The following is a 57,671-nucleotide window of genomic DNA, read 5'->3' as shown; positions in this document are numbered from 1 at the left end:
GACCATCCGGGCCATGCCATTGCCAAGCAGCAGATGCGCCGTTTTGGCGGCATCGTCACCATCTGGCTGAAGGAAGACACCCGCGCCGAAGCCAGCCGCGTGGCCAGCAAGCTGCAGCTGTTTGCACTGGCCGAGTCGCTGGGCGGGGTGGAGTCGCTGGTCAACCACAGCTACACCATGTCGCACGGCGGCATGCCGCCGGAGCAGAAAGCCGCGCTCGGCATCCGTGAAGGTGGCCTGCGCCTGTCCATCGGCGTGGAAGATATCGAAGACATTCTGGCTGATCTGGCACAGGCGCTGGCTGATTAAGCCAGCAGCAGGCGGAAGCCCTAGGCGCAGCAAGCCGTGGCCGGCTTGCTGCTACAGTCCGGATGCGGTAAATTACTTGAGTAAATTACTAAGGTATTTTCCATGGCCGCACCCGCAGAAGAAAAATTCACCCGCCAGACCATTCTTTCCCTCACGCGCTGGAGTGAAAAACTGCTCAGCTTCCGCCTGAGCCGACCGGAATCCTGGCGCTTTGTCCCCGGCCAGTTTGCCCGGCTGGGCTTGCCGCTGGAAAACGGCGGCATGGTGTGGCGGGCCTATTCCATGACCTCGGCCAGTTGGGACGAGCATCTGGAGTTCTTCTCCATCGTGGTGCCGGACGGATTGTTTACCTCGCGCCTGGCGCGTTTGCAGGTGGGCGACACCGTCCTGCTGGACAACAAGGCCAATGGCTTTTTTACCGTGGACCGCCTGCCGGATGGCGAGGATCTGTGGCTGCTGGCCACCGGCACCGGCCTGGCGCCGTATCTGTCCATCCTGCAGCAGCCGGAAGTGTGGCAGCGCTTTGCCCGCATCGTGCTGGTGCATTGTGTACGTGATGTCAGCGAGCTGGCTTATCGTGCGGAGATTGCCGCCCTGCGCCAGCACCCGCTATGGCAGGAATGGGGCGAGCGGCTGCACTATGTGCCGGTGGTGACACGTCAGGCCGAGCCTGGCATGTTGCAACAGCGCATTCCGGCCTTGCTGGACAGTGGCGCACTGGCCGAGGCCGCCGGACTGCCGCTGACGGTGGAACGCTCGCGCTTCATGATCTGTGGCAACCCGGCCATGGTGGAGGACACGCACCGCCAGCTGATGAAAATGGGTTTTCGCCTGAGTCGGCTGAGTGCACCCGGCCATCTGGTGCTGGAGAACGGCTGGTAAGAGACAAAAAAAGCCGCAGGACAATGCCTGCGGCTTTTTGCATGAAAGGCTGCGGGGGGCTTACTTGACGCAATCCACGCAGTACACCTTGCGGCCTTCCACATCGGTGGCCACCAGACCGTGAACGTCGGTTTCGAAGCCCGGCAGTTCGCGGTTGAAGGCCTGGGCAAAGCGCAGGTAGTCAACAATGGTCTTGTTGAAACGCTCGCCCGGAATCAGCAGCGGGATGCCCGGCGGGTACGGGGTCAGCAGCACGGCGGTGACGCGTCCTTCCAGCTGGTCTACCGGCACGCGTTCAATCTCGCGGTGCGCCATCTTGGCAAAGGCATCGGCCGGGCGCATGGCCGGCTCCATCTCGGACAGATAGATCTCGGTGGTCAGGCGGGCGATGTCGTGCTTGGTGTACAGCGCGTGAATGCGCTGGCACAAGTCCTGCAGGCCCACGCGTTCGTACTGCGGGTAGCGGGCGACAAAGTCCGGCATGGCGCGCCACAGTGGCTGGTTCTTGTCGAAGTCGTCCTTGAACTGCTGCAGCAGCGAAATCAGCGTGTTCCAACGGCCCTTGGTAATGCCGATGGTGAACATGATGAAGAAGCTGTACAGGCCGGTTTTTTCCACCACCACACCGTGTTCGGTGAGGTACTTGGTGACGATGGCGGCCGGAATGCCCATTTCTTCGAAGCTGCCGTCCACGTCCAGGCCCGGGGTCAGCACAGTGGCCTTGATCGGGTCCAGCAGGTTGAAGCCTTCCTCGATGCCGGCAAAACCGTGCCAGTGCGCGCCGGGTTTCAGTTCCCAGTCCACCGGGTCGCAGATGCCGTCGTCGGACAGCTCGTCCGGGCCCCACACGCTGAACCACCAGTCGTTGCCGTATTCTTCGTCCACCTTGCGCATGGCGCGGCGGAAGTCCAGTGCCTCTACCAGCGATTCCTCCACCAGTGCCTGGCCACCCGGCTGTTCCATCATGGCGGCTGCCACGTCGCAGCTGGCAATAATGGAATATTGCGGGCTGGTGGAGGTGTGCATCAGATAGGCCTCGTTGAACCAGGCGGTATCCAGCTGACGGTTTTGCGGGTCCTGCACCAGAATCTGCGAAGCCTGGCTGATACCGGCCAGCAGCTTGTGGGTGGACTGGGTGGAGAAGATCAGGCTGTCCTTGCAACGCGGGCGGCCTTCGCCAATGGCGTGGAAATCGCCATAGAAGTCGTGGAAGCTGGCATGCGGCAGCCAGGCTTCGTCAAAGTGCAGGGTGTCCACTTCGCCATCCAGAATGCCCTTGATCTCTTCCACGTTGTACAGAATGCCATCGTAGGTGGACTGGGTGATGGTGAGGATGCGCGGCTTGAGCTTGGGGTTCTTTTCCAGCGCTTCGCGGGCAAAGGGGTTGGCCAGAATCTTCTTCTTGATGTTTTCCAGCTGGAATTCCGACTTGGGAATCGGGCCGATGATGCCGTAGTGATTGCGCGTGGGCATCAGGAATACCGGAATGGCACCGGTCATCATGATGGCGTGCAGATTGGACTTGTGGCAGTTGCGGTCCACCAGCACGATGTCGCCGGCGGCTACGCAGCTATGCCACACGATTTTGTTGGAGGTCGAGGTGCCGTTGGTGACGAAGAACAGATGGTCGGCATTGAAGATGCGTGCCGCATTGCGTTCCGAGGCGGCAATCGGGCCGGTGTGGTCCAGCAGCTGGCCCAGTTCGTCCACCGCATTGCATACGTCGGCGCGCAACATGTTTTCGCCGAAGAACTGGTGGAACATCTGGCCTACCGGGCTTTTCAGGAAGGCCACGCCACCGGAGTGGCCCGGGCAGTGCCAGGAGTAGGAGCCATCATGGGCATAGTCCACCAGCGCGCGGAAAAACGGCGGCGCCAGGCTGTCCAGATAGCTCTTGGATTCGCGGATGATATGGCGTGCCACAAACTCCGGCGTGTCTTCGTGCATGTGGATGAAACCATGCAGCTCGCGCAGGATGTCGTTGGGAATATGGCGTGCAGTACGGGTTTCGCCGTACAGGTATACCGGAATGTCCGGATTACGGCGGCGGATTTCCGCCACAAAGCTGTACAGCTGGCCCAGAGCGTTTTCCGAGGCGTCGTCGGTCTGGAATTCTTCGTCGTCGATGGACAAGATAAAACCGGCTGCCCGGCTTTGCTGCTGGGCAAAGGAGGTGAGGTCACCATAGCTGGTGTAACCAATCACGCTCATGCCTTCGGCTTCCATGGCTGCTGCCAGTTCGCGGATGCCGGAGCCGCTGGTGTTTTCCGAGCGGAAGTCCTCGTCGATGATGACGATGGGAAAGTGAAAACGCATACCTGAGTCCTTGTCAGTCAAAACTCGGACACCACAGCCGGGGATGGCCATTCAGGAAGGCAGTCCTTGCCATGGGCAAGGACAATACCGTGCACCTGTAACGCCTGTCGGCCCGCAGCTTGCTGCAGTGTCACTCGGTGCGCGTTGGGGCGCAGTCGCTGGTCCCTGCCGGATGGCAGTGGGCGGGGCTGGCCTTGAGGCGCGTAAATATTACTGGGTGCGCACGAAAACCGGGGTGCGTCCTGCAGGCTGACGTGGAGTGGCCGCAGATCCCCGGCTTCCTTAGGGAGCACGCTGGGTGGTGCGTCCTTCACGTCGGCCGGCTTGGAGAACATCCCAAGAAAGCGCGCATTGTAGACCTTTTACCGTGCTTGTGTTGCACGGCAATATCCGTGTGTGAAAATAATCTGGAGGTTTGATCAAATATCCCGCTGAAATCCTTGTCTGGCAAGGATTTCAGCGGGATAGAGCGGGCTTAAAGGATTGTTTTAAGACAGTTTAGGTTGTTGGTGGCGCTGGCGGTTTGAGATTATTTTTTGTTGCTGACGACTGTTGTTTTTTTTCATTGCGCCGGCGATACAGACCCAGTGCCTTCAATACGATGGCACCACCACTGAGCGTGAGCAGGAAAACCAGCGGGCCGGCCACCAGCCAGGGAAACAGGGCCGCCAGTACGGCGAAGATCAACAGGCTCAGTCCAATGGTGAGAAAGGCCGTGGCCTCGCTGCTGTCTATGCTGCGGGTACCACGTACCACTGCGCCCAGTGCATCGCCAATACGTGCGGCCTGGCGAGCGGCGGCACTGGCACCGCTACGTGCGGCATGACCGGCATTGGGAAAACGCAGGGAAGCCTGCTGGCGCTGGCGCGGGTGCGTCAACACCGGCGTGCGTTTATGGCCGCTGAGCACCACTTCGGTAGACTGTTCCAGATCCTGCAAGAAACGGGCTGCCAGCTTGCCGGCCACGCTTTCGTCCTCGATGGCCACATCGATTTCCCGATTGGCCAGCCAGCTGGAAATGTTCAGGTTGGTGGAGCCGATCCGTGCCCAACGGCCATCGGCCACCGCTGTCTTGGCATGAATCATCGGCCCGTTCCACTCGAACACCCGCACGCCAGCCTCCAGCAGCGGCCGGTACATGGTGCGCGACACGGTGGCAATCCAGCGGATATCACTGGAGCGCGGCACCAGCAGGCGCACATCCACACCATCGCGCGCCGCCTGTTTCAGTGCGGACAGATAGGTGCTGGTACCCATGAAATAGGCATCGGTCAGCCACAGGGTGCGGCGGGCAAAGCTGGCAATCAGCATGTCCAGCCGCATCATGTGGGCGGTGGAAGGGGTGGTGGCAATCAAGCGGGCGGCGATAGTGCCGCATTCGGTCGGTGCGGCATCTGCCAGCCAGCTAGTCTCCAACGCTTGCCCGCAACTGGCCCAACTATCGGCAAAGGCTGCCAGTGCTTCGCGTACCAGGGGGCCGCGTAGCGACAGGCCCGTGTCACGCCAGGGGGCAATGCCGGTTTCTGGTCGGCCTTCCCAGCTGGAGCTGATGCACAGGCCGGAAATGAAGGCCAGCTGCCTGTCCACCACGATAAGCTTACGATGATTGCGCCCCAGCAGGCTAAGCCCGCCGGTCAGCGTGGGGGGATTATAGGCGCGCACTTCTGCACCGGCTGCCAGAAGTGGACGGAAGAAACCCGAAAGCCAGGGCTTCCAGCAGCCCAGCCAGTCATACAGCAGGCATACCCTGACGCCGGCAGTGGCTTTTTCGATCAGTAGCTGGCGGATCTCGCGGCCAAAGCGATCATTGGCCACGATATACATCTCGATGAACACCGATTCTTCCGCCCCGGCAATGGCCTGCCGCCAGGCCGGGAAGTTATCGGTGCTGTCATACAGCAGCGCAAGCTGATTGCCGGCAATCAGCGGTGCCCCGGCCGAGCGCGAGAAGGCCTGGTCGGCCAGCTGGCGTACGAAATCCTGGCTGAGTGCTGTAGTGGTATCGCTACGCATGATGGCTTTGTGTATGTTGTCGGACAATATTCTGAAATCAGCTATTTAGGCGGTTTTGGATTAAGCCGCCGTGCACCACAATGGGTCGTAAATTTGAATATGGGTGTCACAAAACTGGAAGAAAAATGTACTTTTTTTGCGGGTTTTCCCTGATTTTTTTGGGGAAAAATTCAATCAAACCATTGAAATTAAAAGGTTATTGCGCTGCGAGAAAAGTGGCAATAACTGGTTGCAAGGTCAAGCATGTTGCCCTTAGAATCGATTCATTCGATTCACAATTATAAGCAGGACAAAGCAATGGACAGACAGCGCTGGTTGCAGGGTACCCTGTACCACCCGGATTTCGAGCAGGACAGCTGCGGATTCGGCCTTATCACCCAACTGGACGACAAACCCAGCCACTGGCTGGTGGAAACCGCTATCTCCTCGCTGGCCAAACTGACCCACCGTGGAGCGGTGGCGGCAGATGGCAAGTCGGGCGACGGCTGTGGCTTGCTGTTTCGCAAGCCGGATGGCTTCCTGCGGGAAGTTGCGGCCGAGGCCGATATTGCCCTGAAGGCAGTGTACGCCGCAGGTCTGGTTTTCCACCACCCCGACAGTGAAATTGGCGATCGCAGCCTGCGTCGCCTGAAAGAGTTCCTGGAAGCCCAGCAACTGGAAGTGGCCGGTTTCCGCGTGGTGCCGACTGATGTCAGCGCCTGTGGCGAAGCCGCACTGGCCAGCTTGCCTGCCATTTCCCAGGTCTTTGTTAACTGTCCTTTCGGCATGGACGAGCTGACTTTCCAGCGCCGTCTGTACATGGGCCGTCGTCAGGCGGAAAAAGCCAACAAGGTGGACGACCCGGCGTTCTATCTGCCCACACTGTCGCCGCATACCTTGTCCTACAAGGGCTTGGTAACGCCGGAAAACCTGCCCAAGTTCTTCCTGGACCTGAACGACCCGCGTTTCGAGTCCAGCCTGGCGGTATTCCACCAGCGCTTCTCCACCAATACCTGGCCGCAATGGAAGCTGGCGCAGCCCTTCCGTTTCCTGGCGCACAACGGTGAAATCAACACCGTGCAGGGCAACCGTTACTGGGCACGTGCCCGCGAACGCATCATGGCCTCGCCGCACCTGGACATGGACGCGGTGCGCCCCATCGTGCAGACCGACGGTTCGGACTCGATGAGCCTGGACAATATGCTGGAAGGCCTGCTGATGGGCGGCATTCCTCTGTTCCGTGCGTTGCGCCTGCTGGTGCCGCCGGCCTGGCAGAACGTCGACTCCACCGACAAGGACCTGCGCGCCTTCTACGAATACAACTCCATGCACATGGAGCCGTGGGACGGCCCGGCCGGCATCGTGCTGACTGATGGCCGCTACGCCGCCTGTATGCTGGACCGCAACGGCCTGCGCCCGGCACGTTGGGTACTGACCCGCGACAATATCCTGACCATCGCCTCCGAAGTAGGCGTGTGGGACTACAAGCCGGAAGACGTAGTGCGCAAGGGCCGGGTGAAGCCGGGCCAGCTGTTTGCTGCCGACCTGGCTACCGGCGAGCTGCTGATGCCGGAAGACATCGACGCCATGCTCAAGAGCGCCAAGCCGTATCGTCAGTGGATCAAGGACAGCGCCAAGTATCTGGAGCTGTCGATCGAGGACGACGCCGGTATTGAAGCCATGGGCAAGGATGAGCTGACCCGTCTGCAAAAGCTGTACAACTTCAGCTATGAAGAGCGCGACCAGATCCTGCGCGTATTGGCTGAAGACGGCCAGGAAGCCGTCGGCTCCATGGGCGATGACACCCCGATGGCGGTGCTCAGCCAGAAAGTACGCTCGCCGTTTGACTACCTGCGCCAGCAATTTGCCCAGGTGACCAACCCGCCGATCGACCCCATCCGCGAAGCGGTAGTGATGTCGCTCAACAGCGTGTTTGGCCCCGAGCGCAATATGTTTGAAGAGAGTGCCGAGCACGCCAAGCGTCTGGAAGTGCGCTCGCCGGTGCTGTCGCACGAAAAATTCATCCGCGTCACCACCCGTCCGGAACCGTATCTGAAGGCCACCACCTTCGACCTGTGCTACGACCCGAGCGAAAGTTCGCTGCAACAGGCGATTGAAAAGCTGTGCCAGCACGTGATCGAAGCGGTCAACGAAGGCACGGTGATCGTGGTGCTGTCCGACCGCATCATCACCCAGGGCCGTCTGCCTATCCACGCCCTGTTTGCCACCGGCGCGGTACACCATGCGCTGATTGAAACCGGCCTGCGCTGCAAGACCAACATCTTGCTGGAAACCGGCACCGTGCGTGATGCGCACCAGATGGCCTGTGTCATCGGCTACGGTGCTACCGCGGTTTATCCCTACCTGGCCTACCAGAGCATCATCGATCTGGTGAACAGCGGTGTGGTCAACTGCAAGATCAACGAAGCGCTGCAGCACTATCGCAAGGGCATCAACAAGGGCCTGCTGAAAGTACTGTCCAAGATGGGTATTTCCACCATCGCCTCCTATCGTGGTGCCCAGCTGTTTGAAGCCGTGGGCATCCACAAGGATGTGGTGGATCTCTGCCTGAAGGGCACCGTGTCGCGCGTATCCGGTGCCAGCTTCGAGGACTTCGAAGACGACCAGCAACAACTGCTGCGCTTCGCCTTCAACCCGATGCGCCAGATTTCGCAAGGCGGCCTGCTCAAGTACGTGCATGGCGAGGAATACCACGCCTACAACCCGGACGTGGTGCAGCTGCTGCAAAAAGCGGTACAGAACGACGACTACCAGGCCTACCAGCAATACGCCGACACGGTGAACACCCGTCCGGTGTCCATGCTGCGCGACCTGATGAAGGTGAAACTGGCCGAGCAGCCGATTTCCGTCGACGAAGTCGAGCCGATCGAAGCCATTCTCAAGCGCTTTGACTCCGCCGGCATGTCGCTGGGCGCGCTGTCGCCGGAAGCCCACGAGGCACTGGCAACCGCCATGAACCGTCTGGGTGGCCGTTCCAACTCCGGTGAAGGTGGTGAAGATGCCTCCCGCTATGGCACCGAGCGCATGTCCAAGATCAAGCAAGTGGCCTCTGGCCGCTTCGGTGTAACCCCGCATTATCTGGTGAACGCTGAAGTGCTGCAGATCAAGGTAGCCCAGGGTGCCAAGCCGGGCGAGGGCGGCCAGCTGCCGGGCGATAAGGTCACCGGCCTGATTGCCCGCCTGCGTCACGCCAAGGAAGGCATCAGCCTGATTTCGCCGCCGCCGCACCATGATATTTACTCTATTGAAGACCTGGCACAGCTGATCTTCGACCTGAAGCAGGTCAACCCGACCGCGCTGGTGTCGGTAAAGCTGGTGGCCGAGCCGGGCGTGGGCACCATTGCCGCCGGCGTGGCCAAGGCCTATGCCGACCTGATCACCATCTCCGGTTACGACGGTGGTACCGGTGCCTCGCCGCTCACCTCGGTGAAATACGCCGGCTCGCCGTGGGAACTGGGCCTGTCCGAAGCCCAGCAAGTGCTGCGTGCCAACGGCCTGCGTGGCCGGGTACGGGTACAGACCGACGGTGGTCTGAAAACCGGTCTGGACGTGATCAAGGCAGCCATCCTCGGTGCGGAAAGCTTTGGCTTCGGTACCGGCCCGATGGTGGCGCTGGGCTGCAAATACCTGCGTATCTGCCACCTGAACAACTGCGCCACCGGCGTGGCCACACAGGAAATCAAGCTGCGCTCCAAGTACTTCCTTGGCCTGCCGGAAATGGTGATGAACTACTTCCTGTTCATCGCCCGCGAAACCCGCGAATGGATGGCCAAGCTGGGCGTACGCAGCATGGAAGAGCTGATCGGCCGCATGGACCTGATGGAGCTGCTGGAAGGCGAAACCGCCAAGCAAGGCAAGCTGGACCTGTCGCCGCTGCTGTCGCAAGGCACGGTGCCGGACGATGTGCCGCGCTTCTGCATCAGCGACAGCAACCCGTCCTTTGACAAGGGCGAGCTGGCCGAGCAGATCCTGGCCGATGCACTGCCTGCCATCCATAACAAGCAGATGCTGGAACTGTCCTACCCGATCGAGAACATCCATCGCTCCATCGGTGCCCGCCTGTCTGGCGAAATTGCCCGTGTGCATGGTGCGGCAGGCCTGCCGTTTGGCTGCCTCAAGGTCAAGTTCAACGGCAGCGCCGGTCAGAGCTTTGGCGTGTGGAACGCCTCGGGCCTGCACCTGGAACTGGAAGGCGATGCCAACGACTACGTCGGCAAGGGCATGGCTGGCGGTCGCGTCACCATCTACCCGCCGAAGAATGCGGCGTATGAAAGTGGCGAAGCCATCATCATCGGCAATACCTGCCTGTACGGTGCTACCGGTGGCCAGCTGTTTGCTGCCGGCGTGGCCGGCGAGCGTTTCGGCGTGCGTAACTCCGGCGCGCTGGCGGTCATCGAAGGCGCAGGCGACCACTGCTGCGAATACATGACAGGCGGTACCGTGATCGTGCTGGGTGAAACCGGCTACAACTTCGGTGCCGGCATGACCGGTGGCTTTGCCTTCGTCTACGACCCGGGCGAGCGCTTTGCCTACCGCTACAACAATGAACTGGTCGACATTCACCTGATCAACGGCGAAGCAATGGGCATGTACCGTGCCTTCCTGCTGGAGAAGATTGCCAAGCATGTCGAGCTGACCGGCTCCGAAACCGGCCGCGCCATGCTGCAGAACTTCGACGACTACGTGGACTACTTCTGGCTGGTGAAGCCGAAGGCCGCCACGCTGGACAGCCTGCTCAAGGATTGACGATCACGGGCGGGGCGTTTGCCCCGCCGCAATGGAAACAACAGGGTCTGCAGCCATCCACAAGGCCGGACCCGCAGTCAGGAAACGATCATGAGTGACGTATTCCAGTTCATGAAGCTCTCCCGCAACCCCGGCGAAAAAGTCGAAGCTGCGGTGCGCAAGATTGAGTTCAAGGAAATCTACCAACCGCTGCATCAGGTGGATGCAGCCGAACAGGCCGGGCGCTGCCTGTCCTGTGGCAACCCCTATTGCGAATGGGAATGCCCGGTACACAACTACATCCCCAACTGGCTGAAGCTGGTGGACGAAGGCAAGCTGTTTGAAGCAGCCGAAATGTCGCACAAGACCAACAGCCTGCCGGAAATCTGTGGCCGCGTCTGCCCGCAAGACCGCCTGTGCGAAGGCGCTTGCACGCTGAACCAGGGTGGTTTTGGTGCCGTTACCATCGGCAGCATCGAAAAATACATCACCGACGAAGCCTATAAAGCTGGCTGGCGTCCGGACATGTCCAAGGTGATCTGGAGCAACAAGAAGGTTGCCGTCATCGGCGCCGGCCCGGCAGGCCTTGCCTGTGCTGACGTATTGGTGCGCAACGGCGTGAAACCGGTGGTGTACGACCGTTACGAAGAAATCGGCGGCCTGCTCACCTTCGGCATCCCCGAATTCAAGCTGGAAAAGGCCGTGGTGCAGCGCCGCCGCGAAATCATGCAAGGTATGGGCGTGGAATTCGTGCTGAATACCGAAATCGGCAAGGACATCGAAATCGAAGCCCTGCTGGAACAGTACGACGCCGTGTTCATGGGCATGGGTGCCTACAAGTACATGAAAGGTGGCTTTGCCGGTGAAGACCTGCCGGGCGTGCTGGAAGCGCTGCCTTATCTGGTCAACAACGTGCGCCAGTGCATGGAAAGCCTGCCGGCAGACGAAGCGGCCGTTTCCATGGCCGGCAAGCGCGTGGTGGTGCTGGGTGGTGGTGACACCGCCATGGACTGCAACCGCACCGCCATCCGTCAGGGTGCCAAGCGCGTTACCTGCGCCTACCGCCGTGACGAAGCCAATATGCCGGGCTCCAAGCGCGAAGTGGCCAATGCCAAGGAAGAGGGCGTGGAGTTCCGCTGGAACAGCCAACCGGTGGGCATCGAACAGCTGCCCAATGGCGCGCTGGCGGTGATTCTGGCCGAAACCCGCCTGGGCGAGCCGGATGCCAAAGGCCGTCGCAATGCCGAAATCGTAGTGGGCAGCGAAGAGCGCATCGAGTGCGACCACGTCATCATCGCCTTCGGCTTCCAGGTGGAAGCAGCCAGCTGGTTTGACCGCGCCGGCATCAGCAGCCAGGCCAATGGCCGCACCATCGCCTCGGAAAAGTCCAAGTTCAAGTACCAGACCAGCCACGCCAAGATCTTCGCCGGTGGTGACCAGGTACGCGGTGCCGACTTGGTGGTACGTGCGGTGTTCGAAGGTCGTCAGGCAGCGGAAGGCATGCTGAGCTACCTGCAGGTGTGGTAAGCGCTGGCTGCCAGTTGCTTTGTGTTAAAGAGGCCCGCCGACTGGCGGGCTTTTTCTTTATGTATGCGGTATGTGGCTGTAGCCAAGGCAGCTGTTACAATGTGCCGTTTTTGATTTTGTTTATGCAGACTGGTTTGCACACCATCTGCTCAGCCCGCACGCATTTTGGAATGTGGTGGCCTGCACGCCGTGTGTACACGGCGAGATGCATGTCCGGCCATCATTGTTTGCCATGTATGAGGTATTCATGAGTCGTTTCCTGTCAATGAGCGACACGGCGGCCAGCAAAGGCTGGCACGCAATAGCGGTACTGTTGCTGTCTTTCATCTATGTTGCCGTCTGCAGTGTGGGGCATACGGTAGCGCTGCGCTATGCCTTGCAAGGCGGCCTGCTGCTGTTGGCACTTCCATTGCTGCAGCGCAGTGTGCCCACCTTCCGGGCGGCCAGATATCCCATCATCCTGCTGGCCCTGTTCATGGCCTATGCCACCTTGCATACCTTGCTGTTTTCACGCTGGCCAGCCATTTCCATGGCGGAACTGCGCAGCCAGCTGGGCATGGCTACCTTGTGGTTCTTTATCGGAATGGTTCTGTACCGGGTATGGCGCAAGTATTCCATCATCGATGTTGTCATCGCCGGAGGGGTTGCCCTGGCGCTGGCCGAGTTCGGCCTTGAGGCCTATCAGTATCTCGCGACTGGTACCTGGCCTTATCGCGAAACATTTTCCACACCCACGTATCTTGAGTTCACCTTCCTGATCAACTTCGTGTTGGCCTTTGTCGTCGCTACCCTGTGTTTTGGTCATTGGGGCCGGCAACGGGTCAGCCGCATCAGCAAACCATGGCTGCTGGCCATTCTGGCCTTGTTCGTGTTCGTCAGCCTGCATGCTGCTGCGCGCAACGGCATGATAGGCATGGTCTACCTCAGCTTTTCCATGCTGCTGTTATATTCCATTTTCCAGGGGGTGAAGCATGGCTGGGCTAAGCTCTTGCTGATCTGGCTGGTGGTGATTGGAACGCTGAGCGGACTGGTGGTGTATGCCATCAAGCAAGACAGTCGCAATCTGGCGTTTACCGAATCGGTGGCTGCCGGCTGGGACTATCAGCATCACCCCAGCTGGACGCAGATCGGCCCCTTGCCGTTGATGTCAAACGGTGAGCCGGTGGATGACTCGGCCTTCAAACGCGTGGCCTGGATTCACAGTGGTCTGGACATGATTGCCAGCCATCCCCTTGGTTTTGGCTTCATGCGAGAGGTTTTTTCCCAGGCGGCCACCAGCATGGGCATCAAGAATAATCTGGGGCATGCGCATAGCGGTTTCATTGATCTGGGGGTGGCCTTGGGTATTCCCGGCATTGTGCTGTGGTTGCTGTTTTGTGCCAGCCTGTTTGTCACCGGCTACCGGCGCTTCCGCTATCAGCAGGATGTTCGCGGACTGATGCTGATGCTGATGGTGTGTGGTTTTCTGGGGCGCATGCTCAACGAGAGCATCTTCCGCGATCACATGCTGCAGTTGTTGTTGTTTGTGGCCGGTGCCTTGCTGGCAGAGATGATTGCCATGGCCAAGCCGGATCAAGGCGATGGATGTTGAGCCGCCACCGTTGGTGGTGGCCCTTGGCGTTTTGGCAGAACCGGTCCATTTACTTTACCCATGCAGCTTGCAATGCATTACCCCGTGTCTGCTGTTCAGGATGTAACAATTGACAATGAATAATCATCCCCCTTGTGTGTCGATCTGGACGGAACGCTGATCTACTCCGACATGCTGCATGAATCCACGCTGAGCATGTTGAAGGCCAGTCCGCTGGCCGCATTTTGCCTTCCCGGCTGGCTACTGCAAGGCAAGGCCGTGCTAAAAGAAAAAGTGGCTGCCGCAGGTGATTTCAATCCGGCCACCCTGCCTTATAACCAGCCTTTTTTAGACTGGCTGCGTACACAACGCGCAGCTGGACGAAGGCTGATTCTGTGTACGGCATCCGACCAGAAAATTGCCCAACGCATTGCAGAACACCTGCAGGTGTTTGACGAGGTGATGGCTAGCGAAGGGGCCGTCAATCTGGCTGGGGCCAACAAGGCTGATGCGCTGGTGCAGCGCTTTGGTGAAAAGGGTTTCGATTACGCTGGCAACTCCACTGCCGATATTGCCGTCTGGGAGCGCGCACGCAAGGGTGTCGTGGTGAATGCCTCCGCTACCGTGCAGCAAGATGCCGAAAGTTGCGTAGAGGTCGAAAAGGTATTCGCCGGTCCTTGCAAGGGCATTGCCGTTTGGCGGCGCGTATTGCGCATGCACCAGTGGCTGAAGAACATCCTGCTGTTCATTCCCCTGATTGCTGCCCATCGCATTACCGACATGGATGCATGGCTGTCCTTGCTGTTGGGCTTTCTGGCGTTCAGTCTGTGCGCATCTTCGGTTTATATCGCCAATGACTTGCTGGACCTGGAAAGCGATCGCGCCCATCCGCGCAAATGCCAGCGTCCGTTTGCCTCGGGTTCGGTCCCGGTCTGGCAGGGATGTATTGCCGCACCATGCCTGCTGGTGGCCAGCTTTGGCATTGCCTGCCAGGTGGGTGGTAGCTTCATGTCCTGGCTGGCGGGGTATTTCTTGCTGACCTGCCTGTATTCGCTCAAGCTCAAGCAGCTGGCACTGGTGGATTGTCTGACCCTGGCCTTGCTCTACACCTTGCGCATTCTGTCCGGAGCGGCTGCCGTGTCGATGACCCTGTCGTTCTGGCTACTGGCCTTTTCCGGTTTCCTGTTCCTGTCGCTGTCCTTCGTCAAACGCTTTGCCGAGCTGCAAATGCAGATCCTGCACAACAAGCACAAAGCCCATGGCCGGGGTTATTACTCGAGTGATGCGCCATTGGTGCAAATGCTGGGGATTGCATCCGGGTTTTCCGCTGTACTGGTATTGGCCATGTATTTGAACAGCAAGGAAGTGCTGCTGCTGTATCGTAACCCGGAGTGGATCTGGGGAACGGTGCCGGTCATGCTGTTCTGGATCAGCTGGATGTGGCTGCGGGCCGTACGGGGCCAGATGCATGACGACCCGCTGGTGTTTGCCGTGAAAGACAAGGCCAGTCTGATGGCCGGACTGCTGTTTGCCCTGTTGCTGCTGGCAGGTTCAGTAGGAGGCATGGCATGAAGGTGTATTCATGGGGCCGGCTCAGTGGTGAGCAGCACGCGGTGAGCATGCTTGCCAGTACCCGCAGTTTGCCCCCGCTGGCCGAGGGACAACGCGCATTGCCACACGGCATGGGCCGCAGTTATGGCGACAGCTGCCTGAATCCGCAGGGGGCATTGTGGAAAACCACCGCGCTGGATCACTACGTTTCATTCGACCCTGATACCGGCCTGCTGGTGTGCGAAGCCGGCATCCTGCTGCGGGATATCCAGCGTACTTTCATTCCCCGGGGCTGGATCCTGCCTGTCACTCCCGGCACCCAACTGGTGACCGTAGGTGGTGCCATTGCCAACGATGTACACGGCAAGAACCATCATGTGCATGGTTCCTTTGGCGACCATGTCCGCCAGCTGCGCCTGCTGCGCACCGATGGCAGCGTGATTGAGTGCGGTCCGGCACAGAATGCAGACTGGTTTGCCGCCACCGTGGGCGGGCTGGGGCTGACCGGTGTCATTACCCAGGCCTGCCTGCAATTGCGCCCGGTAGCCGGGCCGTGGATGGAGACGGAAACCTGTCCTTACCATTCGCTGGATGACTTTTTTGAGCTGGCCGATGCCTCGGAGGCACAATGGGAACACACCGTGTCCTGGATCGACTGCATGTCTGGCAGTCACAGTCGTGGCATCTTCATGCGCGGCAATCCTGCCTCGGCAGACAACAGTCAGCCAGAACCCGCGGCCAAGGCACTGACGGTTCCCCTGGTGCCGCCGGTTTCGCTCATCAATCCGCTGTCCTTGCGCCCCTTCAATGCGGCTTATTTCCATGCGCAGGCACGTAAATCCGGGCGTCGCATCCAGCACTATGCCAGCTATTTTTATCCGCTGGACAATCTGCTGGAGTGGAACCGCATCTATGGCCCGCGCGGTTTTTACCAATACCAGAGCGTGGTGCCACGGCACGTTGGCCAGGACGCCGTCGCTGCCATGCTGAAAGAAATTACCCGTTCCGGTGCCGGCTCCTTCCTGGCGGTGCTGAAAACATTCGGTAACCGCCAGGCCGTGGGCATGATGAGTTTTCCTCAGCCGGGCGTGACGCTGGCGCTGGATTTCCCCAACAAGGGTGCACCGACCCTGGCCTTGTTCGACAGGCTGGATGCCATCGTGCGCGAGGCCGGTGGCCGCCTGTACATGGCCAAGGATGCGCGCATGCCGCGCGATTTGTTCGAGGCCGGCTATCCCCGGCTTGCCGAATTCCTCAACTATCGTGATCCGGGCCTCAGTTCCGCCCTGTCACGCCGTCTGATCGGATACTGATGTCTAGCATGCGTAAAATTGTGATCGTGGGGGCCACCTCTGCCATGGCCGAGCATTGTGCCCGCCTGTGGCTGCAACAAGGTGTGGACGAAATGGTGCTGATCGGCCGCGATGTACAACGTACCGACCGTGTTGCCGCGGATTTGCGTGTGCGTGCTCCGCAGTGCCGGATCCAGACCATCAGCAGTAATTTTCTGCAGCCGGAGGCCATTGCCAGTACGGTAGAGCAGGCCTGCGCCACCATTAGTCCGGACATTGTGCTGATCGCTCATGGCTCCCTGCCCGAGCAGGCGCTTTGCCAGCAAGACCTGCAGGACAATCGTACCGCGCTGGAAGTGAATGCCATTTCACCGGTGCTGTTTGCCGAAGCCTTTGCCACGCATCTGGAACAGGCAGGGCAGGGCAAGCTGGTATTGATTGGCTCGGTGGCCGGGGATCGTGGCCGCAAGTCCAACTATGTGTATGGTGCCGCCAAAGGCCTGGTGACGCGTTATGCACAAGGCCTGCAACATCGCTTTGCCGGCAGCCGGATTCAAGTGGTACTGGTCAAGCCAGGCCCGACCGACACCCCGATGACCGCTCATCTCAAGAGCAGCGGAGCAAAACTGGCGAGTGTGGAACAGGTGGCCGGCAATATCGTATCCGGTGTGGCGCGCGGCAAGGCCGTGATTTATGCACCGGCCAAGTGGCAGTTGATCATGCTCATCATCCGGCATTTACCTCGTGTCATTTTCAACCAGATGAATATCTGACCAGCAGAACCGCGATTACATGAAGCCGAATTTCACATCGAACCGCAGCAAATTCCAGTTCTGGCTATTGCTCCTGACTGTGTATGCAGTTTTTGTCCCTTTGATGCCCGGTATGCCATCCGGTGGTCTGGACGAATCATGGCAACTGGGAGTCAACGAGGCCTTGGCCAAGGGCATGGTGTTTGGTCGCGACCTGATCTTTACATTCGGGCCTTACGCATCGGTCTATGCCAATAAATACCATCCTGCCGTCGCGCACAGCATGCTCTGGTCAGGTTTTTTCCTGGGTAGTTGTTTCTTTCTGGCCGCGATTCTGAATTTCGCCAGTTTGTCCTTGCGGATGACGCTATTCTTGGTACTGGTTTTGGCGGTCAACTTCGCGTTTGATCCGCGTTTCCTGGTCTATCCGCTGTTGGTGTTTGCTGCGCTGACCAGGCTGGACTGGAGCCCGCTGCGGATGCCAGGGCAATACTTGGCCAGGTTGCTGCTGGTCTCGGCCTTGTTTGCGCCCTTCGGCATGATTGTGCTGGTCAAAGGGTCGTTTCTGGTGACCTGTCTGTGCGGAATGGTGCTTTCCTCTGCCTTCCTGTTCAGAAGAAAGCAATGGCTGCTCGCCGCTCTGGTGGTGATACTTCCTTTTGCCACCATGGCCGGATTCTGGTGGTTGGCAGGACAGCCGATGGATGCATTGCCGGATTACTTCCGGTCCATGCTCCCGATCATTTCGGGTTATACCGAGGCGATGGCCTACAACAGCCGCGTCAGTGAACTATTGTTGTACCTGCTGGCGGCCATCCTGCTGCTGGTTGTCGCAGCAAGAGAGCTGGAACTGCATTTTTTCGACAAGATGCTCTTTCTGGCCTGTCTGTTTGTCACTTTGTTCATTACCTTCAAGGCCGGCTTCGTCAGACATGATGGCCACGCGGTGATTGCCGCCAGCAGCCTCGCCATTTGTGCGGTCCTGGTTTGCTCCCGGGTTGACAGCAGAAACGCCCGCTCTGTGCTGGCCTTGTCGTTCATTGTCTGGCTCGGTGTGTGTGCCCTGCATAACAAACCACTCCCCAAGCAGGCATTGCAGGCAGTCGCCTCTACGTATGGCAATCTGTTCAAGGGGAGCTACTATCGCCTTTTCGAGCCAGACGCCATCCCACAGCGTTACAAGGTCCGCATGACGGAAATTGCCAAAGAGGGAAAGTTTCCCTTGTTGCATGGCAGCAGTGATGTTTATTCCTATGACCAAGCCTTTCTGATTGCCACTGGGAATGACTGGCGGCCTCGTCCCATTTTCCAGAGTTATTCGGTTTATACCGACACACTCTCACAAATCAACCTGCAGCATCTGTCTTCACCCCGTGCTCCGGACAACATTTTCTTCAAGGTCCAGCCAATCGATGAGCGTTTGCCATCCCTGGAGGATGGTGCCAGCTGGATGGCACTGTGGCAGGAATATCATCCGGTTCGTCAGTTTGATGACTATCTGCAGCTGGCAAAAAATACAAGCCAGCCTGCGGCGCGCTTGTCTGCCGAGGGGCTTGAAACGCGCATGGCCCGTCTGGGCGAGGAGATCCGCGTTCCGGACAACGGTAGTGTTGTTGTCATGCGGGTCCATGTGCAGAAAAACCAGTTGGGTAATCTGGTATCTGTGTTGTTCAAACCAGCCTTGCTGTCAGCGCAGCTGAAATTGGCCAATGGCAAGGTCAGATCATTCCATGTGGTGTCCGGCATGATGAGCGCCGGGTTTGTTGTTTCTCCTCTTGTCGAGACGACCAGGGAATTCAACATGGTTTATGTGCAAGATCCAGCCTTGCTGGATAAAAAAGTCAAAAGCATCTCGATATTGTCCGACTCGAGAATCATGTTGTGGAATTCGAATTTTACGGTAGAGTTTTTACCTTATTTCATGCGTCATATTTGATTGTTGATTTTATGGTGAGCGAGGGAAAGGCATTCTGTGATAAAAATTAATAATATAGCAGATTCACAATGGTTATTGCGCCTTCTTTTGCTGGCGTCATTGTTGATACTGATTTTTCTATTTTTGGCGTAATTTATAACTATGTAATCATCTCTTTTTTTGATGGTTTATTACTTTGATTTTTCAAGTTTTCTTTTTTGAAATTTAAATTGAGGTGGGCTGGTGAGATCATTAAATAGTTCCCGATGTCTTCTGTTTTTTAGTATGGTTATATTTTTCTTGATATTTGGGCTGGCTATTATTGGGGGATGGAAGAATTATACGGCTATTCCATTCTGGGATATGTGGGATGGTACGATTGAATTTTTGTTGAAAGTTCGTGCTGGTGATTATGGTGTATGGTGGGAGCAGCATAACGAGCATCGGATTATTCTGGCGAGAGTTATATTTTGGCTGGATTCGAAATTTTTCGGAGATGCAAGCATCTTTTCAGTGTTCGCAAATTACTGCCTTTTTGTTTTTAGTGGTTTTGTTTTTTATTTTTACGCGAAAGCACTTTCTTATAAGGAGCAACTTTCAGAGAATTATTTTTTCACTCTTGTTTTCATCATATTTTCATGGATTTTTTTGCTGACGCAATCTGATAATTTTTACCTGGCATTTCAATCTCAATTTATCTTGGCTCAGCTACTGCCTTTGGTTGCATTTTATTTTCTTGCTCGATATGTTCAACTGGGTCGGACTCCCTGCTTTATTTATGCATTTTGTTGTGCTGCATTGGCAATTGGTTCTATGGCCAATGGCGTGCTGGTTTTTCCGTTAATGTTTATCTATGCATGCTTGCAAGGCATAGATAAGAAGAAATGCGTTGTATTACTGCTTTTGGCGATTGTTTTTCCTGCGGTATATTTTTTTCATTATCATGCTCCGGATGGGCATGGTCATTTAATGGAGGCTCTCCTTGGGAGGCCTGGTCGCTTCCTTTGCTATGTGTTGATGTATATTGGTAGTCCCTTTTATTATTTATCTGGTAACACGGTATTTAGTCCCATTTTGGCGATATTGGCAGGTGGGGTTTTTATATCACTAGTATTGCTTTCTTTCGGACGGTTGTGGCAAGAAAGACAAAAATCGGCATTCATTCTTGCATTATTTTTTTTCATCACTTACATCATCGGAACAGCAGTTGGTACAGCTGGCGGGCGCTTGATATTCGGTGTTGAGCAGGCATTGGAGAGCAGGTATACCACGCCGGCAATCATGGCATGGGCGGCTTTGGCACTCGTGTTGGGAAAAACTTTTTCCTTTACAAGTGTCCGCAGCATGAAAATGTTATATGCAGGTAGTATTTTCTTGATGGTTGTCATGCTCGGTTTTCAGCTTAAAGTGCTGAAGCCGGTTGATCCTATATATAAAGTACGTGAGCAAGCTGCACTGGCTCTTGCCTTGCAAGTAAATGATGCTCAGTATCTTCAGATGTTATTTCCCGACCCTGATTATCCATTGAAAATAAGCAATGAGGCAGCAGCTAAGGGAATTACTGTCTTTGCTAGAGCACCATTTTCAGAAATGCGTGGCAGTATTGGCAAAAAAGTGGATATAAATAATATTCATGACTGTATTGGTTCGGTCGATCATGTTTCCGGGTTGGCCCGTGCGCCAGATTACATCCGTCTTGATGGCTGGATTTATTCATCGATTGATAAAAAATCGCCAGAGCGTATGACCATCGTCAATGAACAAGGACTGATCGCTGGCTATGCCGTTGTCGGAATGCCAAGAGACGATGTCGCTAATAAATTTGGCATTCCTGCCAGGAGTTCTGGTTTTGGTGGTTACATCAAAAAATCACTGTTGACGCAATCGATGTACGGCATAGGTACTACGCCGCAGTGCCGCTTCGTCATGAAGTGACACTTCACCTAGAACATACTTATCTATTGCTTCCTGATTATCAGGTTGAGGAAGCAGGCAAAATGGAAGTGCTGATGAGCAATAAAATTATTCTTCCCGGCGGTGCCGGTCTGGTCGGTCAGAATCTGGTGGTTCACCTGAAAAGAGCGGGTTATACCAATCTGGTGGTGCTGGACAAGCACAAGACCAATCTGGAAATCCTGCGCAGCCTGCATCCGGACATTACTATTGAATATGCCGATCTGGCTGAACCGGGTGAATGGGAACGCCATTTTGAAGGTGCAGCCGCGCTGGTGATGTTGCAGGCACAAATCGGTGCCCCCACGCTGGAGCCCTTTGTCCGCAACAATATCACCTCCACCAAGCATGTACTGGCAGCCATCAAGCGCTACAACATTCCTTACACCGTACATATCAGTTCGTCGGTAGTGGAGTCGGTGGCGAACGATGATTACACCAACACCAAGAAAGAGCAGGAAGAAATGGTGCTGGCCAGTGGCATCAATTGTGTGGTGCTACGGCCAACCCTGATGTTTGGCTGGTTTGATCGCAAGCATCTGGGCTGGTTGTCGCGCTTCATGCAGAAGGTACCGGTGTTCCCCATTCCCGGCGATGGCCGCTATATGCGTCAGCCGCTGTATGTTGGCGATTTTGCCAGCATTATCGTCAGCTGCCTGAAGTCGGGTATCCACGGTCAGGTTTTCAATATCAGTGGCCGGGAAAAGATCGACTACGTGGACATCATTCGTGCCATCCGCCAGGCTGTCGCAGCCAAAACCATGCTGCTGCACATTCCTTATGGCCTGTTTTATGTCCTGCTCAAAATCTGGGCCCTGTTTGACCGCAATCCGCCCTTTACGGCAGATCAACTCAAGGCACTGGTGGCGCATGACGAGTTCGAGGTCATTGACTGGCCAGCCATTTTCCAGGTGACACCAACGCCATTCAGTCAGGCGGTGGACGCAACTTTCAACGACCCGCAATACAGCCGGGTAGTACTGGATTTCTGAGCATGAGCAAACAACGCATTGCAGTACTGGGTGCCGGGCCCATGGGGCTGGCCGTGGCTTATCAGCTGGCACGGGACGGTCATGAGCCGGTCCTGTTCGAAGCAGATGACCGGGTGGGTGGCATGACCGCCACTTTTGATTTTGATGGCCTGGATATCGAACGCTATTACCATTTTCATTGCATCTCCGACCATGCCTTCCTGCAGATGCTGGATGAGTTGAATCTGGGCAGCAAGATGCAATGGGTGGAAACCAAAATGGGCTACTGGTACCAGAACCGTTTGCAACCATGGGGTAATCCCATGGCGCTGCTGCGGTTCAAGGGGCTGGGTCTGGTGGCCAAATTCCGTTACGGCCTGCATGCCTTTCTCTCTACCAAGCGTGACGACTGGAAGCCGCTGGATCATGTCGAGGCGACTGGCTGGATCCGCCGCTGGGTAGGCGAAGAGGCTTATGAAGTGCTGTGGCGTCGCCTGTTTGATTACAAGTTTTACGACTACAGCTCCAACCTGTCTGCGGCCTGGATCTGGAGCCGTATCCGCCGTATCGGTCGCTCGCGCTACAGCCTGTTCCGCGAAAAACTGGGCTATCTGGAAGGTGGCTCGGCAACCTTGCTGCAAGGCATGCGCGACGATATCACCGCACATGGCGGGGAAATCCGTCTGAGCACGCCGGTCAAGCGGGTGGTGATGGCCGAAGGCAAAGTGCGAGGCGTGGAAACCGCCTCCGGGATCGAAGCCTTTGACAAGGTCATCAGCACGGTCCCGCTGCCGTTTATCCCCAGAATCATGCCGGACTTGCCCGCAGAGGTGCTGCAGAAGTTCCAGCAGATCAAGAACATTGCAGTCGTCTGTGTCATTGCCAAGCTGAAAAAGCCGGTAACGGAAAACTTCTGGCTCAACACCAATGACGAGGAAATGGATATTCCCGGTCTGGTGGAATACAGCAATTTGCGCCCGTTAGACCAGCATATTGTTTATGTCCCGTTTTACATGCCGGGCGAGCATGCCAAGTATGCCGAGCCGGATGAAGTGTTCCTGGGCAAAGTGAAGCGCTATCTCAAGAAGATTAATCCGGCGCTGCAGGACGACGATTTCATCGCCATGCGGGCCAGCCGTTATCGTCATGCACAGCCGATCTGCGATCCGGGTTATCTGGAGCAGCTGCCGCCGGCAGCATTGCCGGTTCAGGGCCTGTGGGTGGCGGATACCTCGTATTACTACCCGGAAGACCGTGGTATTTCCGAGAGTATCGGCTATGGCCGGGCACTGGCGCAAAAGGCGGTGGGATGATCCGTCATTTCATGTCGCGCCAGTTCCTGGTGTTTCTGCTGACCGGGGGATTGGCTGCTGCGGTCAACTTTGGCTCGCGCATTGTGTACAACCAGCGGTGTGACTTTTCCACTGCCGTGATCCTGGCTTATCTCACCGGGATGGTGACCGCCTTTGTGCTGGCCCGAATGTTTGTCTTCAAGCAAAGCAGCCAGTCCATGCACCGTTCTGCGCTGTATTTCACCTTGGTCAACCTGGTTGCAGTGATACAGACCTGGCTGATCAGCATGGGCTTGGCACTCTACCTGTTGCCCATGCTCGGCGTGACGCACTTCAGCCGGGAGATTGCCCACGCCATCGGGGTGGCAGCCCCGGTGTTCACCAGTTATCTGGGACACAAACGCTGGTCCTTCCGCTGACACAGGCATGAAGCTGAATCGACCACTACTGGCATTTGCCGCACTGACTGCCTGTTATCTGACAGCCTTGCTGGTTTCGGATGTCCGGCATGACATGTTTGCCCGTTTGCCTGCGCTGGCCAGCATCATGCCGGCCCTCATGGGCATGGCCTTCTTGTCATTTTTCCTGCGCTATCTGCGCTGGTATTACCTGCTGCGGCGTAGCGGGCATGAGCAGCCATTTGGCCTGGGTTTTTGCATTTATCTGTCAGGCTTCGCTTATACCGCAACGCCCGGCAAAGTAGGGGAGCTGATCCGCATCCGCTACCTGCAGCGACTTGGCATTGCGCACGAGCAGGTATTGTCGGCCTTCATCTATGAACGCGGCTGGGACTTGCTGGTGGTGCTGCTGCTGACCATGCCCGGCATGTTGAGCGCGCCTCTGTTTCCGGTGTTGGCCCTGTTTGTGGGTGCAGTGTTGCTGGTGTTGGCCATCCTGATGCGGCAGCCGCGCTGGTTGGGACGCTTGCATGCAAGGTTGCGCCTGTATCGATGCCGCAGGCTGTACCGGCTTATGCGCTTGCTGCAGCGTGGCATGCGCGGTGGATTACGCTGGTTGGGCTGGCAAGACATGCTCGTTGCCGCCGTAGCCGGCCTGGCGGCCTGGTCACTCACTGCCACGGCCTTTGTCTGGCTGGTGCAGTCTTTATCCCCCGGCATGACCTGGTGGCCGCTATTCTCCAGTTATCCACTGGCCATGCTGGCAGGGGCTGCCTCCATGTTGCCTGGTGGCATTGGCTCCACCGAGTCGGTCATCGTGGCCAGCCTGCTATGGCAAGGTGCTTCAATGCCGACTGCTGTTCTGGCCGCCGTGGGCATCCGCTTTGCCACCATGTGGTTTGCCGTCTTGCTGGGGATGGTCGCCATCGGGCTGGCTGAATGGAAACTGCCAGACCATACCACGCATTAGGGCCCCAAGCCGTCAGCAGACCATTCAGCGCCGCGGCAACTGCGCCAGGCATGCCTTGTTCAGGCGGCTGCGTGTCCGGTCGAACAGCCAGCCCCACTTATTGAAATACTGCACGGCAGAGCGGATGTGGGCTTTCAGCAATTTCCTGTCGGTATACGATGCCTTGGCAAAATGATGGGTCACCGTCATCTGTGGCAGATACAGATTGCCAAACTGCACGGCACAGCGACGTGACAGATCGACATCTTCCATATACATGAAGAAATTGTCATCAAAGCCGTTCAATTCCAGCAGCGCCGCAGCGCGGAACAACATGAAGCAGCCGGACAGTGACGGGGCAAAAAAGGCCTTGTCAAAGTCGGCGTGACGCAGCATGTAGCGCTGGTCCAGCTTCTCTGCCAGTACGGGCAGGAAACGGCGTGCAAACAGATTGGCCGGGCTGGGGAGCAGTTTGCACAGCTCCTGCTGCGTGCCATCCGGGTAAACGATGCGCGGCATGAACAAGCCCGCGGCATGCCCGCTCAGCCCTGTCAGAAAACGGTCCAGATCCGCGCTGTGAAACTGGATGTCCGGATTGCAAATCAGAAAGTAATCCGCTTGTCCGGCAAATGCCCGTATGGCCTGATTGTGACCATGACCATAACCACCATTACGATCCGAGCGGATGTAATGCACCTTGGGCAGTGCCAGTTGTCCGGCCCATTCACAGCCACCATTATCCACCAGCACCAGACCGTGCAGGCTGCTGCAGCCAAGCAGCGCATCCATGGTGGGTTGCACATCCTGATATTGATGCTTGTACAGCACGATGGACGCAAAGAGCTTGGGCATTTCAGTACTTTCCATTCAGTCCATCCTTCAGCCCACGCCACAACGAACGCACATAACCCATTTTGTTCTGTCCAAACAGAATCAATACCAACTGATGTACCAAATTGAAGGCAATTTCCCGTAATGCCAGCAAGGTCGGAACATGCGGCATCTTCAGCAGGAAAAAGGCATTGCGGATACGGTAATAGCGGCGGAATGCGCTATGTACCGGTACGCGCCATTTCAGCAGTTTCAGCGAGTTATCGCCAATGGCGTGCAGCATCTGAATCTGCGGATTCACAAAGATGACGTAGCCTTTGGCATGCGCACGCAGACACCATTCGGTATCGACATAATCAATGAAAAAGCGCTCATCCATCGGGCCAATGTCGCGCAAGGCATCAGCCGAAACAAGGCTGCCAGAGGAGATGATCAGCGATGCAGCGAAAGGCTTCTGCATATGCTGGGTATCAATCTTGGTGCGTCTACCATAACGGTCAATATTGACGATCTTGTAATGAAAGCCGTGTTTTTTGTCGACAAAGGCAGGGCCAAGGGCGGCTAGCTTAGGATGTTGCGATTTCAGTTTTGCAAATACCTGAAGCTGATCTCTAATATAATATTCATCGATAGAGCTGTCTTGATCGAAGAATACGATGTGAGTGTAATTCTCTGCTAAAGCGAATTCAATTCCAATATTCTGAGCATGTGCAATCCCAGTATTCTTGTCCAGCAAAATACTGTGGCATCGATCCAGAGATTTGGTGATGCTTAGAATGCTTTCCTTATTGTGAGAGTTGTTATCAACAATGACAACGAAATCATCTTGTAGTGCCAGTGTTTTGGTCAAGGCTACAAGATTTTCAATTTCAGGGTTGTAACTGACAATAATCGAGCATGTTCTACATTTCGCCATTTTTCTCTTTGCCTGTATTTTTATGTGCGGATGTGGGTTTTTATTAATTTCAAGTTATTTTTTGATTGATTTGTATGTTTCAACAATGAGTTTGCAAATGATTTGTGGCGTGATTGAAATAATGAAAAGTAAAGATTTATTACATTGAGAGCTACGAGTCAAATATGCGGAATACTTAGAATATAATTCATGGTTATAATAATTTTGACTGCGATACATTATGAGTGCCTTTGTTGACAATACCTTGGTATTTAGCGAGTGAGATAGTTCCAGTTTTTCGAGTTCACTTTTGGTAAAGTACTTTGCAAAGCTTTGAACAAAATTGCACCAGTCGCATGAAAATACATCAATGACATTCTTGGACCAATAGCTGTTTTTCTTGGAGTTCGTTGTAATTGATTTTTCACCAATCCAGATGACTTTGGATTCTGGTTTTAAAACAATAGAAAGTGTAATACCTGTTTGTGGGAAATTCTTCCATTTTTTAATATCAATATCCGGAAAGGATATTGCTGAATTTTTATAAATACTGGAGCCTGTCAGTGTAAGGTGCCAAGCAGTTTCAATTAAGAATTCCTTTTTGTTTCGTATGGTGCCTGATATAGCATCGTGTACCCTGTGTGGTGCATTGACACAGATTATATCGGGCTGTTGAGTGTCAATGTGCCTGAGGACGTCTGCTATGACTCCCGGGGAAATGTATATGGAGTCACCAAGATACCATATGTATTCTGCATCTGGTAATTGTAATGTCGAAATGCAATTTTTGTCATGCCCATTGGCAGGCTTGTTTGAAGTGTAAAAAATGTTTTGATAAGGAATATTATTTATTGCTTCGGCTGTTTTTGTGTTACTGCTATCGTCAGATATATAAATGGGAATTCCATATGTAACCAACTCCGGAAGCATTTTTTCAATATTTTCCGAGAGGATGTCAGCGCGATTGTATGTTGGGATTGCTATTGCAAGTTTATATTTAAAATTCATGATATTTTCTGGTAGAAATTACGGATTCCATCTGCGAGTGGTGTTGCGATGAAATTAATTTCATCTTGCAATTTCTTGATATCAAGAATGACAGTTTTTACATCAATATTTCTAGAGCTGGAAAATGTCAGCTTAGGCGTTATGCTAGTAATATTGCTGATAACATTGATAACATCAAGCAAGGAATGACCATCGCCTGACCCAATATTGTATGTTTCATTTGTCACTCTCTTGTTGATTAATTCCTTAGTTGCCCATGCAAGATCATCAATGGTAATGTAGTCACGAATAACTGAACCATCTCCCCAGATCTCAATTGGCATGCTATTTATTATTTTATGTAAAACTGTGGCAATGAAGCCCTGGACACCATCTTTGTGTTGATCGCTGCCGTATGGATTGGAAGGACGTATAATTAAATGATTTATTTTAAAGTTGCTGCTGTAGAAATGTAAGTAGTCTTCAATAATTTTTTTGGAAAGGCCGTAATATGAAAGAGGATTTAGAGGTGCTGTTTCATTAGTGGGAATATTTTCAGGGTTGCCATAAATAACACCACCGGAAGAAAAGTAGACATAGAGTATTTCCTTGTTTTTTATTTTGTCCAGCAAGGAAATTGTTGGAAGAATCAAATTTTCGTTTTCTGTGTAAAAATCGACAAATTGACTTGATGGAATCAAACTTGATGCGCAGTGGATAATGGTGGAAATATCTTCGTTTTCAATCAGCTCTGCCAGCGTGTCAACCGCGTTAATGCTGATATTGTGATATTTGATATTTGGTTCGTCAGAATATTCACCATTTCGAACAGTTAGGTGAAGATGGTGATTTTCATTTTTAAGTATTTCTGTTAGCGCTCGGCCAATAAAACCGGTTCCGCCCAGGATAAGAGTATTATTTACGTTCATGGTTCAAATCCTTGTGCAGAATCGCCTTGGTCATTTTAATGATGATCTGAAATAGAATTAAATACGTTTTTACTAAAATTTTACCAGGAATTTTTTTAATATATGACTTATCAGACCAGTAGTTTTCAACCTGAATTTTTTGAACGCAGGTTGTTAGGTTAACCAATTTTGCAAATGCAGCTGGTACATTTTTTTCGAGAACAAGTTTTCTCCTGAGTTCAAGAGATTGACTAGTGAAAAGTTGCCTCGTAACTTCCTTCATGCTTTCATTTTCAGCAATTCTGTAAAGTGCTATGTCCTTGTTTATTAATGTGAGCGTGCCAATTTTACATGCCCAACGACACCAGAATTCATAATCTGATATGGGATACCAATTTTCTTCGAAACCACCAATTGCCAAAGCTTTTTCACGATCAAATATAATGCCAAGAGTTCCATGAAAAAAGTTTGTGAAAAACAAGTCCAGTACGGATATTTTGGATATGAATTCTGAGTTGTCGGGAGTTTGCTTTATATTGGATTGTTCAATTCGCTGATCAAGTACTGATGTGCGAAATGCAAATAAATATTCCTTTGATCTATTCATTTCAATTTGCAGCATCACCTCGTCAATGAAATTTTCTTTGACAAGATCATCGTCGTGCAAAATTGTAATGAATTTCCCCTCAGCCAATTTCATGCATTGATTCCAATTACCTACCATCCCAATATTATGGCTGTTACGGTAATATGCAGGATTCAACGTGCTGAAATTTTCCTTGATCATTTCAACGATGTCATTATTTCCTTCGTGATCGTTGTCTACAATAATGACTTCAACGTTGTTATTTAAATTACATTTTTCCAAACTTGAAAGCGTTTCTGCGAGAAGAGGCTTTCTTTTATAAGTAGGGATGGCAATGGTTAGCAATTTCTGTGCATTGTTCGATTGCAGGCTGTCAGTGTTTTTCATTTGTGCATCGCAATAGGTTACTGTGTTCTCAAGTATCGATTTACAGTGAGTGGCCATTTCCAATTGTTATACAGAGCCTGAACGATTGCTTGGGAGAGAATTAAGCCGCCAATTCCAAGGGGTGTATAATGTGTACTTAGTACACTTAAAACGATTACGGAACCACCTGAAATAAGGGATGCGTTTACAAAAGGTACTTTATTTAGGGTGGTTAAAAATGTTGCACTAATTGTGTGGTTGAGTTCTAGCAGTAAAGTAATGGCAAGTGTAGTAAGCCATAGCGTGTCCAGTAGATGGGTCTTGCTTTTTATGATGGCTAATGCAGGCGCGCCAAGTAAAATGAGGAAAATGGCACTAGTAGAAAAAGTAGTCCAGCAAAAATATAGAGAATTTTTGTATATTCTAATTGTACTTGCTTTGTCTTTCTTTACGTGCATTGCTGTAATTTGCGGAATTTTTAAGGTAAATGGCAAGCTGGAAAATGTACTGAGCACAGACAGTATTTGTAGGGAAATTCCGTAACTGGCTGCGGTGCTCAATCCCAATGTAGTAGATGCAATCAGCTGATTTGCACGCAATATCATGAATGATCCTAGTTGTACCACTCCTAAACGCCATGTGCTATGCCATAGAAGCTTTATTAAATGATTAATCTGCTCATTGTTGGATTGGTCTGGAGTGCTTTCTGATTTGAAGTGTAAATTGAATTTTGCTCGTATATATATACGGCTTATAATTATGGAGATAAAATTTCCAATAATAATTGCATTTAGTGAAAGATTAAAAACGATCAAAATGCTGCTAATAAGCAGAAATGCGATTTTGTTGATTGAGATGGTCTTGTTGACAATGGATTGATGTCCAGCGCCCTGGAATATTCCATTTAAGTAGGTAAAGTAAAAATTTATCACAATCCCGACACTGTAAAGTGCCCAGGAGAGTAGTGCCTGATCCGTATTGTTTTGAGATTTGGTAGTGAGATAGACGTAATATGAGCCAATACTGAGCAATATTAAGAATGCAAGGAGGGAAATGAATAAATATGTTTTTCTGCAAGCGCAAATCATATCGTGTAGCAGATTTTTATTTAGTATTTCCCCGCTTGTGGTAGGCATTTCTCCCGCGCTGATGTTTTGTGCGCCTGCAAAGATATAGCTAATGTAACGAGTGATAGTGGGCTGGAGGCCAAACTCTAATAGTTGAACTAACGATGTGATTGCCAGAAATGAATACCACAGTCCTAAATCATTACTTCCTAGGAAGTGAAGCATTAGTGGGAGTAGAATCAAGCCGCTCCCGATATTAAGGAATTGGGCGCAATAACCCCATATGATGTCATTGAAGTTGTTGGATTTATTTAGTGCTTTTTCATTCCCTGACATAATATTTTCTTTATTCCTTCTTCCAGGCTGAATTCGCATACCCAGTCAGGTAGATTTCTATAACGCTCCCAAGGTTTCATTACTTCGCGCGGGCGGTAGGGGAGTGCGGAAAATTCAATATTCAATTTTTTCTGGCTGATCTTGCTGTAAATGGCGACAATTTCTTGCAGGTTATGCATCTGTCCACTTGCAACAGTAAATATCCCGGTAAGTTTTCCTGATTGGTTGATAGCTATTTCATAGGCGTTGAGAACGTCATCTATGTAGACAATATCGAGAAGTTGCTGCCCTGGTGACATTTTCAATGTTTTTCCAGTTTCCGCAACTTCTTGTAACAAATGAAACAGTTTTTTTCTTTCGTCGTCAGGACCAAATGTGTCAAATAGTTCAAGGGTGAGGGCCTTGAATTGATGGGCCTCTTGATAGAACTTCAGCATGTCTACAAAGGCTTGTTTACTTGCGGCATATAAATTGACCGGATTGTAATCGCCGTTTTCATAATGCTGCCATGAAGTTCCCGTATTGATAATTTCGGTTAATCCGCATGCATGCATTGCTTCCAGTAAGTGGCAGGGAAACTTGATATTGGAATCAATGAGGTTGCCGATGTCTTCAGGTTTGTGCTGGGTCAGGAATAGTGAGGCTACATGAATGACCAGGCCCGATTCCTTGTCTTTCATACCATCTAGCAGACTATTGAACGTCCCATCATAGAAAATTTTCTCAATGTCAGCAGGCAGGCTGGAAAGTCGGGGGCTCTTTTCTCTAACAACCACGCTAACGGAGTAACCGCGTTCTAACAGTCTGGATAGCAGTTTGCGGCCTATGTATCCTGTGGCCCCTGTCAGGATGATCTTTCTCATTCGTGATTTTGCCTGTATTCGGAAAGAGTTGGGTGTTGCTTGTCTCGTTCGGAAAGAATGGGTTGCTGTATTCCCCAATCAAAGCCAAAGCTATCCCAGCGGATGCCACTGTCAGCGCTAGGGACATGATGCAGATCGGTTTTGTACATCATCATGGATTGATCTTCCAGCGCCAGAAAACCATGTGCAATACCAGGGGGAATAAACAACACTCTTTTATTGTTTCCGGAAAGAATGGTGCTTTGCGCGCGCCCGTAATGTGTACCTTCTCGCAAATCCACCAGTACATCCAGGACAGAACCAGTCAGACAATAGACAATTTTTGCATGGGCATGAGGGTCTGTCTGAAAATGCATGCCACGCAATACGTTCTTGTGTGATACGGAGTAAAACTCTTCATGCAGATTGAAGTCCACTCCCAGGCTATGCATGGTGTCATCATGGAATGTCTTTACAAATTCTCCACGATGATCCGTAAATACTGCTGCTTCCATTAACAGGCAGCCTGGAAGTAGTTCTTCAATGATTTTCATGTGATTCTCAGAAATTCACGCCAATGATGGTTTCAATTTTCTCAACACTGTAGTCCAGCATGTCTTGGGTCAGTGCCGGGTGCACGCCGATCCAGAAGGTGTTGTTCATCACCAGATCGGTATTGGTCAGCTCTCCGCTTACGCGGTATTGCTGGCCGTCCATATACGGTTGGCGGGTCAGGTTGCCGGCAAACAGCAGACGGGTGCCTACACGGTGCTGGTCGAGGTATTGCAGGACATCGACACGGCTGATGCCACTTTCCGGACGGATGGTAATCGGGAAGCCAAACCAGGACGGATCGCTGTTTTCGGTGGCTTCCGGCAGGATCAGGAATTCGCTACAACTTTGCAGGGCATTGCTCAGGTAACGGAAGTTGTCCTTGCGGGCCTGGATGAAGTTTTCCACCTTGTCCAGCTGGGCCAGGGCACAGGCAGCTTGCATGTCGGTGATTTTCAGGTTGTAGCCCAGGTGACTGTAGGTGTACTTGTGGTCATAGCCTGCCGGCAGGCTGCCCAGTTGCCAGCCAAAACGTTTGCCGCAGGTATTGTCGCAGCCCGGTGCGCAATAGCAGTCACGGCCCCAGTCGCGGAAGGATTCGATGATTTTCTTCAGTTCGGTATTGTTGGTGAATACCGCACCGCCTTCACCCATGGTGATGTGGTGTGCCGGGTAGAAACTGAGTGTGCCGATATCGCCAAAGGTGCCGACCAGTTTGCCGTCATAGGTACTGCCCAGTGCATCGCAGCAGTCTTCGATCAGCCACAGGCCGTATTTGTCGCACAGCTCGCGGATCACCTTGAGGTTGTACGGATTACCCAGCGTGTGGGCCAGCATGATGGCCTTGGTCTTGCTGGTGATGGCGGCTTCAATCAGCTCGGGCTTGATGTTGTAGGTCGGGATATCGACATCGACAAACACCGGGACTGCGCCGAATTGCAAAATGGGATTGACCGTGGTGGGGAAGCCGGCAGCAACACCGATGACTTCGTCACCTTTACGGATGGCACGCTCGCCCAGCTTGGGAGAGGTCAATGCCGAGAAGGCAAGCAGGTTGGCCGACGAACCGGAGTTGGTGGTCAGCAGGTGGCGCACTCCCAGAAAAGCCGCCAGGCGTTTTTCGAACATGTCGTTGAAACGGCCGGTGGTCAGCCAGCCATCCAGCGAGGCCTCCACCATGTTTTTCAGTTCCGCGCCATCAATGACTTTGCCGGATGGGGGAATGACAGTCTTGCCTGCTTCAAACGGGCGGGGGGCCATGGCAATGGCTGCGTATTCATCAACCAGTTGGGCAATCTGCTGGCGAAGTTGTTGGGCTTTGTCTTGTGTGTTCATTAATGCTGTCCCTTGGCGGGCTAGGCCTCAAAGGCCTTGATTTGTTGAATGGTGATGTCTTGCATATCGGCCCCGGCCAGGTGTGCCTGATGCCAGCTGCAGATGTGCTCGAGTGCGGTATGCAGTGTCCAGCGTGGTTGCCAGTCAAGTCGGGTTTGTGCCTTGCTGCAATCCAGACGCAGATAATGGGCTTCGTGCAGGTCTGCACCGGCAGGGTCGATCTGGTAACTGGCACCCTGGCCCCAGATCCGGGTGAGGGTATCCACAATCCAGGCCACCGGCTGGGCATCTTGCGGGCGTGGGCCAAAATTCCAGCCTTCGGCAAATTCGCTGCCGGAGCTGAACAGCTGCTCTGCCAGGAGCAAATAGCCTGACAGGGGCTCCAGCACGTGCTGCCATGGGCGGATGGCATGCGGGCTGCGTATCTGTACAGGCTTGGCCTGTTCGATGGAGCGCATGATATCGGGAATCAGCCGGTCTTCCGCCCAGTCGCCACCGCCAATGACATTGCCGGCACGGGCACTTGCCAGGGCTACGCCATGGCGTTGATAGTCGGCCGGGTTGAAGTAGGAATTGCGATAGGCACTGGTAACCAGTTCGGCACAGCCTTTGCTGTTGCTGTAAGGGTCGTAACCTCCCATTGCCTCGTTTTCGCGATAGCCCCACAGCCATTCGCGGTTTTCGTAACACTTGTCGCTGGTGACATTGACTACGGCATGTACGCTCGGGGTTTGCCGAATGGCTTCCAGCAGATACACCACCCCCATGACGTTGGTGGAGTAGGTTTCGACCGGATTGGCATAGGAGTAGCGCACCAGCGGTTGGGCTGCCATGTGGATGACGATGTCGGGCTGCGCAGCCTGCATGGCCTGCATGAGCTTGGCCGGGTCGCGGATGTCGCCGATGATCGAGGTCATGCCTGCGGCAACCCCTGCGGTTTCAAACAGGTTCGGTGTGGTAGCCGGTGCCAGCGCATAGCCGGTGAGCTCTGCGCCCAACTGTTGCAACCACAGCGACAACCAGCTTCCCTTGAAGCCGGTGTGACCGGTCAGAAAAACCCGCTTGCCTTGCCAGAACTCACGCTTCATTCCCATACCTTCCATGGCGCATGACCGCTTTGCCATAGTTCTTCCAGATGGTTCTTGTCGCGCAGGGTATCCATGGGTTGCCAGAACCCTTCGTGACGGAAGGCGGACAATTGCTGCTTGCTGGCCAGTTGTTCCAGCGGTTCGCGTTCCCAGATGGTGGCATCGTTATCAATAAAGTCGATCACCTTGGGCGACAGGACAAAAAAGCCCCCGTTGATCATGCCACCATCGCCTTTGGGCTTTTCCTTGAAGGTGGTGACTTTGTCGGCCTGGATGTCCAGGGCACCGAAGCGACCGGGCGGGTAGGTCGCAGTCAGGGTGGCCAGCGTGCCTTGCTGCTGGTGGAATTTCACTAGCGCGCCAATGTCGACATCACCGACGCCATCACCATAGGTAAAGCAGAATGCTTCTTCATCTTGCAGGTATTTGCGGACGCGTTTCAGGCGGCCACCAGTCATGGTTTCTTCACCGGTATCCACCAGGGTGACTCGCCATGGTTCGGCGTAGCGCTGGTGGACTTCCATGCTGTTGCTGGACATGTCGAAAGTGACATCGGACATGTGCAGGAAGTAGTTGGCAAAGTATTCCTTGATGACATAGCCCTTGTAACCGCAGCAGATCACGAAATCGTTGATCCCGTGATGGGAGTAGATTTTCATGATGTGCCACAGGATGGGTTTGCCACCGATTTCAACCATGGGTTTGGGGCGGACCGATGTCTCTTCGCTGATCCGGGTACCCAGCCCGCCTGCCAGAATGACTGCTTTCATGATGTGGTTCCGTTCAATCAAAAAGCTGCGCGGTGTTGAAGGCGCAGGCTTGCATGTCTTTGCCCGACAGGGAAGGTGTGCTGTCCAGCATCCAGTCGATGTCTAACTCGGCATCGTTCCAGATGATGCTGCGCTCATGGTCCGGGGAATAGTAGTTGGTGGTCTTGTACAGAAACTCGGCATGCTCGGACACAGTGACAAAACCGTGGGCAAAACCTTCTGGAATCCACAGCTGACGTTTGTTGTCAGCGGACAGCATTACACCCACCCATTGACCGAATGTGGGCGAGCTGCGGCGGATATCCACCGCGATGTCATACACTTCGCCCAAGGTGCAGCGCACCAGCTTGCCTTGGGCAAACGGAGGCAACTGGTAGTGCAGGCCGCGCAGCACACCCTTGCCGGAACGGCTGTGGTTGTCCTGGACAAATTCAACCTTGCGGCCGATGGCCTCTTCAAAGCGCTTCTGGTTGAAACTTTCGAAGAAAAAACCACGGTCGTCGCCGAATACGGCGGGTTCAATGATTTTGACGTCCGCCATGGCGGTATCGATGATTTTCATGAATGGCTAGCTTTCTTACTTCAGCAGCTGCAGCAGGTATTGCCCGTAGGCATTTTTCTTCAGCGGTTGGGCCAGCTGTTCCAGTCGGCCTGCGTCAATCCATTGCTGTACATAGGCAATCTCTTCCAGACAGGCCACTTTCAGGCCCTGGCGGTTTTCCACTGTGGCAATGAACTGGCTCGCTTCCAGCATGGATTCGTGGGTGCCGGTATCCAGCCAGGCATAGCCACGCCCCATGGTCTGCACATCCAGCTGGCCTTGTTGCAGGTAGTGGTTGTTGACATCGGTGATTTCCAGCTCGCCGCGCGGTGAGGGGCGGATGGACTTGGCGATGTCGACGACCTGATTGTCGTAGAAGTACAGACCGGTGACGGCATAGTTGGATTTGGGTGCGGCCGGTTTTTCCTCGATGGACAAGGCCTTGCCTTGGGCATCGAATTCCACCACGCCGTAGCGCTCCGGGTCCTGTACGTGGTAGGCAAACACACTGGCACCTTGCTGCTTGGCGTTGGCCGCTTTCAGCAGTTTGGGGAAATCATGGCCGTGGAAGATGTTGTCACCCAGCACCAGTGCCGAGGGTGCACCTGCCAGGAAGTCTTCACCAATGATGAAAGCCTGTGCCAGGCCATCCGGACTGGGTTGTACCGCATATTGCAGGCTGATACCCCACTGGCTGCCATCGCCCAGCAACTGTTCGAAGCGCGGGGTGTCCTGCGGGGTGGAGATGATCAGGATGTCGCGAATCCCGGCCAGCATCAGTGTGCTGAGCGGGTAGTAGATCATCGGCTTGTCGTAGATGGGCAGCAATTGTTTGCTGACTGCCAGTGTGGCGGGGTACAGGCGGGTGCCGCTGCCTCCCGCCAGGATGATGCCTTTACGTTTCATCTGCTTGCGTCCTGCATCAGGAATTGAAGATCTGCTGGAACACCTGTTCCACGCCGCTCTGCCATGCTGGCATGTTCAGGCCGAACGCGCCCTGGATTTTACTGCAATTTAGCCTGGAGTTGCCGGGGCGTTTCGCCGGGGTCGGGTAGGCGCTGCCGGGAATGGCATGCAGGTTTTCCGGCTTCAGCTGCAGTGCGACACCGTAACGTTCTGCCAGTGCAAGCAGGTATGCGGTATAGCCATGCCAGCTGGTGCTGCCGCTGCTGGTCAGGTGATAGGTACCGAGCAGCTGCTTGTCCTGGTTGGTTTGCCATTGTTTGATGATGTGGGCGGTCACATCGGCAATCAGCGCAGCGGGTGTGGGCGCGCCAATCTGGTCGGCCACCACATTCAGGCTGTCGCGTTCGCGCGCCAGGCGCATGATGGTCTTGAGGAAGTTGCCGCCATGTGCGCCCACCACCCAGCTGGTACGCAGGATGATGTGGTTGGCACCACTGGCACGGATGGCCTGTTCACCCCGGTATTTGCTCAAGCCATATACCGACTGCGGGTTGGTGGCATCGTCTTCCGCATAAGGCGTGGCCTTGTCACCATCAAACACATAGTCGGTGGAGTAGTGCAGCAGCAGTGCATTTTTTGCCGCGGCCCAGTCGGCCATCGCGGCCGGTGCGGCAGCATTCACGGCATGGGCCAGTTCGGCGTCACTCTCGGCCTTGTCCACGGCGGTGTAGGCTGCCGGGTTGACGATGATGTCCGGCTGGTATTGGTCCAGCACCGCGTCAATGTCAGCCGGGCGGGACAGGTCCAGTTGCTGGCGATCCAGGCAGATGCACTCGCCCAGCATGGCCAGCGAGCGGCGCAGCTCGAAGCCCAGCTGGCCATTGATGCCGGTAATCAGGATGCGGCTCATGCCTTGTTCCCGTAGTGTTGTTCCAGCCATTGGCGATAATTGCCGCTGGTGACGTTGCTAACCCAGTCCTGATTGTCCAGGTACCACTCTACGGTCTTGCGGATGCCGCTTTCAAAGGTTTCTGCCGGTTTCCAGCCCAGCTCGCGTTCCAGCTTGCGTGCATCAATTGCATAGCGGCGGTCGTGGCCGGGGCGGTCCTGCACATAGGTGATCTGCTCGGCATAGCCTGTGCCATCAGCCTTGGGGCGCAGCGTATCCAGAATGGTGCAGATGGTGTGTACCACATCCAGATTGGCTTTTTCGTTCCAGCCGCCAACATTATATGTTTCACCCAGGCGACCTTGCGCCAGCACGGTGCGGATGGCGCTGCAATGGTCTTTCACATACAGCCAGTCGCGAATTTGCTGGCCGTCACCGTAAATGGGCAAGGGCTTGCCTGCCAGCGCATTCAGGATGACCAGCGGAATCAGCTTTTCCGGGAAATGATAGGGGCCGTAGTTGTTGCTGCAGTTGGTGGTGAGGACGGGCAGGCCGTAAGTATGGTGCCAGGCACGTACCAGGTGGTCCGACGCGGCTTTGCTGGCCGAGTAGGGACTGTTGGGTTCGTAACGATTGGTCTCGCTGAACGGGGCGTCAGTAGCAGACAGCGTGCCGTACACCTCGTCGGTGGACACGTGCAGGAAGCGGAAAGCTGCCTTGGCTTCGCCTTCCAGGGCATTCCAGTAAGCCCGCACGGCTTCGAGCAGATTGAAGGTGCCTACCACATTGGTCTGGATGAAGTCACCCGGGCCGTGGATGGAGCGATCTACATGGCTTTCTGCTGCAAAGTTGATCACCGCGCGCACCTGATGTTCCTGCAACAGGTGGCTGACCAGTTCCCGATCGCCGATATCACCTTGGACAAACAGATGGCGCGGATCGCTCTCCAGGCTGGCCAGGGTTTGCAGATTGCCGGCATAGGTCAGCTTGTCGAGGTTGATGACTGCTTCATCATTGCCATTCAGCCAGTCGAGAACAAAGTTGGCTCCGATGAAGCCGGCACCGCCTGTGACGAGGATCATGTTTTATCTCTATCTGGATAGGTAAGGTTTCTTGCAGGCTGCGACTCAACGGTAGCCATTCGGGTTTTGCTGCTGCCAGCGCCAGGTGTCGCGGCACATGTCTTCCAGGCTGCGGTTTGCCCTCCAGCCCAGGCGTTGTGTTGCTTGCTCAGGAGATGCCCAGTACTCGGCAATATCACCGGCACGGCGCGGTGATACCTGATAGGGGACGTCCTGGCCGGTGCTGTTGATGAAGGCATTCACCATGTCCAGTACCGAATAGCCTTTGCCAGTACCGAGATTGACCGTGAGCGAACCATTGTTCAGGGCTTCCAGTGCCTTGACATGGCCTTTCGCCAGGTCAACTACATGAATGTAGTCGCGGATGCCAGTACCGTCCGGGGTGGGATAGTCATTTCCAAAGACATTCAGTTTGGGTAATTTGCCGATAGCCACCTGGGAAATGAATGGCATCAGGTTGTTGGGAATGCCATTCGGGTCTTCGCCGATCAGGCCGCTTTCATGCGCACCTACCGGGTTGAAATAGCGCAAAATGGCAATGCGCCAGTCTGGGTCAGACTGTTCCAGATCTCGCAGCATGTCTTCAACCATCAGTTTGCTACGGCCATAGGGCTGCATCGGATTGAGCGGGAAGTGTTCTTGTACCGGAACGCTATCGGGAATGCCGTAGACGGTTGCGGTTGAGCTGAAGATGAACTGTCTGCAGCCATGCTGTTGCATGGCTTGCAGCAGGCTGAGCGTGCCGTAGACATTGTTGTCGTAGTAGCGCAGCGGATCGGCTACGGACTCTCCTACGGCCTTAAGTCCGGCAAAGTGCATTACCGCCTTGATGGGGAAGGAAAAAGCCTGCGCCAGCGTCGCCGGGTCGCGGACGTCGCCATGAATAAAGTGCAGCTTTTTCCCGGTCAGTGTTTCAATGCGCCGCAGTGCGGTTTCATGACTGTTGCACAAATTATCCAATACGATTATTTCATGGCCGGAGTTAAGTAGTTCTACGCAGGTATGCGAACCAATATAGCCGGCACCACCAGTAACCAATATCATTTATCAATTCCAATAATAAGTAAGTAATTTTTGCTTGGCAGGTGGCCATGATAAAGTAGCCGGCACGTTGGCAAGTGCAGAGTGCCCACCTGCAAGGCCAGCATTATAAGACAAATTTAACCGGTTTCTCGTTGTACAGTCTTGGGACTGTTACGGTAGATCCGTATTTTTCGTTCCACCCCCATTCAAGCCGTGATGCCACATGTTGCAGATTCTCTTGCTCGCACTGATTGCTTCTTTTACTACCGGGCTGTTGCTGATTCGGTATGCGCACTTGCACGCACGTTTTTCTACCGATGGTGACGTCACCAGCGTGCAGAAATTCCATGCCACACCGGTGCCCCGCATTGGTGGCCTGCCCATCATGTTGGGGCTGGTGGCGGGCTGTGCGCTTTCCGGCTATCTGAATACTTCGGTATGGGTGCTGTTGCTGCTGCTATCGGCCTTCCCGGCATTTGCCGCTGGCTTTGTTGAGGATCTCACCAAGAAAATCGGTCCCTTGCCACGTTTGCTGGCTACGTTTGTGGCGGCTGCATTGGGATATTTCCTGCTGGGTGCAGGGCTGGCGCGGTTGGCCATTCCGGGGCTGGATCACTTGCTGGCTTCCTATTGGTGGCTGTCCTTGTTGCTGACCATGGTGGCGGTGGGCGGGGTTGCCCATGCGGTCAACATCATCGACGGCTATAACGGCCTGTCCGGCATGGTGGCAGTGTTCATCTTCCTCTCCATCATCTATGTGTGTTTCAAGGTGCATGACATCGTGTTGATGAGCGTATGCTTTGCCATGGTTGGCGCGGTGTTGGGTTTCCTGTTCTGGAACTTCCCGCGCGGGCTGATTTTTGCCGGTGATGGCGGGGCCTATCTGATTGGTTTCATGATTGCCGAAATGTCGGTGCTACTGGTGGCACGCAACCCGGCGGTATCGCCGTGGTTTCCCTTGCTGTGTGTGATCTACCCGGTGTTTGAAACCATCTTTTCCATTTATCGCCGCAAGTTTCTGCAGGGCCGGGCTGTGGGCTATCCGGATGCTTTGCATCTGCACCAGATGATTTACAAGCGCATGGTGTTGTGGATGGTGGGCTCCAAGGAGGCACGTCATCTTACCCAGCGCAACAGCATGACCTCTCCCTATCTATGGTTACTGACTTCCTTTTCGGTGATTCCGGCCATGCTGTTCTGGAACCATACCTGGGTATTGATGCTGTTCTGCCTGTTGTTTGTGCTGCTCTATCTCCGTCTTTACCGCATGATCGTGCGCTTCAAGATCCCGCGCTGGCTGGTGCTGCGCCGCGACGATTCCTGACTTCTCCTGCCGGTTTTGCCTGCCTGTAGGGGCAGGCAAAATTTCGGGCAGCCCACTTGAAACATGTGCAGGCCGTCCCTATTATTAGCACTCGTCAGGGGTGAGTGCTAAAACCCGCCCCGCGCTGCCATTCTGGCAGTACATATTGCATTCAACAGCCACTTTGTATTTAGGAGAGATCAATGGCAATTCGTCCGCTGCACGATCGTGTTGTTATCAAGCGCCTTGAGGCTGAAGAAAAGACTGCTTCCGGCATCGTTCTGCCGGGTGCCGCCGCTGAAAAGCCCGATATGGGCGAGGTGCTGGCTGTCGGTAACGGCAAGGTTCTGGACAATGGCGAGCGCCGTCCGCTGGAACTGAAGGTTGGCGATAAGGTCATCTTCGGCAAGTACTCCGGCCAGTCCGTCAAGGTTGATGGCGAAGAAGTCCTCGTAATGCGCGAGGAAGATGTAATGGGTATCGTCGAGTAATTCCGACCCATACACCCTTCTACGACCCTTTCATAGAATTCTGGAGATTTGAGCATGGCTGCAAAAGACGTAAAGTTCGGTGATTCCGCACGCGCCAAGATGGTGGTTGGTGTCAACATTCTGGCTGACGCCGTCAAGGTTACCCTGGGCCCGAAAGGCCGCAATGTGGTACTGGACCGCTCCTTCGGTGCGCCGACCATCACCAAGGATGGTGTTTCCGTGGCCAAGGAAATCGAACTGAAAGACAAGTTCGAAAACATGGGCGCACAAATGGTGAAGGAAGTGGCCTCCAAGACTTCCGACGTGGCCGGCGACGGTACCACCACTGCTACCGTACTGGCCCAGGCCATCGTTCAAGAAGGCATGAAGTATGTTGCTGCCGGCATGAACCCGATGGACCTGAAGCGCGGCATCGACAAGGCTGTTATTTCCCTGGTTGGTGAAATTGCCAAGATCGCCAAGCCATGTGCCACCACCAAGGAAATCGCCCAGGTTGGCTCCATCTCCGCCAACTCCGATTCCGATATCGGTGAAATCATCGCCACCGCCATGGAAAAAGTGGGCAAGGAAGGCGTGATTACCGTTGAAGACGGCAAGAGCCTGAACAACGAACTGGACGTGGTAGAAGGCATGCAGTTTGACCGCGGCTATCTGTCCCCGTACTTCATCAACAACCAGGACAAGCAGATTGCCGCTCTGGACAATCCGTTCGTCCTGCTGTTCGACAAGAAAGTCTCCAACATCCGCGACCTGCTGCCGGTACTGGAGCAAGTGGCCAAGTCCGGCCGTCCGCTGCTGATCATCGCCGAAGACGTTGAGGGCGAAGCGCTGGCTACCCTGGTGGTCAACACCATCCGTGGCATCCTGAAGGTGGTCGCTGTCAAGGCTCCGGGCTTTGGCGACCGTCGCAAGGCCATGCTGCAGGATATCGCCATCCTGACCGGCGGTACCGTGATTGCCGAAGAACTGGGCTTGACCCTGGAAAAAGCCACTCTGGACATGCTGGGCCAAGCCAAGCGTATCGAAGTGGGCAAAGAAAACACCATCATCATTGACGGCGCTGGTCAGGCTGATGCCATCCAGGCTCGCGTTGGTGAAATCCGTCGCCAGATCGAAGAAGCTTCTTCCGACTACGACCGTGAAAAACTGCAAGAACGCGTGGCCAAGCTGGCTGGCGGTGTTGCCGTGATCAAGGTTGGTGCAGCCACCGAAGTGGAAATGAAAGAGAAGAAGGCTCGCGTTGAAGACGCGCTGCACGCTACCCGCGCCGCTGTAGAAGAAGGCGTTGTGGCTGGTGGTGGCGTAGCTCTGCTGCGTGCCCGCTCCACTCTGGACAGCCTGAAGACTGACAATGTCGATCAGGACGCTGGTGTGAAGATCGTACTGAAAGCCATCGAAGCCCCGCTGCGTCAGATCGTCAAGAACGCTGGTGACGAGCCGTCCGTAGTCGTGAACAAGGTGCTGGAAGGCAAGGGTAACTTCGGTTACAACGCTGCCACCGGCGAATACGGCGACATGCTGGAAATGGGCGTGCTGGATCCGGCCAAGGTAACCCGCTCCGCGCTGCAACATGCTGCTTCCGTTGCCGGCTTGATGCTGACTACCGATTGCATGATCGCCGAACTGCCGGAAGACAAGCCGGCTGCTGGCGGCATGCCGGACATGGGCGGCATGGGCGGCATGGGCGGCATGATGTAAGCTGCTTCGGCTTCTCGCTGAACCTGAAAACCCCGCACTTGTGCGGGGTTTTTGTTTTTCTGCGCGATGGCGGGTAGCAGCCGGCTTCTCTGGCACAATAGGCGGCAGCTCATTTCGCAAGGATGCATCATGCAATTACAGCAAGTACTGGCCAGCCTGGATGAGTGGCTGGAACCATGGCGTTACAAGGACTATGCCCCCAACGGCTTGCAGGTGGAGGGCCGGGCAGAAATTCAGCGCATCGTCTGTGGCGTGACTGCTTCGCAGGCATTGATTGATGAGGCAATCACCCGTCAGGCAGATGCCATCCTGGTGCATCACGGCTACTTCTGGAAAGGTGAGGATGCCCGACTGGTTGGGATGAAACGCGCACGTGTGGCCAAATTGTTGCAGCATGATATCAGCCTGATTGCCTATCACCTGCCGCTGGATGCGCATCTGGAACTGGGAAACAATGCCCGGCTGGCCGCAATGCTCGGTCTGGAGGTCGCCGGGCAGACTGGTGAACAGGGCTTGCTATGGCATGGGCATTGGCCGCAAGCAGGTACGGCGCGGTCCTTTGCCGATCATATTGGCAGGGTGCTGGGGCGCGATGCCTTGCTATTGGGCGATGAAAATCAAAGGGTAAGCCGTGTTGCCTGGTGCACCGGTGGCGCGCAGGCTTTCTTTGAAGAGGCCATCGGCCTGGGTGTAAATGCCTTTGTAACAGGTGAAGTATCCGAACAGTGTTTCCATCTGGCTGCCGAATATGGCGTTGCCTTTATCGCGGCGGGACACCATGCGACTGAACGTTATGGTATCGCGGCGCTGGGCGAGAAGCTTTCTCATTTGCACGGCATAAGTGTTGAATTTGTCGATCTTTTCAATCCTGTTTAGACAAAACTACCCGACCTGGCTCAATTTATTTGCATAGGCGCTTCATGTCCCTACTGGTAATCAGGTAAAATCGCCTGGTTTGAAGTTTAAGCTCGGTTTCCACGTTTGAGGATGACTGTAATGAGTGAACAACAAGTCGATACGGGGCGCCGTCGGTTTCTGACGGTAGCAACCAGCGCTGTTGGGGGTGTGGCTGTTGCCGGGGTGGCGACGCCGTTTCTGATGAGTTTCTTCCCGTCTGAACGGGCAAAGGCCGCTGGTGCACCGGTTGAGGTGGATATCAGCAAGCTGGAGCCGGGCCAGAAGATCAACGTCGAGTGGCGCGGCAAGCCGGTATGGCTGCTGTCCCGCACCAAGCAGCAGCTTGCCGATCTGCCGAAGAACGACCCCAAGCTGGTGGACCCCAAGTCCGAAGTAGAGCAACAACCCAAGTACTGCCAGAACGAAGCCCGCTCCATCAAGCCGGAGCTGCTGGTTGCCGTGGGCATCTGTACCCATTTGGGCTGTTCGCCGACTTTCCGTCCTGATCTGGCTCCTGCCGATCTGGGTCCGGAATGGCTGGGTGGTTTCTACTGCCCGTGCCACGGTTCCAAGTTCGACCTGGCTGCCCGCGTGTTCAAGGGTGTGCCGGCTCCGAAGAACCTGGAAATTCCGCCGCATAAGTATCTGTCCGATACCCGCCTGCTGATTGGCGACGACAAATAAGCTGAGGGGGAAAAATGAGCAAAGGACAAAAGCTGCTGAACTGGATTGACGACCGCTTTCCGCTGTCGTCGATGCTGAAAGAGCACGTTACCGAGTATTACGCACCGAAGAACTTCAACTTCTGGTATTTCTTCGGCTCGCTGGCCATGCTGGTTCTGGTCATCCAGATCGTCACCGGCATCTTCCTCACCATGAACTACAAACCGGATGGCACGCTGAACGGTGCCGGCATTCCGGTGGCCTTCGCTTCGGTGGAATACATCATGCGTGATGTGGCAGGTGGCTGGATCATCCGCTACATGCACTCCACTGGTGCCTCCATGTTCTTCGTGGTGGTTTACCTGCACATGTTCCGTGGCCTGATCTACGGTTCGTACAAGCAACCGCGCGAGCTGGTGTGGGTGTTTGGCTGCCTGATCTTCCTGTGCCTGATGGCTGAAGCCTTCATGGGTTATCTGCTGCCCTGGGGCCAGATGTCCTTCTGGGGTGCGCAGGTGATTGTGAACCTGTTCGGTTCCATCCCTGTCATCGGCCCGGACCTGTCGGTGTGGATTCGTGGTGACTTCGTGGTGTCCGATGCCACGCTGAACCGCTTCTTCGCCCTGCACGTGATTGCCGTTCCATTGGTGCTGTTGGCACTGGTGGTGGCCCACCTGATCGCACTGCACGAAGTGGGTTCCAACAACCCGGATGGCGTGGAAATCAAGAAATTGAAGGACGAAAAGGGCATCCCGCTGGATGGCATTCCTTTCCATCCGTACTACACCGTGAAGGATATCTTCGGTGTGGCCGTATTCCTGATCGTATTCTCCATCATCGTGTTCTTCCTGCCGGAAATGGGTGGCTACTTCCTGGAGCACCCGAACTTCGACCAGGCTGACCCGCTGAAGACGCCGCCGCACATCGCGCCGGTATGGTACTTCACCCCGTTCTACGCCATTCTGCGTGCCATTCCGTCCTTCCTGGGTACCCAGGTTTGGGGTGTGATCGGCATGGGTGCTGCCGTGGTGGTGATTGCCTTCCTGCCGTGGCTGGATCGTTCCCCGATCAAGTCCATCCGTTATCGCGGTCCCAAGTTCAAGTTCATGCTGGTGTTGTTCATCATCGCCTTCATCGGCCTGGGCATGCTGGGTGCCATGCCGCCGACGGCTGGCCGTACCCTGATCTCGCAGATCCTCTCGTTTGTCTACTTTGCCTTCTTCCTGGGCATGCCGTTCTATACCAAGAACGACGTCGGCACCGTACCGGTACCGACCCGCGTGACGGAGACTAATGGCAAGCGCCAGCTGAAGTTCCTGGTACTGGTGGCTGTGACGATCATCGCGGCCTATCTGTTCGGCACCAACGTGTAAGCAAGGGGAAAGGACATATGAAAAGCAAAATCCGCCACCTGATCGCTGCCATGGCGCTGGTGTTGCCGGTAAGCGGCACCGTTCTGGCCAATGAAGGCCCGATGCTGGAAAAGGCCCCGATCGACATTCAGGACACCGAAAGCCTGCAGCGTGGTGCCCAGCTGTTCAGCAACTACTGCCTGTCCTGCCACTCGGCCAGCGCCATGCGCTACAACCGTCTGGAAGACATCGGTCTGACTGAAGAGCAGATCAAGGCCAACCTGCTGCCGGAAGGTGCCAAGATTGGCGATCAGATGAATGTCTCCATGGACAAGAAGGACGCCAAAGTGTGGCTGGGTGCGGCTCCGCCGGACCTGTCGCTGATTGCCCGTTCCCGTGGTGCCGACTATCTGTACGCCTATCTGCGCGGCTTCTACCGCGATCCGACCCGCCCGACCGGCTGGAACAACCTGGTGTTTGATAAGGTTGGCATGCCGCACGTGCTGTGGGAGATGCAGGGCGAGCAGGTTCTGAAAACCGAGAAGAATGCCGAGGGCCACGAAGAGCACAAGCTCGAACTGGTTAAGGCTGGTTCGCTGACCAAGCTGGAAAACGGCAAGGCCAATACGGTTGAGTTTGACAAGCGCATGGCTGACCTGACCAACTATCTGGTCTTTATCGGTGAGCCGGCACAGGTCAAGCGTCATCAGATCGGTTACGTTGTACTGCTGTTCCTGGGCTTGTTGTTGCTGCCGCTGACCTACTTCCTGAAGAAGGAATACTGGAAAGATGTTCACTGATTTAGTGAGCAAGGTTAAATGAAAAAGGCGGATATTTCCGCCTTTTTTCTTTTTAAATCATGGGCTTGTGATGTTGTTGTGGAAATTGCCATGCCGAAAATGGTAAAATGGCCACTTCGATTGAAAACGATTGCCTCTGTCAAGGATATCCGCTAGCCATGATGACTCTTTATTCTGGAATTACCTGCCCCTTCAGCCAACGTTGCCGTATCGTGTTGTATGAAAAGGGAATGGATTTCGAGATCATCGATGTAGACATTCACAACAAGCCCGAAGACCTGGCTGTGATGAATCCCTACAACGAAGTGCCGGTACTGGTAGAGCGCGACCTGATCTTGCACGAGTCCAACATCATCAATGAATACATCGATGAACGTTTCCCGCATCCGCAATTGATGCCGGCCGATCCGGTGATGCGTGCCCGTGCCCGTCTGTTCCTGCACCGCTTTGAGAACGAACTGTTCTGCAATGTAAAAGTGCTGGAAGCCGGTGCTACCGGTAAGGAAGCTACCAAGGCGCGTGAAGCCATCCGTGATGGCCTGACCACCATTGCCCCGGTTTTTGCCAAGCAGAAATTCATGCTGGGCGAAGAGTTCTCCATGATCGACGTGGCCATTGCACCGCTGATGTGGCGCCTGGAGCACTACAATATCGATTTGGGCAAGCATGCTGCGCCGATTCTGAAGTACGCTGAACGCATCTTCCAGCGCCAGTCCTTCATCGACTCGCTGACCCCGTCTGAAAAGGCCATGCGCAAGTAAGGATGACCATGAGCGCCAGCACCAAGCCCTATATGCTCCGAGCCCTCTATGAATGGTGCACGGACAATGGCCATACGCCCTTCCTGGTGGTATGGGTGGACGAGCATGCAGATGTACCGCGCGAGTACGTGAAAAACAACGAGATCGTGCTCAATATCGCGGCATCGGCCACGCAGAATCTGCGCATTGATAACGAGTGGGTGTCGTTTTCAGCGCGCTTTGCCGGCGTTTCCCGCGATATCTGGGTTCCCGTCGGCAACGTGATGTCCATCTTTGCACGTGAAACCGGTGAGGGCATGGGTTTTGAGGTGGAGCTGAATGCAACGGCACCGGCAACACCTGTGCTACAGCCGGTAGTCGAGGCTGATGCGGTCGAAGATACTGCCGCGCTGAAGGAAGATGCGCCGCCGCGCCCAAGTGGCCGTCCCAGCCTGCGCATTGTCAAATAAGGCGCTCGCACTGCAAGAAAAGCCGGGAATTCCCGGCTTTTTTCATTCTTCCCGTACGTCTTGCCTGCCTTGTTGTGGCTGGCTGACTCCATCTGCTGCCATGCCATGTAGTAAAACCTGGTTCTTGCCCCTGGCCTTGGCCTGATAGAGTGCCAGGTCAGCCAGCTGGTACAGGCTGGAAAAGCTGTTGCCATCGTCGGGATAGCAGGCAATGCCACAGGAAAAGCTGGTCTGGAAGCTATGCTGCTCTGCCTGGAAGCGCAGGTCGGAAAAGCGCCGGCGCAGTAGTTCCAGCCGCATCCAGCCATTGCGCTGATCTGCCGAAGGCAGCACCACAATGAACTCCTCTCCGCCCAGACGGCACACGATATCGGCTTGGCGGCAGTGGGCGCGCAGCAGCTCTGCCAGCTCGCACAGCACAGTATCGCCAATGATGTGTCCGAAGCGGTCGTTGATGCTTTTGAAGTTATCCAGATCAATCAGAGCAAAGGTAAGCGGACGCTGCTCACGTTCTGCCCTGCTGATTTCGCGGCCCAGGGTCTCCTCGAGATAGCGGCGGTTGTACAGGCCGGTAAGCGGGTCATGTAGTGCTTGCTCACGCAAGGTGTCTTGCAGCGTTTCGATTTCATCAATGCGGGTTTTCAACTGCAGATAGGCCTGATGCAGCGCCTCCTCGGCCAGACGCTGGCGCGAAATATCGCGTAGCACCAGCATGCGTCCACCCAGCGTGACTCCGCTTTCGCGGATGGGAAAGGCGCGTACTTCAAGTATGGAGCGAGAACCTGGTCCATTCAGCTCCACTTGATGCGAGCCATCATGATCAGCTACGGCAACCAGCGAGGCGATTTGCAGCTGTTGGCCGCACAGTACCGCAGCAGGCTTGCCAAACAGATTGGCTGCAGCCGGATTGATATCCAGAATGGTCTTGTCGCGGTCAATCACCACAATACCGTCACCCATGGCATTAAAGGCATTGCCGCGTGCAATCGGCACCACATACAGCATGCGCAGATAGAGCAGGTCAAAGGCGAAAATTGCCCCGGTGATGGCAAAGCATAGCGGGGTAGGGTCCAGTCCGCGCAGCGAAATATGGCCTGACAGATAGAGCAGATTGCCAATCCACGGCACGATGGCACCCAGCATCAGGATGAGCGACTGGCCCCGGTAGTGGGGTGGATAGAAGTGCAGAGTCCGTAGCAGCAGCAAGGAGCCCAGCACCATCATCATGTAGGAATAGCCGGCTACCATCAGCCAGAATAGCGGGCCGTGATTGAAAATAAGCAGATTGTAGCCGGATGGCGAGGGCTGGAAGCTGCTCCAGATCAGCCCGTGTCTTTCATTGGTAATGGCCAGTCCCATGCTGAGCAGCGGTATGAGCAGCAGCAGCAGGATATTGCGTGGTCGCAAGGCCCGGTCAAGCTGGTTGTAGTCGGCTGCCAGCAGGAAAAACAGCACCGGGGCGCTCAGCGTGCCCAGGTATTCCACCTTGGACCAGAAAATCTTGTCACGCAGCAGGGTGGAGGACAGCTCCAGCATGGCTGCTCCGGCCCAGAGCATGACTGCCAGCATCAGCCAGGCCAGATAGCGTGCTCCTGCCACCTTGCGACGTTCCCATGCCAGGATGCCGATGGTTGCCGCACTAAGGGCGGCAAGCCCCGAAATGGCTGAAATGGAAGTAAAAACAAGAGACATGAGGCCCGCTATGCAAAGTGACTATGCTAAGTGCAATGTTTTAGTTTACCTCCTGTCGCTCAAGTTTCATTCACATTTTTGCGTCTCTAGGTATAATTACGGCATTCCCGAGGAGCGCTGCGAGGTCAATCCCCAGGCTCGGGCTTCTTGCAAACGGCGCTCACCTGACTAAACTCCGTGCCGATGCCGGAATAGCGGGTGAGCCGCGTTCCGGCCGGCGTGTGAAAGGACTTTGCACGATGGCTGAATTCACCGATTTTCACGTAGCTGACATCAATCTTGCTGCCTGGGGGCGCAAGGAACTGGCAATCGCCGAAACCGAAATGCCGGGCCTGATGGCATTGCGTGAAGAATATGCCCATCAGAAGCCGCTGCGTGGTGCCCGCATTGCCGGTTCGCTGCACATGACCATCCAGACTGGTGTGCTGATCGAAACCCTGGTGGAGCTGGGTGCTGACGTGCGTTGGGCTTCCTGCAATATCTTCTCTACGCAAGACCACGCTGCTGCCGCCATTGCCGCTGCCAATATTCCGGTATTTGCCTTCAAGGGTGAAAGCCTGGATGAATACTGGGAGTTCTCCCACAAGATCTTCGAATGGCCGGAAGGTCAGGAAGCCAACATGATTCTGGATGACGGTGGCGATGCCACCTTGCTGCTGATGCTGGGCAGCAAGGCCGAGCAAGACCGCAGCGTCATCAGCCATCCGTCCAACGAAGAAGAAACCGCGCTGTTTGCTGCCATTGCCCGTTACCTGGAAGTAGACCCGCACTGGTATTCCAAACGCCTGCCGCATATCAAGGGCGTGACCGAAGAAACCACCACCGGCGTGCATCGTCTGTACCAGATGCAAAAAGAAGGCCGTCTGCCGTTCCCGGCCTTCAACGTCAACGACTCGGTGACCAAGTCCAAGTTCGACAACCTGTATGGCTGCCGCGAATCGCTGGTGGATGGCATCAAGCGCGCCACCGACGTGATGATTGCCGGCAAGGTGGCCGTGGTATTGGGTTACGGTGATGTGGGCAAGGGTTGCGCACAAAGCCTGCGTGGCCTGGGCGCCACCGTGTGGGTGACCGAAGTAGACCCGATCTGCGCCCTGCAAGCGGCCATGGAAGGCTATCGCGTGGTACGCATGGATGATGTGGCCGATCAGGGCGACATCTTTGTTACCACCACTGGCAACGTGTCGGTGATCACCCACGAGCACATGGTGAAAATGCGCAATAACGCCATCGTGTGCAATATCGGCCACTTCGACAGCGAAATCGAAGTCGCCAGCCTGCGCCAGTATCAGTGGGACAACATCAAGCCGCAGGTTGACCACATTATCTTCCCGGATGGCAAGCGCATCATCCTGCTGGCCGAAGGCCGTCTGGTGAACCTGGGCTGCGCCACCGGTCACCCCAGCTTTGTGATGTCCAACTCCTTCACCAACCAGGTGTTGGCGCAGATGGAAATCTTCCAGCACGGTGAAAAGTACGGCAAGGAAGTGTATGTGCTGCCCAAGCATCTGGACGAGAAAGTGGCCCGCCTGCACCTGAAGCGCATCGGTGCCAATCTGACCGAACTGTCCGATGAGCAGGCCGCCTACATCAGCGTGCCCAAGCAAGGTCCTTATAAGCCGGCGCACTATCGTTATTGATAGCGGGCTGTAAGGCAAACGGACAGGGCAGGGTATGATGCACCTGTCCGTTTTTCTATCCGCGGGCCGCTACCGCTGCGACACGCTGCAGTATAAAAACAAAGCCTGCCGCCCCGAGCAGGGACAGAGACGATCATGAACGAACAGAAAAAAACCTTCAGCTTCGAGTTTTTCCCGCCCAAGACCCCCGAAGGCGTGGCCAAGCTGCGTACTACCCGCCAGCAACTGGCCCAGTTCAAGCCGCAGTTTTTCTCGGTGACCTTCGGTGCCGGCGGCACCACCCGCGATGGCACCCTGTCCACCGTGCTGGAGATCCGCAGCGAAGGGCATGCCGCGGCACCGCACCTGTCCTGCATCGGCTCGACCCGGGAAAACATCAGCGCCATCCTCAACGAATACCGCAATCACGGCATCCGTCACATTGTGGCGCTGCGTGGTGACATGCCGTCCGGCATGGTGGCTGCCGGTGAATTCCGCTATGCCAATGAGCTGGTCGAGTTCATCCGTAGCGAGCATGGCGAACATTTTCATATTGAAGTGGCTGCCTATCCGGAATTCCACCCGCAGGCCAAGTCGGCCGAGGACGACCTGAACAATTTTGTGCGCAAGGTGAAAGCCGGTGCCAATTCGGCCATGACCCAGTACTTCTTCAATGCGGATGCCTACTTCCGCTTTGTCGACGAAGCACAGGCACGCGGTGTGGACATTCCCATCGTGCCGGGCATCATGCCGATTGCCAATTTCGGTCAGCTGTGCCGCTTCTCCGATATGTGTGGTGCCGAAGTGCCGCGCTGGCTGCGTCAGCGCATGCAATCCTATTACGATGATGCGGCCTCCATTCGTGCCCTGGGTCTGGATGTGGTGACCGAGCTGTGTGACCGCCTGCTGGCCAATGGTGCGCCAGGCCTGCACTTCTATACCCTGAACCAGGCTGGTCTGGTGTCTACCGTGTGGCAGCGGCTGGGTCTGTAAGCTTCCACGATTCCCGATCAAATAGCCCGGCATTGCCGGGCTATTTTGTTCATGGGTGCGGATCTGCTATCTGGTTTGTCATGGCTGAAGGCACATCGGCGTAGGCCACTTGGTTGCGTCCCTGGTTCTTGGCCCGGTAAAGCGCCCGGTCGGCATCTCGCATCAGCATGTGCTCGGCATCATGCCGTTCATGCAGGGTGGCTACGCCGATACTGATAGTCACCCGGTCGCCTGTGCTGCTCTTGCGATGGGCAATGGCCAACTGCCAGATGGCCTGCCGAATCCTTTCGGCCAGCACGCCGGCCTGCTCGCTGTTTCTGCCCGGCAATAGCACACCAAATTCCTCACCACCTACCCGTGCGGCAAGGTCTTGCACTTCTGGCAACTGGGCATGAATGCATTGCGCCACCTGGCGCAGGCATTGGTCGCCGGCCAGGTGGCCATAGCTATCGTTGAATTGCTTGAAATAGTCGATATCAATCTGCAGCACGCTCAGTGGGCTTGCTTCTGTCCTGGCTTGCTGGAAGCACTGGGTGAGCTGTTCATCAAAATAGCGCCGGTTGGCAATGCCGGTCAGGCCATCGCTGAATGCCATGCGAGCCAGATCAGCATTGGCATTGTGCAGTTGCTGCTGAGTGCTGCTCAATGCCTGCAACTGCTGGCGGCGGATGATGGTGTTGGCCAGGGTTTCGCCCAGCAGCCGCGCTTGCTGCTGTTCCTTGCCCTGCCAGCGGCGCGGACGGCTGACCATGTCGCAGCCAAACAGGCCAACCGGTCGGCCCATGTGGTCGATACGCAGCATGAACAGGCTTTGTACTTGATGGGCTTCCAGCTCCAGGCGCTCCTGCTGTGCGCTAGCCGGGAGATCTGCCAGCGCATCCAGCGACAGCAGGCCGAAGCTTTGCAATTGCTGCCAAGCCCAGCTGCGCTGCAGCATGTTTTGTCCCAGCAGGGTGTGAGTAGTGGGCTGGATGCCGGATGCACACCATTCATGCACGGTATTGACCAGCCAGTCATCGGAAAAGCTGATCAGATAACAGCGTTCCACTTGCATGAATCGTCCGATTTCTCCCAGTGCCATATCAGTGGCCTGATCGATATCCCGTAATGGAACATTGATGAAGCGTGTGGAGATAGCCGCGATCAACTGCTGAAAACTTAATAGCTGGTTGAGCTCTTTTGTGCGCTCGGTCACCAGTTCGGCCAACTGGTCACGGTGGCTGGCCAGCTCGGTTTCAATCGTCTGCCGCTCTGCCAGATGGCGGTTGATATTGTTACTCATGCCGCGAAAGGCACGGGCCAGCTCGCTCAGCTCATTATCGGTGTGTTGTTGTGGCTGGCCGGGGAGCAGGGGCGGCAGCTCCGTGCCGGGTTGATAGCTGCGCACGGTATGGGCCATGCCCTGCAATGGTTTGACCAGACGCCGGTTGAACAGCCACCACAGCAGCAAGGCCAGCCCAAAAAATTCCAGCAGGAACTGCAAGGCCGAACTGGCCACTTCCTGCCAGATGGCGTGGTAGATATGCTGGCGCGACACGGTCAGCTGTAGCGTGCCTATGCTCTCCATACTGTGGGGTGCGAGCAACTGCAGCCGGTATGTGCCACTGTTCAGCTGGTCGGACAATTCCGGGTTTTCATAGCGTAGCGACTGGCCCAGCTCGGTGCGTAGTTCAACACTCTGTACGCCGGGCATCTGGCCAATCAGGCGCAATTGCAGTTGCAGGGCTGGTATATCCACATCCCAGGCACTTTGTCCCAGTAGCGGCAGGTAAAGTCGTGACACGGTGCTCGGGATGGCATCCATTTGCCGCTGGCCATCGCGCAGCACCTGCCCTGCTTTCAGTGCGGTTACTACCACGCCAAACAGCAGGGTATACAGCAGCAGTTGCCAGATCAGCTGGCGGGTGAGTCTGCGCGTGGGCATGGACAAGCTCCTAGTTCAGCAAGGTGCTGAAGTCGAAGGCATAGCGCTGCAAGGCCGGGTTGGCGAATTTGCTGAACTGCTTGAAACGGATGCCCCTGAAGTCATTATCGGCGAATAACTGCAAAAAGCGCTGGGCTTGTGCGCTGGAGACAGTACTGAACACCGCAGGTCGCAACTGCAGGCCTTCACTGGCAAAATCCTGGCCGTGCTGGTAGTCGTACAATAACACCAGGCTCCAGGCACCCATCATGAAATGGCCTGCAGCCAGTGCGCTCAGGCGGCCATCCCGCCGCTCGCGCATGGCCTGGCGTGAATTGTTGATGGCACTGAGCAGTACCTGTTTGCCGGGCTGTTTGCCGCTACGCGTGATGGCTTCTTCCAGACCGAATGCCATCTCGTCATTGGCTGCCCAGACAATATTGATCTGTGGATAGCGCTGCAGCAGCCACAGCCCTTGTTGCAGTGCGCGCTGGCGCTCCCACTCTCCGTAAACCAGTTGGGTCAGACGGGCCGATGGATGGGCGGCAAGGACGCGCCTGGCACCGTCTACCCGCTCGGTGGAGGCCGGGGTGGAGCGATCTCCAGCCATCATCAGGACATTGAGCGGGGTTCCGGGTGTAAAGCGCTGGCGGGCTTCATCCAGGAGTGCCTGCATGGTAAGGCTGCCGGCCATGGTATTGTCCGGGGCCAGAGATCCCAGCCAGTGCCTGAGCCGCTGGCGTGGCTGACCGCTGGCCTGCAGCTGGGCGGGGGTAAGTTGATTGAAGCTGATGAAGCAGGGGATGCCAGCCTGATCGGCCATTGACAGCATGGCAGGACCGGCAAGCTTTTCGTTAACCAGCAGTAGGTAGTCCGGCTTGCGTACGCGCTGGGTGACAGTGCGGGTCAATGTCATCATCTGCACCGGATCCCGTTCGGCGTATAGCACTTCCAGCTGGATATCCAGCTGACTGGCTGCTGCCTGCATCGCCCGGCTGGCACTGAGCCAGAAGGCCTCGTTCGCACGCCCCGGCGAGATGAAAGTGACCGAAAATGCCCATGCCTGGCTGTGCAACATTATTGCAACAACCAGGGCAAGGATACGGAGCTGTCGAGTCACCTGCATGCCGGGGGCCTTTATTCATTCCTCCTGCATATTGCGGACTGCGCAGAGATTTGCTGGATGCCTGCCGGCTTAAAGACTTCTGAGCTGGCTGAGCGGCAAGGAGGTCGTGCGCTTGATTTCTTTCAGGACGAAACTGGATTTTACATCTTCCACACCTTGCTGTTGTAACAGTTCATCCATCACAAAACGTGAAAAGTGTTCCAGATCTTCAAAATAAACTTGCAACAGGTAGTCCATTTCCCCTGTCATTGCAAAGCAATTGATAACTTCCGGCCAGCGCTGGACTGCATCAATAAAACTTTGTACATGCGTGTTGCCACGCTTCTCCAGCACCACGCGCACATAAGCCTGCAAACCAAGGCCGATTTTGGCCGGGTCCAGCAACGCCACATACTGGCGAATGACACCAGACTCCTCCAATTGCTTGAGGCGTCTGAGACAGGGGGAAGGAGAGAGGGCTACTCTTTCCGCAAGCTCCACATTGGTCAACCTGCCATTGAGCTGCAGCTCGGACAGGATGCGCAAGTCTGTCTTATCTAGCGTAAGACTTGGCATGTAAACTCCTCTGGTTTTAATTTGTTGAAATTATATTTCTAGTTATTGTGTATCCGGGGAATGTTCGCAAGAAAATTGCCAGGCTTTTTCCCTAGAATAAAAAGCCTAACCTGGACATTTTACACGGTGGCATCAGATCACTGGATAATGTCGGCAAAGATAGAGGAGATGCCTGGTGAGACACACAAAACCGTGCCGCCGGGAAACTGAAGCAGTTTCTGCCCTTGGCTGCGGGCAGGCTCGCGCTTGGCTGATATGCTCAAGACGGTGGTGTCATGTGCCAAGTTGCTTCGTCACGTAGCCAGCCCACTCCTCGTTTTCCGGCTTGTCTTTCACTCTGTTGTCTACTGTCTGCCCGGTCATTTTCTTGCCGTCATGCACATCAGCCATAGCCGGCTATGCTGCGATCCAGCGTGCCTGGCTGTGATAACAAAGAGGAGAGATGATGAAAATGGAAGCACTACTGCATAACCCGCTGGCAACCGATGGTTTCGAGTTTGTCGAATACACGGCCCCCACAGCCGAAGGCATTGCCGATTTGCGCCGCTTGTTCCTGTCGCTGGGCTTTGTCGAAGTGGCACGCCACCGCAGCAAGAATGTCAGCCTGTACCGTCAGGGTGACATCAACTTCATCCTGAATGGCGAGCCCACGCAGCCGGCCAACGAATTCGGCAAGGTACATGGCCCGTCCGCCTGTGCCATGGCCTGGCGGGTGAAGGATGCGGCCAAGGCTTATGAATATGCGCTGGCCCACGGTGCCAAACCCTATGTGCGCCCCATCGGCATGATGGAGCTGAACATCCCGGCGGTGGAGGGTATTGGCGGCTCGGCACTGTACTTTGTCGACCGTTACGGCCCGGCTCACAATATCTACGATGTGGATTTCCTGCCGCTGGATGGCGTGGACCAGCACCCGGCTGGTGTCGGGCTGTATGAAATTGACCACCTCACCCACAATGTTATCCGCGGCAATATGGCGAAATGGGCCGGTTTCTACGAAAACATCGGCAATTTCCGCGAAATCCGCTATTTCGACATCGAAGGCAAGCTCACCGGCCTGGTATCCAAGGCCATGACCAGCCCTTGCGGCAAGATCCGCATTCCCATCAACGAATCCTCCGACGACAAGAGCCAGATCGAGGAATTCCTGCGCGAATACCACGGCGAAGGCATCCAGCACATTGCGCTGACCACCCGCGACATCTACCAGACGGTGGAAACGCTGAAGGCCGCCGGCACGCGCTTCCTGGATACGCCGGACACCTATTACGACAAGGTGGACAGCCGCGTGGCCGGTCATGGCGAAGACCTGGCCCGCCTGCGCAAGAACAGCATCCTGATCGACGGTGCACCGGTGGAAGGCGCGGGCATCCTGTTGCAGATCTTCACCGAAACCGTCATCGGGCCGATTTTCTTTGAAATCATCCAGCGCAAGGGCAACGAGGGGTTTGGCGAGGGCAACTTCCGTGCCTTGTTTGAATCCATCGAAGAAGACCAGATCCGCCGCGGCGTGCTGAAGGCGGATTAAGGCAAGGCAGGACAAGGTGGCAGATGGTTGCGCCGTCTGCCTCTGTGCACAGCTCTCCCTGTATGGCGGCCAGCCATGCAGGCAAGGAATGCCCCATGCGTAAATGGATAGGATTCCCGCACCGGGAAGGGACAATTTCCCGTCAGGCCCACGCCGATTTGCCGGCGGAGGGCATTTATGAACGTGAAGTCGGGCGCAGCGGTTTTTTTGGCCCGGCCACCCATCTGCATCACAAGCACCCGCCCACTGGCTGGTCGGCATGGGAAGGGCCGCTCAAGCCGCGCGCCTTCGACCTGAACGAACTGCCCAAGGACGTGGCAGCTCCCTGGTCCGCACCGCTGGTGTTGCATAACAGCCAGTGCCAGCTGCGCATCTGGACCTGCTCCCAGGCCATGACCCAGCTGTACCGCAATGGTGATGGC

At 55.1% G+C, this 57,671-nt stretch carries 50 protein-coding genes and 1 riboswitch (2 of these 51 running past the window's edge); of the genes, 28 read left to right on the top strand and 22 right to left on the bottom strand.

Annotation, left to right across the window (positions count from 1 at the left end; all coding sequences use genetic code 11):
* A protein-coding gene (locus QVF59_RS04715; RefSeq protein ID WP_287877676.1) for a trans-sulfuration enzyme family protein crosses the window boundary here: on the top strand, positions 1-309 show its 3' portion. It extends 837 nt beyond the left edge of the window; 309 of the gene's 1,146 nt are visible here — the last part of the coding sequence; the start codon falls outside the window, past its left edge; it ends in the stop codon at positions 307-309.
* Between the two features lie 102 nt (positions 310-411).
* Positions 412-1,191 carry a ferredoxin--NADP reductase gene (locus tag QVF59_RS04710; protein WP_159874888.1) on the top strand — a complete coding sequence of 260 codons (780 nt, stop codon included), beginning with the start codon at positions 412-414 and terminating at the stop codon, positions 1,189-1,191.
* A 60-nt stretch (positions 1,192-1,251) separates the two neighbouring features.
* Here the strand turns inward: QVF59_RS04710 and QVF59_RS04705 are convergent, their stop codons facing one another.
* Both QVF59_RS04705 and QVF59_RS04700 read right to left on the bottom strand, forming a co-directional pair.
* Positions 1,252-3,507: an arginine/lysine/ornithine decarboxylase gene (locus tag QVF59_RS04705; protein WP_159874889.1), complete on the bottom strand. Its 2,256-nt coding sequence runs from the start codon at positions 3,505-3,507 to the stop codon at positions 1,252-1,254.
* Positions 3,508-4,005: 498 nt separating this feature from the next.
* Positions 4,006-5,520: a phospholipase D-like domain-containing protein gene (locus tag QVF59_RS04700; protein WP_287877674.1), complete on the bottom strand. Its 1,515-nt coding sequence runs from the start codon at positions 5,518-5,520 to the stop codon at positions 4,006-4,008.
* Between the two features lie 297 nt (positions 5,521-5,817).
* On the opposite strand from QVF59_RS04700, the gene gltB reads away from it, so the two are divergent.
* The 12 genes from gltB (at position 5,818) to QVF59_RS04640 (ending at position 24,436) form a co-directional block, all read left to right on the top strand.
* Positions 5,818-10,266 carry a glutamate synthase large subunit gene (gene gltB / locus QVF59_RS04695; protein WP_287877673.1) on the top strand — a complete coding sequence of 1,483 codons (4,449 nt, stop codon included), beginning with the start codon at positions 5,818-5,820 and terminating at the stop codon, positions 10,264-10,266.
* Positions 10,267-10,356: 90 nt separating this feature from the next.
* Positions 10,357-11,772, top strand: a complete 1,416-nt coding sequence (locus QVF59_RS04690) for a glutamate synthase small subunit GltD family protein (protein ID WP_287877671.1) — start codon at positions 10,357-10,359, stop codon at positions 11,770-11,772.
* Positions 11,773-12,019: 247 nt separating this feature from the next.
* The gene (locus QVF59_RS04685; RefSeq protein ID WP_287877669.1) at positions 12,020-13,363 is read left to right on the top strand and encodes an O-antigen ligase family protein; all 1,344 of its coding nucleotides are present in this window, start codon (positions 12,020-12,022) and stop codon (positions 13,361-13,363) included.
* 132 nt (positions 13,364-13,495) lie between these two features.
* Positions 13,496-14,914, top strand: a complete 1,419-nt coding sequence (locus QVF59_RS04680; RefSeq protein WP_287877667.1) for a UbiA family prenyltransferase — start codon at positions 13,496-13,498, stop codon at positions 14,912-14,914.
* Positions 14,911-16,206 (top strand): FAD-binding oxidoreductase, encoded by a 1,296-nt coding sequence (locus tag QVF59_RS04675; RefSeq protein WP_287877666.1) that lies wholly within the window; start codon positions 14,911-14,913, stop codon positions 16,204-16,206. Before QVF59_RS04680 ends, QVF59_RS04675 begins: the two co-directional genes overlap by 4 nt.
* Positions 16,207-16,214: 8 nt before the next feature.
* The gene (locus QVF59_RS04670; protein ID WP_287877664.1) at positions 16,215-16,958 is read left to right on the top strand and encodes an SDR family NAD(P)-dependent oxidoreductase; all 744 of its coding nucleotides are present in this window, start codon (positions 16,215-16,217) and stop codon (positions 16,956-16,958) included.
* Positions 16,959-16,977: 19 nt separating this feature from the next.
* Positions 16,978-18,873, top strand: coding sequence for a cation-translocating P-type ATPase (locus QVF59_RS04665; RefSeq protein ID WP_287877662.1), 1,896 nt, complete (start codon positions 16,978-16,980; stop codon positions 18,871-18,873).
* A 279-nt stretch (positions 18,874-19,152) separates the two neighbouring features.
* On the top strand, positions 19,153-20,787 hold the full coding sequence (locus QVF59_RS04660) for a hypothetical protein (RefSeq protein ID WP_287877660.1): 1,635 nt from the start codon (positions 19,153-19,155) through the stop codon (positions 20,785-20,787).
* A gap of 74 nt (positions 20,788-20,861) precedes the next feature.
* Positions 20,862-21,797, top strand: coding sequence for an NAD-dependent epimerase/dehydratase family protein (locus QVF59_RS04655; protein ID WP_287877659.1), 936 nt, complete (start codon positions 20,862-20,864; stop codon positions 21,795-21,797).
* Positions 21,798-21,799: 2 nt separating this feature from the next.
* On the top strand, positions 21,800-23,089 hold the full coding sequence (locus QVF59_RS04650; RefSeq protein ID WP_287877658.1) for an NAD(P)/FAD-dependent oxidoreductase: 1,290 nt from the start codon (positions 21,800-21,802) through the stop codon (positions 23,087-23,089).
* On the top strand, positions 23,086-23,487 hold the full coding sequence (locus QVF59_RS04645) for a GtrA family protein (RefSeq protein WP_287877657.1): 402 nt from the start codon (positions 23,086-23,088) through the stop codon (positions 23,485-23,487). Before QVF59_RS04650 ends, QVF59_RS04645 begins: the two co-directional genes overlap by 4 nt.
* Before the next feature lie 7 nt (positions 23,488-23,494).
* Positions 23,495-24,436, top strand: a complete 942-nt coding sequence (locus QVF59_RS04640) for a lysylphosphatidylglycerol synthase transmembrane domain-containing protein (protein WP_287877655.1) — start codon at positions 23,495-23,497, stop codon at positions 24,434-24,436.
* 24 nt (positions 24,437-24,460) lie between these two features.
* On the opposite strand, the gene QVF59_RS04635 is transcribed toward QVF59_RS04640, so the two are convergent.
* From QVF59_RS04635 to galE, 16 genes are read right to left on the bottom strand one after another with little or no spacing between them, the layout of a single operon-like run.
* The gene (locus QVF59_RS04635; protein ID WP_287877653.1) at positions 24,461-25,267 is read right to left on the bottom strand and encodes a glycosyltransferase; all 807 of its coding nucleotides are present in this window, start codon (positions 25,265-25,267) and stop codon (positions 24,461-24,463) included.
* 1 nt (position 25,268) lies between these two features.
* Complete coding sequence (locus QVF59_RS04630; RefSeq protein WP_287877652.1) at positions 25,269-26,162, bottom strand: glycosyltransferase family 2 protein; 894 nt, start codon at positions 26,160-26,162, stop codon at positions 25,269-25,271.
* Positions 26,163-26,216: 54 nt separating this feature from the next.
* Positions 26,217-27,149 carry a glycosyltransferase gene (locus QVF59_RS04625; RefSeq protein ID WP_287877651.1) on the bottom strand — a complete coding sequence of 311 codons (933 nt, stop codon included), beginning with the start codon at positions 27,147-27,149 and terminating at the stop codon, positions 26,217-26,219.
* A complete protein-coding gene (locus QVF59_RS04620) occupies positions 27,146-28,057 on the bottom strand; it encodes an NAD-dependent epimerase/dehydratase family protein (protein WP_287877649.1) in 912 nt (303 codons plus the stop codon). Before QVF59_RS04620 ends, QVF59_RS04625 begins: the two co-directional genes overlap by 4 nt.
* Positions 28,044-29,009, bottom strand: a complete 966-nt coding sequence (locus QVF59_RS04615; protein WP_287877648.1) for a glycosyltransferase family 2 protein — start codon at positions 29,007-29,009, stop codon at positions 28,044-28,046. Before QVF59_RS04615 ends, QVF59_RS04620 begins: the two co-directional genes overlap by 14 nt.
* Before the next feature lie 17 nt (positions 29,010-29,026).
* On the bottom strand, positions 29,027-30,391 hold the full coding sequence (gene wzx / locus QVF59_RS04610) for an O-unit flippase-like protein (RefSeq protein ID WP_287877646.1): 1,365 nt from the start codon (positions 30,389-30,391) through the stop codon (positions 29,027-29,029).
* Entirely contained in the window at positions 30,367-31,254 is an 888-nt protein-coding gene (locus QVF59_RS04605) for an NAD-dependent epimerase/dehydratase family protein (protein ID WP_287877644.1), read from the bottom strand. The genes wzx and QVF59_RS04605 overlap by 25 nt, the downstream gene beginning before the upstream one ends.
* A complete protein-coding gene (rfbC, locus tag QVF59_RS04600) occupies positions 31,251-31,787 on the bottom strand; it encodes a dTDP-4-dehydrorhamnose 3,5-epimerase (protein ID WP_287877642.1) in 537 nt (178 codons plus the stop codon). Before rfbC (QVF59_RS04600) ends, QVF59_RS04605 begins: the two co-directional genes overlap by 4 nt.
* Before the next feature lie 7 nt (positions 31,788-31,794).
* A complete protein-coding gene (gene rfbH, locus QVF59_RS04595; RefSeq protein WP_287877640.1) occupies positions 31,795-33,120 on the bottom strand; it encodes a lipopolysaccharide biosynthesis protein RfbH in 1,326 nt (441 codons plus the stop codon).
* 20 nt (positions 33,121-33,140) lie between these two features.
* Positions 33,141-34,208 carry a CDP-glucose 4,6-dehydratase gene (rfbG, locus tag QVF59_RS04590; RefSeq protein WP_287877638.1) on the bottom strand — a complete coding sequence of 356 codons (1,068 nt, stop codon included), beginning with the start codon at positions 34,206-34,208 and terminating at the stop codon, positions 33,141-33,143.
* Positions 34,205-34,978 carry a glucose-1-phosphate cytidylyltransferase gene (gene rfbF, locus QVF59_RS04585; protein ID WP_287877636.1) on the bottom strand — a complete coding sequence of 258 codons (774 nt, stop codon included), beginning with the start codon at positions 34,976-34,978 and terminating at the stop codon, positions 34,205-34,207. Before rfbF ends, rfbG begins: the two co-directional genes overlap by 4 nt.
* 13 nt (positions 34,979-34,991) lie before the next feature.
* Positions 34,992-35,540: a dTDP-4-dehydrorhamnose 3,5-epimerase gene (rfbC, locus tag QVF59_RS04580; RefSeq protein WP_287877634.1), complete on the bottom strand. Its 549-nt coding sequence runs from the start codon at positions 35,538-35,540 to the stop codon at positions 34,992-34,994.
* Positions 35,541-35,555: 15 nt separating this feature from the next.
* Positions 35,556-36,425, bottom strand: coding sequence for a glucose-1-phosphate thymidylyltransferase RfbA (rfbA, locus tag QVF59_RS04575; RefSeq protein WP_287877632.1), 870 nt, complete (start codon positions 36,423-36,425; stop codon positions 35,556-35,558).
* A gap of 16 nt (positions 36,426-36,441) precedes the next feature.
* Positions 36,442-37,335: a dTDP-4-dehydrorhamnose reductase gene (gene rfbD, locus QVF59_RS04570; protein WP_287877631.1), complete on the bottom strand. Its 894-nt coding sequence runs from the start codon at positions 37,333-37,335 to the stop codon at positions 36,442-36,444.
* The gene (rfbB, locus tag QVF59_RS04565; protein ID WP_287877630.1) at positions 37,332-38,396 is read right to left on the bottom strand and encodes a dTDP-glucose 4,6-dehydratase; all 1,065 of its coding nucleotides are present in this window, start codon (positions 38,394-38,396) and stop codon (positions 37,332-37,334) included. Before rfbB ends, rfbD begins: the two co-directional genes overlap by 4 nt.
* A 45-nt stretch (positions 38,397-38,441) precedes the next feature.
* Positions 38,442-39,440 carry a UDP-glucose 4-epimerase GalE gene (gene galE, locus QVF59_RS04560; protein WP_287877629.1) on the bottom strand — a complete coding sequence of 333 codons (999 nt, stop codon included), beginning with the start codon at positions 39,438-39,440 and terminating at the stop codon, positions 38,442-38,444.
* A 202-nt stretch (positions 39,441-39,642) separates the two neighbouring features.
* Between galE and QVF59_RS04555 the strand changes: the two genes are divergently transcribed.
* The 10 genes from QVF59_RS04555 to QVF59_RS04510 all read left to right on the top strand — a co-directional run bounded on the left by QVF59_RS04555 (position 39,643) and on the right by QVF59_RS04510 (position 47,833).
* A complete protein-coding gene (locus QVF59_RS04555) occupies positions 39,643-40,743 on the top strand; it encodes an MraY family glycosyltransferase (protein WP_287877628.1) in 1,101 nt (366 codons plus the stop codon).
* 182 nt (positions 40,744-40,925) lie between these two features.
* Complete coding sequence (groES, locus tag QVF59_RS04550; RefSeq protein WP_045846653.1) at positions 40,926-41,213, top strand: co-chaperone GroES; 288 nt, start codon at positions 40,926-40,928, stop codon at positions 41,211-41,213.
* A 54-nt stretch (positions 41,214-41,267) separates the two neighbouring features.
* Positions 41,268-42,911: a chaperonin GroEL gene (gene groL, locus QVF59_RS04545; protein WP_287877625.1), complete on the top strand. Its 1,644-nt coding sequence runs from the start codon at positions 41,268-41,270 to the stop codon at positions 42,909-42,911.
* 129 nt (positions 42,912-43,040) lie between these two features.
* Positions 43,041-43,787, top strand: a complete 747-nt coding sequence (locus QVF59_RS04540) for a Nif3-like dinuclear metal center hexameric protein (protein WP_159874913.1) — start codon at positions 43,041-43,043, stop codon at positions 43,785-43,787.
* Positions 43,788-43,907: 120 nt separating this feature from the next.
* Positions 43,908-44,492: a ubiquinol-cytochrome c reductase iron-sulfur subunit gene (gene petA / locus QVF59_RS04535; protein ID WP_159874914.1), complete on the top strand. Its 585-nt coding sequence runs from the start codon at positions 43,908-43,910 to the stop codon at positions 44,490-44,492.
* A gap of 14 nt (positions 44,493-44,506) precedes the next feature.
* Positions 44,507-45,844, top strand: a complete 1,338-nt coding sequence (locus QVF59_RS04530) for a cytochrome b (protein WP_287877622.1) — start codon at positions 44,507-44,509, stop codon at positions 45,842-45,844.
* Between the two features lie 17 nt (positions 45,845-45,861).
* Complete coding sequence (locus QVF59_RS04525; RefSeq protein ID WP_287877620.1) at positions 45,862-46,623, top strand: cytochrome c1; 762 nt, start codon at positions 45,862-45,864, stop codon at positions 46,621-46,623.
* A gap of 18 nt (positions 46,624-46,641) precedes the next feature.
* Positions 46,642-46,779 carry a hypothetical protein gene (locus QVF59_RS04520; RefSeq protein ID WP_287877619.1) on the top strand — a complete coding sequence of 46 codons (138 nt, stop codon included), beginning with the start codon at positions 46,642-46,644 and terminating at the stop codon, positions 46,777-46,779.
* 2 nt (positions 46,780-46,781) lie between these two features.
* A complete protein-coding gene (locus QVF59_RS04515) occupies positions 46,782-47,384 on the top strand; it encodes a glutathione S-transferase N-terminal domain-containing protein (protein WP_159874917.1) in 603 nt (200 codons plus the stop codon).
* Positions 47,385-47,392: 8 nt separating this feature from the next.
* Complete coding sequence (locus tag QVF59_RS04510; protein WP_287877616.1) at positions 47,393-47,833, top strand: ClpXP protease specificity-enhancing factor; 441 nt, start codon at positions 47,393-47,395, stop codon at positions 47,831-47,833.
* A gap of 42 nt (positions 47,834-47,875) precedes the next feature.
* Here QVF59_RS04510 and QVF59_RS04505 read toward each other — a convergent pair whose 3' ends face one another.
* The gene (locus QVF59_RS04505) at positions 47,876-49,525 is read right to left on the bottom strand and encodes a histidine kinase N-terminal 7TM domain-containing diguanylate cyclase (protein WP_159874919.1); all 1,650 of its coding nucleotides are present in this window, start codon (positions 49,523-49,525) and stop codon (positions 47,876-47,878) included.
* Between the two features lie 103 nt (positions 49,526-49,628).
* Positions 49,629-49,694: riboswitch (S-adenosyl-L-homocysteine riboswitch) on the top strand.
* Positions 49,695-49,764: 70 nt separating this feature from the next.
* Between QVF59_RS04505 and ahcY the strand changes: the two genes are divergently transcribed.
* A complete protein-coding gene (ahcY, locus tag QVF59_RS04500; RefSeq protein WP_089085891.1) occupies positions 49,765-51,165 on the top strand; it encodes an adenosylhomocysteinase in 1,401 nt (466 codons plus the stop codon).
* Between the two features lie 135 nt (positions 51,166-51,300).
* Positions 51,301-52,137, top strand: a complete 837-nt coding sequence (gene metF / locus QVF59_RS04495; RefSeq protein ID WP_045846644.1) for a methylenetetrahydrofolate reductase [NAD(P)H] — start codon at positions 51,301-51,303, stop codon at positions 52,135-52,137.
* A 49-nt stretch (positions 52,138-52,186) separates the two neighbouring features.
* Here the strand turns inward: metF and QVF59_RS04490 are convergent, their stop codons facing one another.
* The 3 genes from QVF59_RS04490 to QVF59_RS04480 form a co-directional block, all read right to left on the bottom strand.
* The gene (locus QVF59_RS04490; RefSeq protein WP_287877614.1) at positions 52,187-54,061 is read right to left on the bottom strand and encodes a sensor domain-containing diguanylate cyclase; all 1,875 of its coding nucleotides are present in this window, start codon (positions 54,059-54,061) and stop codon (positions 52,187-52,189) included.
* Between the two features lie 10 nt (positions 54,062-54,071).
* Entirely contained in the window at positions 54,072-55,118 is a 1,047-nt protein-coding gene (locus QVF59_RS04485; protein ID WP_287877613.1) for an ABC transporter substrate-binding protein, read from the bottom strand.
* 117 nt (positions 55,119-55,235) lie between these two features.
* A complete protein-coding gene (locus tag QVF59_RS04480) occupies positions 55,236-55,721 on the bottom strand; it encodes an Lrp/AsnC family transcriptional regulator (RefSeq protein WP_089085887.1) in 486 nt (161 codons plus the stop codon).
* A gap of 445 nt (positions 55,722-56,166) precedes the next feature.
* Here QVF59_RS04480 and hppD point away from each other — a divergent pair, with 445 nt between their 5' ends.
* Positions 56,167-57,249 (top strand): 4-hydroxyphenylpyruvate dioxygenase, encoded by a 1,083-nt coding sequence (gene hppD / locus QVF59_RS04475; protein WP_159880700.1) that lies wholly within the window; start codon positions 56,167-56,169, stop codon positions 57,247-57,249.
* 95 nt (positions 57,250-57,344) lie between these two features.
* Positions 57,345-57,671, top strand: partial view of a homogentisate 1,2-dioxygenase gene (locus QVF59_RS04470; RefSeq protein WP_287877608.1) — the start only. Its footprint extends 804 nt past the window's final position; only the first 327 of its 1,131 coding nucleotides appear in the window; the start codon lies at positions 57,345-57,347; its stop codon lies beyond the right edge, outside the window.

Origin of the sequence: Aquitalea sp. (assembly GCF_030150775.1) — a bacterium.
In the GTDB taxonomy this organism is placed as follows: domain Bacteria; phylum Pseudomonadota; class Gammaproteobacteria; order Burkholderiales; family Chromobacteriaceae; genus Aquitalea; species Aquitalea denitrificans.
The sequence above is the reverse complement of the archived record's forward strand: the minus strand, read 5'-3'. Positions and strand labels throughout refer to the sequence as shown.

Excerpts from the sequence above, each read along its gene's own strand:
- QVF59_RS04710 (WP_159874888.1), top strand. The coding sequence starts at position 412 with ATGGCCGCACCCGCAGAAGAAAAATTCACCCGCCAGACCATTCTTTCC.
- QVF59_RS04705 (WP_159874889.1), bottom strand. The coding sequence starts at position 3,507 with ATGCGTTTTCACTTTCCCATCGTCATCATCGACGAGGACTTCCGCTCG.
- QVF59_RS04700 (WP_287877674.1), bottom strand. The coding sequence starts at position 5,520 with ATGCGTAGCGATACCACTACAGCACTCAGCCAGGATTTCGTACGCCAG.
- gltB (WP_287877673.1), top strand. The coding sequence starts at position 5,818 with ATGGACAGACAGCGCTGGTTGCAGGGTACCCTGTACCACCCGGATTTC.
- QVF59_RS04690 (WP_287877671.1), top strand. The coding sequence starts at position 10,357 with ATGAGTGACGTATTCCAGTTCATGAAGCTCTCCCGCAACCCCGGCGAA.
- QVF59_RS04685 (WP_287877669.1), top strand. The coding sequence starts at position 12,020 with ATGAGTCGTTTCCTGTCAATGAGCGACACGGCGGCCAGCAAAGGCTGG.
- QVF59_RS04675 (WP_287877666.1), top strand. The coding sequence starts at position 14,911 with ATGAAGGTGTATTCATGGGGCCGGCTCAGTGGTGAGCAGCACGCGGTG.
- QVF59_RS04670 (WP_287877664.1), top strand. The coding sequence starts at position 16,215 with ATGCGTAAAATTGTGATCGTGGGGGCCACCTCTGCCATGGCCGAGCAT.
- QVF59_RS04665 (WP_287877662.1), top strand. The coding sequence starts at position 16,978 with ATGAAGCCGAATTTCACATCGAACCGCAGCAAATTCCAGTTCTGGCTA.
- QVF59_RS04655 (WP_287877659.1), top strand. The coding sequence starts at position 20,862 with ATGAGCAATAAAATTATTCTTCCCGGCGGTGCCGGTCTGGTCGGTCAG.
- QVF59_RS04650 (WP_287877658.1), top strand. The coding sequence starts at position 21,800 with ATGAGCAAACAACGCATTGCAGTACTGGGTGCCGGGCCCATGGGGCTG.
- QVF59_RS04645 (WP_287877657.1), top strand. The coding sequence starts at position 23,086 with ATGATCCGTCATTTCATGTCGCGCCAGTTCCTGGTGTTTCTGCTGACC.
- QVF59_RS04640 (WP_287877655.1), top strand. The coding sequence starts at position 23,495 with ATGAAGCTGAATCGACCACTACTGGCATTTGCCGCACTGACTGCCTGT.
- QVF59_RS04635 (WP_287877653.1), bottom strand. The coding sequence starts at position 25,267 with ATGCCCAAGCTCTTTGCGTCCATCGTGCTGTACAAGCATCAATATCAG.
- QVF59_RS04630 (WP_287877652.1), bottom strand. The coding sequence starts at position 26,162 with ATGGCGAAATGTAGAACATGCTCGATTATTGTCAGTTACAACCCTGAA.
- QVF59_RS04625 (WP_287877651.1), bottom strand. The coding sequence starts at position 27,149 with ATGAATTTTAAATATAAACTTGCAATAGCAATCCCAACATACAATCGC.
- QVF59_RS04620 (WP_287877649.1), bottom strand. The coding sequence starts at position 28,057 with ATGAACGTAAATAATACTCTTATCCTGGGCGGAACCGGTTTTATTGGC.
- QVF59_RS04615 (WP_287877648.1), bottom strand. The coding sequence starts at position 29,009 with ATGAAAAACACTGACAGCCTGCAATCGAACAATGCACAGAAATTGCTA.
- wzx (WP_287877646.1), bottom strand. The coding sequence starts at position 30,391 with ATGTCAGGGAATGAAAAAGCACTAAATAAATCCAACAACTTCAATGAC.
- QVF59_RS04605 (WP_287877644.1), bottom strand. The coding sequence starts at position 31,254 with ATGAGAAAGATCATCCTGACAGGGGCCACAGGATACATAGGCCGCAAA.
- rfbC (WP_287877642.1), bottom strand. The coding sequence starts at position 31,787 with ATGAAAATCATTGAAGAACTACTTCCAGGCTGCCTGTTAATGGAAGCA.
- rfbH (WP_287877640.1), bottom strand. The coding sequence starts at position 33,120 with ATGAACACACAAGACAAAGCCCAACAACTTCGCCAGCAGATTGCCCAA.
- rfbG (WP_287877638.1), bottom strand. The coding sequence starts at position 34,208 with ATGAAGCGTGAGTTCTGGCAAGGCAAGCGGGTTTTTCTGACCGGTCAC.
- rfbF (WP_287877636.1), bottom strand. The coding sequence starts at position 34,978 with ATGAAAGCAGTCATTCTGGCAGGCGGGCTGGGTACCCGGATCAGCGAA.
- rfbC (WP_287877634.1), bottom strand. The coding sequence starts at position 35,540 with ATGAAAATCATCGATACCGCCATGGCGGACGTCAAAATCATTGAACCC.
- rfbA (WP_287877632.1), bottom strand. The coding sequence starts at position 36,425 with ATGAAACGTAAAGGCATCATCCTGGCGGGAGGCAGCGGCACCCGCCTG.
- rfbD (WP_287877631.1), bottom strand. The coding sequence starts at position 37,335 with ATGAGCCGCATCCTGATTACCGGCATCAATGGCCAGCTGGGCTTCGAG.
- rfbB (WP_287877630.1), bottom strand. The coding sequence starts at position 38,396 with ATGATCCTCGTCACAGGCGGTGCCGGCTTCATCGGAGCCAACTTTGTT.
- galE (WP_287877629.1), bottom strand. The coding sequence starts at position 39,440 with ATGATATTGGTTACTGGTGGTGCCGGCTATATTGGTTCGCATACCTGC.
- QVF59_RS04555 (WP_287877628.1), top strand. The coding sequence starts at position 39,643 with ATGTTGCAGATTCTCTTGCTCGCACTGATTGCTTCTTTTACTACCGGG.
- groES (WP_045846653.1), top strand. The coding sequence starts at position 40,926 with ATGGCAATTCGTCCGCTGCACGATCGTGTTGTTATCAAGCGCCTTGAG.
- groL (WP_287877625.1), top strand. The coding sequence starts at position 41,268 with ATGGCTGCAAAAGACGTAAAGTTCGGTGATTCCGCACGCGCCAAGATG.
- QVF59_RS04540 (WP_159874913.1), top strand. The coding sequence starts at position 43,041 with ATGCAATTACAGCAAGTACTGGCCAGCCTGGATGAGTGGCTGGAACCA.
- petA (WP_159874914.1), top strand. The coding sequence starts at position 43,908 with ATGAGTGAACAACAAGTCGATACGGGGCGCCGTCGGTTTCTGACGGTA.
- QVF59_RS04530 (WP_287877622.1), top strand. The coding sequence starts at position 44,507 with ATGAGCAAAGGACAAAAGCTGCTGAACTGGATTGACGACCGCTTTCCG.
- QVF59_RS04525 (WP_287877620.1), top strand. The coding sequence starts at position 45,862 with ATGAAAAGCAAAATCCGCCACCTGATCGCTGCCATGGCGCTGGTGTTG.
- QVF59_RS04520 (WP_287877619.1), top strand. The coding sequence starts at position 46,642 with ATGAAAAAGGCGGATATTTCCGCCTTTTTTCTTTTTAAATCATGGGCT.
- QVF59_RS04515 (WP_159874917.1), top strand. The coding sequence starts at position 46,782 with ATGATGACTCTTTATTCTGGAATTACCTGCCCCTTCAGCCAACGTTGC.
- QVF59_RS04510 (WP_287877616.1), top strand. The coding sequence starts at position 47,393 with ATGAGCGCCAGCACCAAGCCCTATATGCTCCGAGCCCTCTATGAATGG.
- QVF59_RS04505 (WP_159874919.1), bottom strand. The coding sequence starts at position 49,525 with ATGTCTCTTGTTTTTACTTCCATTTCAGCCATTTCGGGGCTTGCCGCC.
- ahcY (WP_089085891.1), top strand. The coding sequence starts at position 49,765 with ATGGCTGAATTCACCGATTTTCACGTAGCTGACATCAATCTTGCTGCC.
- metF (WP_045846644.1), top strand. The coding sequence starts at position 51,301 with ATGAACGAACAGAAAAAAACCTTCAGCTTCGAGTTTTTCCCGCCCAAG.
- QVF59_RS04490 (WP_287877614.1), bottom strand. The coding sequence starts at position 54,061 with ATGCCCACGCGCAGACTCACCCGCCAGCTGATCTGGCAACTGCTGCTG.
- QVF59_RS04485 (WP_287877613.1), bottom strand. The coding sequence starts at position 55,118 with ATGTTGCACAGCCAGGCATGGGCATTTTCGGTCACTTTCATCTCGCCG.
- QVF59_RS04480 (WP_089085887.1), bottom strand. The coding sequence starts at position 55,721 with ATGCCAAGTCTTACGCTAGATAAGACAGACTTGCGCATCCTGTCCGAG.
- hppD (WP_159880700.1), top strand. The coding sequence starts at position 56,167 with ATGAAAATGGAAGCACTACTGCATAACCCGCTGGCAACCGATGGTTTC.